At 70.4% G+C, this 56,852-nt stretch carries 50 protein-coding genes and 4 pseudogenes (2 of these 54 only partly in view); 28 read left to right on the plus strand and 26 right to left on the minus strand.

The genetic code is table 11. The annotated features are described in order from the left end of the window. A protein-coding gene (locus tag IO30_RS0114060) for an ASCH domain-containing protein (RefSeq protein WP_031142840.1) crosses the window boundary here: on the plus strand, positions 1–340 show its 3' portion. Its footprint begins 41 nt before the window's first position; only the last 340 of its 381 coding nucleotides appear in the window; the start codon falls outside the window, past its left edge; the stop codon is at positions 338–340. A 487-nt stretch (positions 341–827) separates the two neighbouring features. After that, complete coding sequence (rph, locus tag IO30_RS0114065; protein WP_031142842.1) at positions 828–3,464, plus strand: rifamycin-inactivating phosphotransferase; 2,637 nt, start codon at positions 828–830, stop codon at positions 3,462–3,464. Positions 3,465–3,666: 202 nt separating this feature from the next. Here the strand turns inward: rph and IO30_RS0114070 are convergent, their stop codons facing one another. The 5 genes and pseudogenes from IO30_RS0114070 to IO30_RS40425 all read right to left on the minus strand — a co-directional run bounded on the left by IO30_RS0114070 (position 3,667) and on the right by IO30_RS40425 (position 8,812). After that, positions 3,667–4,128: an alpha/beta fold hydrolase gene (locus tag IO30_RS0114070; protein ID WP_234321677.1), complete on the minus strand. Its 462-nt coding sequence runs from the start codon at positions 4,126–4,128 to the stop codon at positions 3,667–3,669. Between the two features lie 412 nt (positions 4,129–4,540). Continuing rightward, positions 4,541–4,933, minus strand: coding sequence for a YciI family protein (locus IO30_RS0114075; RefSeq protein WP_031142844.1), 393 nt, complete (start codon positions 4,931–4,933; stop codon positions 4,541–4,543). 692 nt (positions 4,934–5,625) lie between these two features. Then, positions 5,626–6,777 carry an SMI1/KNR4 family protein gene (locus tag IO30_RS0114080; RefSeq protein WP_031142845.1) on the minus strand — a complete coding sequence of 384 codons (1,152 nt, stop codon included), beginning with the start codon at positions 6,775–6,777 and terminating at the stop codon, positions 5,626–5,628. 269 nt (positions 6,778–7,046) lie between these two features. Beyond that, a pseudogene (locus IO30_RS43415) lies at positions 7,047–7,754 on the minus strand (ABC transporter permease). Between the two features lie 547 nt (positions 7,755–8,301). Continuing rightward, a pseudogene (locus IO30_RS40425) lies at positions 8,302–8,812 on the minus strand (GNAT family N-acetyltransferase). Between the two features lie 192 nt (positions 8,813–9,004). Here IO30_RS40425 and IO30_RS0114095 point away from each other — a divergent pair. From IO30_RS0114095 to IO30_RS0114105, 3 genes are all read left to right on the plus strand, one after another. Beyond that, positions 9,005–9,382 (plus strand): hypothetical protein, encoded by a 378-nt coding sequence (locus tag IO30_RS0114095; protein ID WP_158866474.1) that lies wholly within the window; start codon positions 9,005–9,007, stop codon positions 9,380–9,382. Between the two features lie 188 nt (positions 9,383–9,570). Next, a complete protein-coding gene (locus IO30_RS0114100) occupies positions 9,571–10,692 on the plus strand; it encodes a restriction endonuclease (protein WP_031142847.1) in 1,122 nt (373 codons plus the stop codon). A 166-nt stretch (positions 10,693–10,858) separates the two neighbouring features. After that, the gene (locus IO30_RS0114105) at positions 10,859–11,095 is read left to right on the plus strand and encodes a hypothetical protein (protein WP_031142848.1); all 237 of its coding nucleotides are present in this window, start codon (positions 10,859–10,861) and stop codon (positions 11,093–11,095) included. Positions 11,096–11,239: 144 nt separating this feature from the next. Here IO30_RS0114105 and IO30_RS0114110 read toward each other — a convergent pair whose 3' ends face one another. From IO30_RS0114110 to IO30_RS0114120, 3 genes are all read right to left on the minus strand, one after another. Beyond that, a complete protein-coding gene (locus IO30_RS0114110) occupies positions 11,240–12,280 on the minus strand; it encodes a vWA domain-containing protein (RefSeq protein ID WP_031142849.1) in 1,041 nt (346 codons plus the stop codon). Between the two features lie 206 nt (positions 12,281–12,486). Next, positions 12,487–13,032 carry a hypothetical protein gene (locus IO30_RS0114115; protein WP_157853253.1) on the minus strand — a complete coding sequence of 182 codons (546 nt, stop codon included), beginning with the start codon at positions 13,030–13,032 and terminating at the stop codon, positions 12,487–12,489. Between the two features lie 46 nt (positions 13,033–13,078). Further along, complete coding sequence (locus tag IO30_RS0114120) at positions 13,079–14,536, minus strand: MFS transporter (RefSeq protein ID WP_237403264.1); 1,458 nt, start codon at positions 14,534–14,536, stop codon at positions 13,079–13,081. Positions 14,537–14,606: 70 nt separating this feature from the next. Between IO30_RS0114120 and IO30_RS0114125 the strand changes: the two genes are divergently transcribed. Further along, on the plus strand, positions 14,607–15,602 hold the full coding sequence (locus IO30_RS0114125; protein ID WP_031142854.1) for a GlxA family transcriptional regulator: 996 nt from the start codon (positions 14,607–14,609) through the stop codon (positions 15,600–15,602). Positions 15,603–15,659: 57 nt separating this feature from the next. Here IO30_RS0114125 and IO30_RS0114130 read toward each other — a convergent pair whose 3' ends face one another. Then, positions 15,660–16,100 carry a VOC family protein gene (locus IO30_RS0114130; RefSeq protein WP_031142856.1) on the minus strand — a complete coding sequence of 147 codons (441 nt, stop codon included), beginning with the start codon at positions 16,098–16,100 and terminating at the stop codon, positions 15,660–15,662. Between the two features lie 195 nt (positions 16,101–16,295). Next, positions 16,296–18,299 (minus strand): FHA domain-containing protein, encoded by a 2,004-nt coding sequence (locus IO30_RS0114135; protein WP_031142858.1) that lies wholly within the window; start codon positions 18,297–18,299, stop codon positions 16,296–16,298. A gap of 170 nt (positions 18,300–18,469) precedes the next feature. Here IO30_RS0114135 and IO30_RS0114140 point away from each other — a divergent pair, with 170 nt between their 5' ends. Then, a complete protein-coding gene (locus IO30_RS0114140) occupies positions 18,470–20,128 on the plus strand; it encodes a serine/threonine-protein kinase (protein WP_078904682.1) in 1,659 nt (552 codons plus the stop codon). A gap of 279 nt (positions 20,129–20,407) precedes the next feature. On the opposite strand, the pseudogene IO30_RS46955 reads toward IO30_RS0114140, so the two are convergent. Further along, a pseudogene (locus IO30_RS46955) lies at positions 20,408–20,750 on the minus strand (RidA family protein); the annotation flags it as partial. 392 nt (positions 20,751–21,142) lie between these two features. After that, a pseudogene (locus IO30_RS0114150) lies at positions 21,143–21,386 on the minus strand (dienelactone hydrolase family protein); the annotation flags it as partial. Between the two features lie 371 nt (positions 21,387–21,757). Here IO30_RS0114150 and IO30_RS0114155 point away from each other — a divergent pair. Together IO30_RS0114155 and IO30_RS0114160 are read left to right on the plus strand one after the other, a co-directional pair. Beyond that, entirely contained in the window at positions 21,758–22,366 is a 609-nt protein-coding gene (locus tag IO30_RS0114155; RefSeq protein ID WP_031142864.1) for a suppressor of fused domain protein, read from the plus strand. A 302-nt stretch (positions 22,367–22,668) separates the two neighbouring features. Then, on the plus strand, positions 22,669–23,250 hold the full coding sequence (locus IO30_RS0114160; protein ID WP_051902235.1) for a hypothetical protein: 582 nt from the start codon (positions 22,669–22,671) through the stop codon (positions 23,248–23,250). A 563-nt stretch (positions 23,251–23,813) separates the two neighbouring features. Here the strand turns inward: IO30_RS0114160 and IO30_RS0114170 are convergent. Further along, positions 23,814–24,455 (minus strand): NADPH-dependent F420 reductase, encoded by a 642-nt coding sequence (locus IO30_RS0114170; RefSeq protein ID WP_031142869.1) that lies wholly within the window; start codon positions 24,453–24,455, stop codon positions 23,814–23,816. A 109-nt stretch (positions 24,456–24,564) separates the two neighbouring features. Between IO30_RS0114170 and IO30_RS0114175 the strand changes: the two genes are divergently transcribed. From IO30_RS0114175 to IO30_RS0114200, 4 genes are all read left to right on the plus strand, one after another. Further along, positions 24,565–24,951, plus strand: coding sequence for a winged helix-turn-helix transcriptional regulator (locus IO30_RS0114175; protein ID WP_037893982.1), 387 nt, complete (start codon positions 24,565–24,567; stop codon positions 24,949–24,951). A 776-nt stretch (positions 24,952–25,727) separates the two neighbouring features. Next, positions 25,728–26,111: a hypothetical protein gene (locus IO30_RS41905; protein ID WP_031142874.1), complete on the plus strand. Its 384-nt coding sequence runs from the start codon at positions 25,728–25,730 to the stop codon at positions 26,109–26,111. 84 nt (positions 26,112–26,195) lie between these two features. Beyond that, positions 26,196–26,462 carry a hypothetical protein gene (locus tag IO30_RS41910; RefSeq protein ID WP_031142876.1) on the plus strand — a complete coding sequence of 89 codons (267 nt, stop codon included), beginning with the start codon at positions 26,196–26,198 and terminating at the stop codon, positions 26,460–26,462. 722 nt (positions 26,463–27,184) lie between these two features. Then, complete coding sequence (locus IO30_RS0114200) at positions 27,185–27,718, plus strand: hypothetical protein (protein WP_157853255.1); 534 nt, start codon at positions 27,185–27,187, stop codon at positions 27,716–27,718. Positions 27,719–27,740: 22 nt separating this feature from the next. Here IO30_RS0114200 and IO30_RS44600 read toward each other — a convergent pair whose 3' ends face one another. Continuing rightward, complete coding sequence (locus IO30_RS44600) at positions 27,741–27,998, minus strand: AAA family ATPase (RefSeq protein ID WP_107066884.1); 258 nt, start codon at positions 27,996–27,998, stop codon at positions 27,741–27,743. Positions 27,999–28,569: 571 nt separating this feature from the next. Here IO30_RS44600 and IO30_RS0114205 point away from each other — a divergent pair. Together IO30_RS0114205 and IO30_RS40435 are read left to right on the plus strand one after the other, a co-directional pair. Further along, positions 28,570–29,685, plus strand: a complete 1,116-nt coding sequence (locus tag IO30_RS0114205; RefSeq protein WP_202205021.1) for a winged helix DNA-binding domain-containing protein — start codon at positions 28,570–28,572, stop codon at positions 29,683–29,685. Between the two features lie 259 nt (positions 29,686–29,944). After that, the gene (locus tag IO30_RS40435) at positions 29,945–30,481 is read left to right on the plus strand and encodes a hypothetical protein (protein ID WP_202205011.1); all 537 of its coding nucleotides are present in this window, start codon (positions 29,945–29,947) and stop codon (positions 30,479–30,481) included. Between the two features lie 83 nt (positions 30,482–30,564). On the opposite strand, the gene IO30_RS45950 is transcribed toward IO30_RS40435, so the two are convergent. Next, on the minus strand, positions 30,565–31,029 hold the full coding sequence (locus IO30_RS45950; protein WP_051902237.1) for a zinc-binding metallopeptidase family protein: 465 nt from the start codon (positions 31,027–31,029) through the stop codon (positions 30,565–30,567). A 420-nt stretch (positions 31,030–31,449) separates the two neighbouring features. After that, the gene (locus IO30_RS0114225; RefSeq protein WP_031142888.1) at positions 31,450–31,728 is read right to left on the minus strand and encodes a GlsB/YeaQ/YmgE family stress response membrane protein; all 279 of its coding nucleotides are present in this window, start codon (positions 31,726–31,728) and stop codon (positions 31,450–31,452) included. Between the two features lie 162 nt (positions 31,729–31,890). On the opposite strand from IO30_RS0114225, the gene IO30_RS0114230 reads away from it, so the two are divergent. Next, a complete protein-coding gene (locus IO30_RS0114230) occupies positions 31,891–32,172 on the plus strand; it encodes a hypothetical protein (protein WP_051859244.1) in 282 nt (93 codons plus the stop codon). A 485-nt stretch (positions 32,173–32,657) separates the two neighbouring features. Here IO30_RS0114230 and IO30_RS41915 read toward each other — a convergent pair whose 3' ends face one another. The 3 genes from IO30_RS41915 to IO30_RS0114245 form a co-directional block, all read right to left on the minus strand. Next, positions 32,658–33,023, minus strand: coding sequence for an STAS domain-containing protein (locus tag IO30_RS41915; RefSeq protein ID WP_051902239.1), 366 nt, complete (start codon positions 33,021–33,023; stop codon positions 32,658–32,660). Between the two features lie 309 nt (positions 33,024–33,332). Further along, positions 33,333–33,500, minus strand: a complete 168-nt coding sequence (locus tag IO30_RS43435; protein WP_199921027.1) for a hypothetical protein — start codon at positions 33,498–33,500, stop codon at positions 33,333–33,335. A 485-nt stretch (positions 33,501–33,985) separates the two neighbouring features. Then, positions 33,986–34,795: a TIGR02452 family protein gene (locus IO30_RS0114245; protein ID WP_031142894.1), complete on the minus strand. Its 810-nt coding sequence runs from the start codon at positions 34,793–34,795 to the stop codon at positions 33,986–33,988. A gap of 590 nt (positions 34,796–35,385) precedes the next feature. Here IO30_RS0114245 and IO30_RS0114250 point away from each other — a divergent pair. The 5 genes from IO30_RS0114250 to IO30_RS0114270 all read left to right on the plus strand — a co-directional run bounded on the left by IO30_RS0114250 (position 35,386) and on the right by IO30_RS0114270 (position 40,762). Further along, positions 35,386–35,688, plus strand: coding sequence for a hypothetical protein (locus IO30_RS0114250; protein WP_031142896.1), 303 nt, complete (start codon positions 35,386–35,388; stop codon positions 35,686–35,688). An 836-nt stretch (positions 35,689–36,524) separates the two neighbouring features. Continuing rightward, complete coding sequence (locus IO30_RS0114255; protein WP_031142897.1) at positions 36,525–37,145, plus strand: carbonic anhydrase; 621 nt, start codon at positions 36,525–36,527, stop codon at positions 37,143–37,145. Positions 37,146–37,480: 335 nt separating this feature from the next. Further along, positions 37,481–38,314 carry a PIG-L family deacetylase gene (locus IO30_RS0114260; protein WP_031142899.1) on the plus strand — a complete coding sequence of 278 codons (834 nt, stop codon included), beginning with the start codon at positions 37,481–37,483 and terminating at the stop codon, positions 38,312–38,314. Between the two features lie 550 nt (positions 38,315–38,864). Further along, complete coding sequence (locus IO30_RS0114265; RefSeq protein WP_031142901.1) at positions 38,865–40,049, plus strand: threonine synthase; 1,185 nt, start codon at positions 38,865–38,867, stop codon at positions 40,047–40,049. Beyond that, positions 40,046–40,762 (plus strand): helix-turn-helix transcriptional regulator, encoded by a 717-nt coding sequence (locus IO30_RS0114270; protein ID WP_237403263.1) that lies wholly within the window; start codon positions 40,046–40,048, stop codon positions 40,760–40,762. The genes IO30_RS0114265 and IO30_RS0114270 overlap by 4 nt, the downstream gene beginning before the upstream one ends. Positions 40,763–41,250: 488 nt before the next feature. Here the strand turns inward: IO30_RS0114270 and IO30_RS0114280 are convergent, their stop codons facing one another. Further along, positions 41,251–41,673 carry a DUF6223 family protein gene (locus tag IO30_RS0114280; protein ID WP_031142905.1) on the minus strand — a complete coding sequence of 141 codons (423 nt, stop codon included), beginning with the start codon at positions 41,671–41,673 and terminating at the stop codon, positions 41,251–41,253. 196 nt (positions 41,674–41,869) lie between these two features. Here IO30_RS0114280 and IO30_RS0114285 point away from each other — a divergent pair, with 196 nt between their 5' ends. Then, entirely contained in the window at positions 41,870–42,997 is a 1,128-nt protein-coding gene (locus tag IO30_RS0114285; protein ID WP_031142907.1) for a sensor histidine kinase, read from the plus strand. After that, positions 42,994–43,656, plus strand: a complete 663-nt coding sequence (locus tag IO30_RS0114290; protein ID WP_031142909.1) for a response regulator — start codon at positions 42,994–42,996, stop codon at positions 43,654–43,656. The genes IO30_RS0114285 and IO30_RS0114290 overlap by 4 nt, the downstream gene beginning before the upstream one ends. A gap of 54 nt (positions 43,657–43,710) precedes the next feature. Here IO30_RS0114290 and IO30_RS0114295 read toward each other — a convergent pair whose 3' ends face one another. The 3 genes from IO30_RS0114295 to IO30_RS0114305 form a co-directional block, all read right to left on the minus strand. Next, the gene (locus tag IO30_RS0114295; protein ID WP_031142911.1) at positions 43,711–44,061 is read right to left on the minus strand and encodes a hypothetical protein; all 351 of its coding nucleotides are present in this window, start codon (positions 44,059–44,061) and stop codon (positions 43,711–43,713) included. Positions 44,062–44,128: 67 nt separating this feature from the next. Next, a complete protein-coding gene (locus IO30_RS0114300; RefSeq protein ID WP_157853257.1) occupies positions 44,129–44,530 on the minus strand; it encodes an SsgA family sporulation/cell division regulator in 402 nt (133 codons plus the stop codon). Positions 44,531–44,984: 454 nt separating this feature from the next. Next, entirely contained in the window at positions 44,985–45,368 is a 384-nt protein-coding gene (locus tag IO30_RS0114305; RefSeq protein WP_031142914.1) for a hypothetical protein, read from the minus strand. Positions 45,369–45,962: 594 nt separating this feature from the next. On the opposite strand from IO30_RS0114305, the gene IO30_RS41920 reads away from it, so the two are divergent. Continuing rightward, on the plus strand, positions 45,963–47,276 hold the full coding sequence (locus tag IO30_RS41920) for a serine/threonine-protein kinase (RefSeq protein ID WP_157853259.1): 1,314 nt from the start codon (positions 45,963–45,965) through the stop codon (positions 47,274–47,276). A gap of 719 nt (positions 47,277–47,995) precedes the next feature. Here IO30_RS41920 and IO30_RS0114325 read toward each other — a convergent pair. Then, entirely contained in the window at positions 47,996–48,961 is a 966-nt protein-coding gene (locus tag IO30_RS0114325) for a YihY/virulence factor BrkB family protein (protein WP_031142920.1), read from the minus strand. A 107-nt stretch (positions 48,962–49,068) separates the two neighbouring features. Beyond that, positions 49,069–49,200, minus strand: a complete 132-nt coding sequence (locus tag IO30_RS47615; RefSeq protein ID WP_267886460.1) for a hypothetical protein — start codon at positions 49,198–49,200, stop codon at positions 49,069–49,071. A gap of 285 nt (positions 49,201–49,485) precedes the next feature. Here IO30_RS47615 and IO30_RS0114335 point away from each other — a divergent pair, with 285 nt between their 5' ends. Then, a complete protein-coding gene (locus IO30_RS0114335) occupies positions 49,486–50,988 on the plus strand; it encodes a SpoIIE family protein phosphatase (protein WP_031142923.1) in 1,503 nt (500 codons plus the stop codon). A 128-nt stretch (positions 50,989–51,116) separates the two neighbouring features. Beyond that, entirely contained in the window at positions 51,117–53,459 is a 2,343-nt protein-coding gene (locus tag IO30_RS0114340; protein ID WP_031142925.1) for an Orn/Lys/Arg family decarboxylase, read from the plus strand. A 262-nt stretch (positions 53,460–53,721) separates the two neighbouring features. Here IO30_RS0114340 and IO30_RS0114345 read toward each other — a convergent pair whose 3' ends face one another. Next, positions 53,722–54,657 carry a GntR family transcriptional regulator gene (locus IO30_RS0114345; RefSeq protein ID WP_078904684.1) on the minus strand — a complete coding sequence of 312 codons (936 nt, stop codon included), beginning with the start codon at positions 54,655–54,657 and terminating at the stop codon, positions 53,722–53,724. 327 nt (positions 54,658–54,984) lie between these two features. On the opposite strand from IO30_RS0114345, the gene IO30_RS0114350 reads away from it, so the two are divergent. Together IO30_RS0114350 and IO30_RS0114355 are read left to right on the plus strand one after the other, a co-directional pair. Beyond that, complete coding sequence (locus IO30_RS0114350; RefSeq protein ID WP_031142928.1) at positions 54,985–56,574, plus strand: beta-N-acetylhexosaminidase; 1,590 nt, start codon at positions 54,985–54,987, stop codon at positions 56,572–56,574. A gap of 135 nt (positions 56,575–56,709) precedes the next feature. Continuing rightward, on the plus strand, positions 56,710–56,852 hold the start of the coding sequence (locus tag IO30_RS0114355) for a cellulose binding domain-containing protein (protein WP_031142930.1). 1,267 nt of this gene lie beyond the right edge of the window; the window shows 143 of its 1,410 coding nt (coding positions 1–143); the start codon lies at positions 56,710–56,712; its stop codon lies off the right edge, out of view.

The raw sequence follows: 56,852 nt of genomic DNA on the forward strand, positions 1-56,852 counted from the left end.
CGAGTTGAACGCGCTCGTGCTGGCGGGCCGGAAGGTCGCCACCACGGGTCTGCTGGCGGAGTACGCGACCGAGGCCGAGGGGCTGGAGTACGCCGGTGAGAGGCTCGCCCTGCTCGACGACCTGGGCGCGGCTGTCGCCACGGTGGAGATCACGGGCGTGGAGTTGACGACGTTCGGCGGCGTCACCTGGGAGCACGCTCGGGCTGAGGGCGAGGGCGACGCGTCCCTGCAGGCGTGGCGTGAGGGTCACCGGGCCTTCTGGGAAGCCGAGGGCACACCGGTCGAGGAGGACACTCCGCTCGTCTGCCTGGCGTTCCGGGTCGTGCCCTCGACCGGCTGAGGGGGGCCATGAGCGCCTCGCCGGCTCGAAGACCCGTCCTCAGGCGGGGCGTTCTGGCATGAGGACCGGGCCCGGCCCGACCTGCTCATCTGCCGGGAGCGTTCACCAGGGCCTGGACATACCAGCACTCCGACTCCGCACCGGGCCGGCTTCGCGAAGCCGGGCAGTTCCCAGGACGGGACAACGCAAAAGGCAAGGAGAAGTCCCTCTCCTTGCCACTCTCAACATATAGCGCACCGGGGGGCTTGCGGCAAGACCCGGGTCACCACGCAGAATCATCGGCCTGAGCCACAAGCTGCGGAAACGGGGGCGCGACCAGTGGCGGACCGGCAGCGCAGGCACGGTCGTAGTCGCGGTCGCAGTCGCAGTCGCGGGAAAGACAAGCGGGGATGAGGACGTGTTGGACAAGAGGTTCGGCAGGGTGCGAGGCGCCGGTGAATCGATCGGCAGCAGTACGACGGAGCACGGCCGCCCGGAAGGTGTCGCAGTGATCGAGCAGTACGTGTCGGATCTTCAAGAGGTCGACGGGACGCAGGTGGCGGCCGTCGGCGGCAAGGGCGCCCATCTGGGCGCACTGTCGCGGATCGAAGGCATCCGCGTACCGGGCGGCTTCTGCGTGACGACGCACGCCTTCCGGAGGGTGATGGCGCAAGCGCCGTCGGTGGACGAGCTGCTCGATCAGCTGGCGCACGTCGACCCGGACGACCGGGAGGCGATCCGCACGCTCAGCGCGCAGATCCGCCGGACCATCGAAGGGATCGCGGTCCCGGGCGATCTCGCGGCGGAGATCACCCGCGCGCTCGCCGGGCTCGGCGACCGGGCCGCCTGTGCCGTCCGGTCCAGCGCGACGGCGGAGGACCTGCCGACGGCCTCCTTCGCCGGCCAGCAGGACACGTACCTGAACGTCGTGGGGCCGACGGCGGTCCTCCAGCACGTCAGCCGGTGCTGGGCCTCGCTGTTCACCGAGCGGGCCGTGACCTACCGCCGGCGCAACGGCATCGACCACCGTACGGTCCGGATGGCCGTGGTCGTGCAGCGGATGGTCTTCCCGCATGCGGCCGGCATCCTGTTCACGGCAGACCCCGTCACGGGCAACCGGAAGGTCGCCACCGTGGACGCCGGTTTCGGCCTCGGCGAGGCCTTGGTCTCCGGTCTGGTGAACCCTGACGTCTACAAGGTGCGGCACGGCGAGGTCGTCGCCAGGACGATCGCCGCCAAGGAACGCGCCGTTCACGCCCTCCCGGCCGGCGGCACCCAGGAAGTGGCGATCGACTCGCACCGGCGGGGACAGCCCGCGCTGACCGATGAGCAGGTGGTGCAGCTCGTGCGGCTCGGGCGGCGGATCGAGGCGCACTTCGGCTGTCCGCAGGACATCGAATGGTGCCTGGCCGACGACGCCTTCCAGATCGTCCAGAGCCGGCCGATCACGACCCTGTTCCCCATCCCCGAGGCCGGTGACCAGGAGAACCACGTCTACGTCTCCGTCGGCCACGGGCAGATGATGACCGACCCCATGAAGCCCCTGGGGCACTCCATGTGGCAGCTGACGGCAATGGTGGCGATGCACGAGGCCGGCGGGCGGCTGTTCGTCGACGTCACGCAGCGCCTGGCCTCGCCCGCGAGCCGCGCCGCCCTCCTGGAGGCCATGGGGAAGGGTGATCCGCTGATCAGGGACGCTCTGGAGACCGTCCTCGACGGCGACGACTTCGTCCCGTCACTCCCGGACGCCGCTCCGGACGCAGCTCCGAGCGGGCCGCCCGGCGGGATCCGCGGCGGTGCGCCCGCCCCGATCGAGACCGATCCGGCCGTCGTCACCGAACTGATCGAGCGTAGCCGGGCGTCCATCGCCGCCCTGGAGCGCGACATCCGGTCGAAGCGCGGACCGGAGCTGTTCGCATTCCTCCTCGAGGCCTTCGAGGAGCACAAACGAGTCCTCAGCGATCCGCTGAGCATGCAGGCGATCATGGCGGGGATGGACGCCACGTGGTGGCTCAACGACAAGCTGCAGGAGTGGCTGGGCGAGAAGAACGCGGCTGACACGCTGACGCTGTCCGCGCCCGACAACATCACGTCGGAGATGGGACTGGCGCTGCTCGACGTCGCGGACGTGATCCGCGCACAGCCGGAGGTGGTGGCGTTCCTGCAGGACGGCGAGTACGCGCAGTACGCCGCGGACGGGGCCTTCCTGGACGAGCTGGCGAAGCTCGATGGCGGGACCGAAGCACGCGACGCCATCGAGGCCTACCTCGACCGGTACGGCATGCGGTGCGTCGGCGAGATCGACATCACGCGGCCACGGTGGCGCGAGCGCCCCACGACGCTCGTGCCCGGGATCCTGGACAACGTCAGGAACTTCGAGCCCGGCGCCGCCGAGCGGCGATTCGCCGAAGGACGGCGGAAGGCGCAGGAGAAGGCACAGGACGTGCTGTCACGCCTGCGTGCGCTGCCGGACGGGGACCGGAAGGCCGACGAGGCCCAGCGGATGATCGACCGGGTCAGGACCTTCATCGGGTACCGGGAGTACCCGAAGTACGGCATCGTCAGCCGCTACTTCATCTACAAGCAGGCCCTGATGGAGGAAGCCGAGCGCCTCGTACGGGCCGGTGTGCTCCCCGAGAAGGAGGACGTCTTCTACCTCACCTTCCAGGAACTCCACGACGTCGTCCGCTCCCACCAGGTGGACGACCAGCTCGTCCAGCGGCGCAAGGAGGCGTTCCAGGCCTACCACGCGCTGACACCGCCCCGGGTGCTCACTTCGGACGGCGAAGCCGTCACCGGCGCGTACCGGCGCGACGACGCTCCGGCCGGCGCCCTGATCGGCGTACCTGTCTCCGCCGGGACGGTCGAGGGACGGGCCCGCGTCGTCCTCGACATGGCGGAGGCCGATCTCGAAGCCGGGGACATCCTGGTCACGACCTTCACGGACCCCAGCTGGTCCCCGCTGTTCGTCGGAATCGCGGGCCTGGTGACGGAGGTGGGCGGCCTGATGACCCATGGCGCGGTGATCGCCCGTGAGTACGGCTTGCCCGCCGTCGTGGGTGTGGAACGGGCCACCCGGCTGATCCGGGACGGGCAGCGGATCCGCGTGCACGGAACCGACGGGTACATCGAGATCCTGTCCTGACCGGCCACACCGGGCAGCCCGGTCCCTGCCTCCCGGCCGGATGACGCGAGGCCCCGGCCGACCGGTGACAACGGGGCGCCGCCGTGGCGACGAGTCCGGCGGCGCCCACCGGTACACCCGCGGGCCGGACACCCTCGTGCCGCGTGCGCCCTCAGGCAACCCGCGAACGGCGGATAACCCTAGGGGAGATGCGGAGACTCGCTCAGGCGACCTTGTCCAGGAACGGAACGGCCGCATCCAGGAAGTGCTCGTTGCGATCTCCGGCCACCATGTGACCCGCGTCGGCCACATCGACGTGTCGCGCCTTGGGAACCCCGTCGCAGAACTGCTCGGCGACCTCCGCCCGCACCACGTCGCTGATCCCGCCCCGGACGAGCAGGATCGGCACGTCGGCGCGGCGTGCGGCGTCGAGGAGACGCTCCGCCATGCCCGGCGGGTCCATCCGGCCCTCGAAGCTGTCCAGCACCCGCGGGTCCCAGTGCCACACCCAGCGGTCGCCGTGGCGCCGCAGGTTGGCCCGTATCCCCTCGGGGTCGGAGGGCCGCGGACGGTGCGGCAGGTGAGCTGACACCGCCGCGGCCGCCTCGCCCCACACGTCCGCCGCGAGCCGGACCCTGCCGTGACCCTCGCAGCTCCGCGGCCGGGGCGGTGCGCCGGCCGTCATACCGAGCTCTCGGTGCGCAGCGGCGCAGAAACTGGTCGCGGTAGGGATCCGCAGCTGCCGCGGCGAGCGCGACATCCAAGGCGAACAGGGCACGGGCAAGCCGCTGCCTATGCCGATGAAACCGTTCGCCCCACCCAGCCGCCCCCGCTCGCCGCGATAGCCCGTGATGCCCTTCGACAATGGCGAGCGCCCCGCACTTGCGCAGCGGGATCCACCGTCGGCTGCCGGCCGGGGCTGTGCGATGGGGGTCGTCGGGGCGGCGGAATCACTGAATGCCTTTCTCGTGGCGGATCGGGCCGTCTCGGTGGGCCGGAAGTGGCCGCGGCCGGGCGGTTGGCCACAGGGGCCACATGGGCCGCAGCCGGGCGCCGGCTCACAGGCTGCGGGTGCCCGCCCGGGGGTTCTGCGAGGTTCAGGTCTGGGTCGGGTCCCCGGGGATCGGGTGTACTTCGACCGGGTCGTTGCTGGGCTTGCCGCCCGCTCCCGGGCATGCCGATGCCCGTGCGGCGATCTCCAGGGCCCGGTCCTCGTTCTTGACGTCGACGACCCAGTACCCGGCCAGGATGGGGCCCGCCTGGGCCGGTCCGTCGGTCACCTGGGGCCGCCCGTCGGTTCCGGCCCGCACGGTCTTGACCAGGGAGGGTCCGCCGAGGCCCTGCCCCTCCACCCACTCTCCGGCAGCGGTGAGGTCGTCATTGAGGGCGTTCATGTGGGCGAACATGGCCTCCATGTCTTCCTTGGAGTACCCGGACATGATGGCGTCCCACTGATCGGCAGGCACGTTCATCTGGATCATGTACTTCATTTTCGTCACCTTTCAGGGCGGCTGACGGGCTTCTCGGGCTTTCAGAGAGGTAGACAGCCGGAGCCCGCAGAACTCATCGGTGTCCCCGGTACCAGATGGCCGCGGACCGGCACGTGGCCGGTGGAATTGCCTTCCCCGCCGATGAACCCGCCGGACTCGACGAAGCCCAGTGCGTAGCGCCACTCGCCGGGCCCGTTGCAGTTCCCCGCGAAGACGAAGGCGATGGGGTTCCGGGTCGCCTCGGCCCAGACCTCCGGCCCAAGCAGCGCCCCGGTCGCCAGGGCTCGGCGATCGTGATCCGGTCCCCGTCGGGTACGCCCGCCACCCACCAGCCCATTGGTTCCCGACTTCCCTGTCCCGACGTCGCCTGCCTTCGGCCAGCGTCCCGTGTGCGGTGGATGCCCGCATCCCGGCCACGCCCAGCGGAGTGGAGTGGGAAGTGCCCGGCGGACCCGACGGCGGTCCGGAATCCAGCGGCGTGGCCGACTGGGTGGTGGTGTCGTCAAGGACGTGCTGCCCGAGACGGCGGCGGGCCCGTTGTCCGGCTCCCGCCCGTGGCCCAGCCGGCCCATCGCCTTTCCCCTGGAACGGGCAGTTCCGTCGGGCCGGGGGAGGAGCCACTGGACCCCCGACGCGGCGCCGGTACCGCCCGGTGGCGGTCAGTGCTGACGCGGAGCCGGCGTCCCCTGGGGTCAGCCCTGGTCTTGTGCGTATTGGGCTGCGTACCAGCTGGAGTCGATGGCGGGGTTGCGCAGGGTCCCCCAGAACCGATCGTCAGGTATCGGTGGCAGTGGGGGGTTGCCCAGGTCCGCGTGCAGGTCTGCACGCCAGCCGACAGTGAGGCGGCTGCGGATACCCGCGCTCTCACAGACGGACCTGTAGGGCGAGCCCCAGATCCCGTGCACCATCTTCTCCGCGGCCCACCGGCGATGAGCATCTCGACGGGTGTTCGCCTGGGACATCACCGTGCGCAGCCGCAGGGCCAGCGGGCTGGCCTGGTCCGGCTGTGGTGGGGCTTCGCCCCGTTCCAACGCGTCCAGCGCCGACTCGATCTCCGGGTACTTGTTCAGGCCCGTCTCGACGGCCAATCTGCGCAACTGCTTCCGCGCGACCTCGGCCACCTGCTCACGCGGCAGGACCGCGAGCAGCGCACCGAGTTCCTCAAGCCCGTCCAGCAGGCCCACATGGATGACTTCGGCGGGGCTGCAGGACAGGTTCAGCTCCGGCAGCTGCTCATCCGGCCCGGGCAGGGGATCGTCGGCACTGCCCCAGTCCGGGCCGGGAGGGCCGGCCCACTCCCAGAACAGTCGCCCGTTGAACGTGACGGCGCCCGCGTCCTGGCCGCCCGCAAGCTGGTCGGCCAGCTCCGCCAGGTACTCACCCAGTGAGTCCGCCCGTCCGAAGTCGGTGCCGGTCTCGTCGAAGAACCGTCCGATCGCACCGTAGGAGTCCTGCCCACGGCGGCAGTCGATCGTGAGACCGTCAGCCGTTGCCCCGTAGGAACCGAACTTGAGGTAGGCGTCGATCCAGTAGTGTTCGGCCTCCTCCCCGTCCAGGTCCTCGGCGATGTTGCGCATGAACCTGGTGTCCGCGACGATCTCGCTCACTGAGAGCAGCCGGTCGTGCGTGCTGAACCGGAAGGCTTCCTCCCCGTCCAGAGCCCCGTTGTGCCGGAGCAGTGAGGCGACCAGGTCGGGAGGGAAGGTGACGCCCAGTTCCTCCTCGGCCGCCGCTATCTCCTCAGGTCCGGCAGGCGGACCGAGCGTGGCGAAGGTGCGGGGCGCGTGCTCGCGCAGCCACGCGTCGATGCGGTTCCATGAATCCTGGACCAGGTCTTTCGTCATGGGGCTGACCCTAGAGGCAGCCGCTGACAGCTTGATCGCTGCCCATCAGCCGCCGAACGGCCCGGCGACGACCCACTGACCGTGGACGGAGTCGGCAGGGGCCCGACAGCTCGCTGCTCTCGCCGGCAGGGAGCGGGGGAGGTAGTTGTCCCGGACCGCAGCGCGCCTTCGGCGCGTCAGCCGCGTGTTCCGAGGGCCTGTTCCTGACGGTCCGGGGGTTCTGGGGCCTGCTCCCTGCGGCAGCGGAGCGTGCAGATGGCTTGCGGTGGTCACCTGGGAAGCCGGCGGGCCAGGAGGGGCACGAGAGATCGAAGTGTTCGTGGTGGCCGGGGTTCGCGGTTCTGCCCGTGCTTGTGATCGGGCTGCCGGTGCAGCTTGTGTCGGGCGACGAGTTCGAGTGTCAGGGCGATGGCCAGGGTCTCGACGGCGAGCAGGGCGATGAGGACGAAGACCTGGACGACGCCGGCCAGTACGGGAGAGGCGCCGGCGAGGAGCATGCCGACGAAGGCGCCCGGCAGGGTGACCAGTCCGACCGTGCGTGTTTGGTCGAGCGCGGGCAGCAACGCGGCGCCGCGGGCCACCTCCAGGCGTGCTTCCCGGTCCAGGAGGCCGAGCGCCATACCGGCCTCGACCTCACCGCGCCGCAGCGCGAGCTCGTCCAGGGAGCGGCGTCCGGCGAGCACGGTCGCGGTGAGTGCGCCGCCCTGCGGTACGTGTCGCCACGGCGAACATCAGGAAGAGGAACCCGATGAGGGCAGCCGTGTGGCGGATCGCCCAGCCGATCACCAGGGCTACCACCGCCAGTTGCACGGCTGCCCGTACACCAGCCGTCACGATGTCCCGGGCCCTCGCGACGACGCGTCCGGGGAGAGCCGGAAGAACGCGGCGACGGCGGTGGCCACGAGCAACAGGACGATCAGAGCGACAGCGAGCGTCGCATTGACGGGCAGCAAGGTGTCAGCGGCAAGGGCAGGCACCCACGGAGCCTACCCAGCGGGCTCGAGTCCTTCTTGACTCTTCTCCGGCTGGGATTGTGGCCCTCTGCCGGCGCGCCGATGGGCGCGGGACCACGGAGCTGCTCATTGGGAGTGTTGCTGCCGCCGCCCGTCCGGACCTGGTCATGGTGGAGCGCATGTGCTGTGTTTCCCCGTGCGATGGCGACCGGAGACCGTTGCTCCGATGGGGGTCGGAGGAGTCTCGCACCCTGGTCACCGCAGCCCGTCAGGAGGTCGGCAGACAAGGTCCAGCAGATGCACACGAGGACGGCCTGGGAACTGCTGCCTGAGCGCTCCCCGCCGACGCGGGGGTGGTCTTCCGATGCCGTACGTGCGGCCCTTCACGCAGCGGTGATCCTGCCGACGCCCGCCGCCTCGGACGTAGCGAGCCCCACTGCGGGGTGCGCGTGCGGACTGTTCGCATTCCCCGTGGTCATGGGCCTGCGGCCCGGGGAGTTGTTCAGCTCCGCCCTCGAGGCAGATCAGGGTGTCTGGGCTGAGGCGTTGTTCAGGGAGCCGAGGTGGTCGGTCAGCCCAGTTCCTCGGCGAGGAGGTCCATTGAGCAGGCCGTCGTGCCAGGTTCCGTCGGCGTTGCGCTCGTACTGCCGCATGATGCCGACGGGCTGGAAGCCGACCTTCGCGTAGCAGCGGATGGCGGCCGCGTTGTCGGCGGCCGGGTCGATGACGAGCCGGTGGAAGCCTGCATCGTGGACGAGGTGCCGGGCGAGGGTTCGGACGGCGTCGGTGCCCAGGCCCCGGCCGTGTACCGCGGGGTCCAGGAAGAGGTCGATGCCGGCGTGCCGGTAGTCGGGCTCTTCCTCGGCGTGCCATTGGATCATGCCGAGGATCCGGTCCTGCTGGCAGATCGTCAGGCAGCGGGTGTCGGGATCTGCCAGGTCCTCGGCGATTTCGGTTGCGAGGTCGGAGCCGCCGCGCCAGCGCGCCCGCACTTCGGGGGTGGCGCGGATCGCGGCCAGTGCGGGGATGTCGGCGGGCTCGGTGGGGCGGAGTTCGAGGGCTTCGCCGCGCAGCACTGTCATGACCATGAGCCTACGGCTCCGCCGTGCGTAGGTGGGCGGGCCCCGCCTGCCCCCGGAATGGCCGTTTTCGCGCTTCTTGATCAATTTCAGGTAGGGTCCGGCTCGCCTGACGAACAGACAGAACGACCTCGGGGGAGCCGGAGTATGCAGCGCTGGGCGAAGCGGGTGGCGGTCGGAGCGGTGGGAGTGCCGTTGGCACTCGTCGTGGTTGCCTGTGCCGGGGAGGTGTCCCTGGAGGAGGCCGCGAAGGGCACGTGGGACTGCACGATCGCCGCGGGTGGCCGCGCAATCTCTGCGACGGTGACCGTCGGGGAGGGCACCTACCAGGTGAGCGATGGCGGCGGCGAGGGGAGCTCCGGGACGTGGCAGCTCTCCGGCGGCAAGCTGGAGGTCAAGGGCGACGACGGCCCGTACCACGTCAGCGGTGTGCCGGGAGAGGTGAAAGAGCTGATGAGCATGGAGTTCGGCGAAGACGGCAGCGAGAAGCGGTCGCCGTGGAGCGTGGGATGGAAGGGCGACACCGTCACCTTCCCGTACCACGGCGCCAAGGTCACCTGTAAGAGGATGTAGGTCTGAAGGCCCCGACGGCCCCGCCGCTGTGACCGGCGCCTGGGTCGTCGTCGGGGTCGGCCGCGTGGGCCGTGGCCGGCCGGTCAGCCGCCGTGCCACCCCATGAGCAGCGGATCGAGACCCGAGCGCCCCTGCCCGGGGGCCACCCCCGGCTTCCCGGCTGACCTGCCCTGCGATACTTCGTGGCTGTGACCAGCGAAATAACCTCCGGGGCAGCACGGCCCGGGCCGCGGCCAGAGAGACGTCCGGTCCGAACGTGGCAAGATGCCGAGCACAATGCCGCTGCCTGGATGCGCCATTGGGGCTACCTTGATGCGATCGCCCAGCCAGGGGGCCCCGACGGCGGGGTCGACGTGCGGTCAGCGCGTGCGCTGGGGCAGGTCAAGTACCAAGGGGCGGCGGTAGGGCGTCCCGAGCTGCAGCGCCTGTTCGGCGCGCGCGGCCAGAGGCTGGAGCGGCAGCTCCTCTTCTTCACGGGCAGCAGCTACACCACGACAGCGATCGACTACGCGCTCCAGAACGGCATCGCACTTTTCGTGTACGGCCTCGACGGATCGATGACGGCCGTCAACGCCCCCGCCCGTCGGATCACCGACGCCGCTCGCGTCTCAGCGGGCTCGCGTGCTGCGGTGGCGGATCGTGGACGGGGTGCGCACCAGGTCTCCCCAGGCCGCCGGGTCGAGGCGCTCCGGCGATTCGTGGCAGCCGCGCGTCTCGCGGCGTCCGACCGCCACGACACGGTCGACGCCGACGCGCAGGCCGTACCTGCCGAGATGAACGACAGCGGCCTCCAGGCCTCCCACCCCGCGCCCCGACCACCCTCGGTGGCCCCCAGTCCCACCCCCGTACCACCGCCCAACGACCGCACGGATGGGGTGCCCCAAGCCCCCGTGGCCACGGGGGCCTCGCCCGGACCGGCCCGTTCGCCGGGGGCTGTTCAGCCCAAGGAGCGTCGCCCCGGAACCGGCCACCTGCTCCTCGCTCTTCTCCTGGCAGTCGTCGCACTGATCACGCCGGGCTCCGAGTCCTTCACCCCACGGCCCAATCGGACCGTGACAACAGCCGTCCTTCTGGTCATCCCCTGCGCCCTGCTCCTGTGGGGCGTCACCACGAAGTCGCGCCGCCGTTTCTGGCCGACCGGCTTGGCCCTCTTCCTGCTGGACCTACCTCTGGCCTGGGTGACCAACGCCCAGCTGTGGCAGGGCGATGCCTCCGACCTCCTCCTGCCGACGACCCCGGCCGTGCTGTGCCTGCTGACCGCCGGCCTGCTGATCCGCTGGAACGCCAGAGATCAAGAAGTCACCGGTTGACCAACGATTTCCACCGGCCGGCGCCCCGAGTGGCTTTGGGCGCGAGATCGGGCATATCTGCGACTGCTACGTCCAGGGCGTGCCAAGGTTTGTGCGTACCGTGGTTCCGGGCCCGCAGGCGGCGATATCGTGGGGGCACACGCCAGAGACAGCCCAGGAGCCCCGGATGAGCCAGCAGCCGGCCACCGCGTCCGTGCCCGACCGTCAGCCCCTCGACGAGCACGCTGCCGCGTCCGTCCTGGCGTACGCGGCAGACCAGCGGGCTAAGGTCGATGTCCTCGCCTCCGTGCTGGAGGACATCGCTGCCCACGGCTACCCGTCGCCCGAGGCCGGAGTGTTGTGGGAGACCGCCCGCGACGCCCACCTCGCCCGCCTCGCCGACGAGCACCCCCGCGTCGCCTGAGCACGCCGCGGGCCGCTCGCACGCGTCATCACGCCTGGGCAGGCCGGCGACGCCTGCGCATTCGAGCAGGTCAGGGCCCGGATCCGGGCGCCCCGGCCGCACCGGCCTGACTCCGACTTCGCGGAGGACGCGGTGCCGGGCTCGTCAGACCATCAGCAGGAGCCGCGTGTGCGGAACCAGCTTCCGGTTCACGCTGGTGCTCTGTACGAAGATGGTGAAGTCATCGTTGTGGTCCGGCTTGACGCGGGTTTCCGTCGCCGGCAGGCCGAGCAGGGCGCGGGCGGCTGGTCCCGTGTAGACCTGGTCCGTCTTCTTCTCCAGTACCGCGATCTGCTTGTGCGCCTGGATCTTTTCCGACTTGCTCAACTGGTAGAACGCACACCCCGTGCGGTAACTGTGCCCGCACTCGACGACCCATTCCCGGATGCCGGATTCGCGGGCCACGGGAACCAGCTGGTACTTCGAGGGATCGGCCGGAGTGAGACCGGCCGCCTCGATGGTTTCCCTGTTCACGGCCTCCGCGCCGGTGGAGAACACCGCCCGCGATCCGCGGATGCCCTTGCTGCGCCCCACCATGAAGTTCTCGGTGGCCTTCAGGATGACCTGCCCGGCTTCCTCCAGACCCTGTGTGCTCGTGGCATCCCAGACGGCGATGTTGTCCTTCGGGAAGCCGCACTGCATGGCCTCGCGCTTGCCCATCTGGTCCGGCACCAGGACGGCCAGGGTCCAGTTGTCCTGCTGCGTCTCGATCATCGTGGCCACGGCCTGCACCAGTTCACGCGGGCTCTTGGTGGGGGCATCCGGACAGCGGTGACTCGCGTTCTCCTGCCCGTCGGTCAGCACGAACGTGAGGAAGCTGTGGTCGCCGTACAGCTGTGCGGTCTGCGCCAGCTCCCGCTGCGACTTCAGGGTGGCCGCCAGCAGCGCCGTCATGCCACCGGTCCGGTACAACTGCCCCAAGGACGGCATGCGCAGCACGTCCTTGTCGTAGATCACGCACTCCACCTTGTCCGCGAACACGTACACCGTGACGCGGGTTTCCTGATCCAGCTCCTGCGACCGGCGGGCCAGATAGGCGATCTGCTGGTCTGCGACTTCGACGACCTTGCGGCTCAGGTGCGACATGGACGAACTGGCATCCAATACGAGAGCAACGTGGTTGATGTAGTTCTGGCTTCCGGACATGAGCGTTCCCCCTGCGTTCCGAATCGATGTACCGATCCTGTCACCCACCACTGACAATGGATCATGTCGGCCGACGGTGCCGCACGGTGCCGGAGCCTGTTCGCCCAGGCCCGCTGCACCCGGTACCGGCGGTCTGGCTGGTGTCCGCCGGGGCATGGAGGCGGCCGTCGAGGGGTCATGCCTCGCCGATGGTCAGCCCTTCGGCCTCAGAAGATCGCGGTGCCGAGCGCGACGAGGACACCGACCACCGCGCCCAGCACGATGACGAGCACCAGCCCGGCCAGAGCGGCGAACAGAAAGCCGTCCGGCCCCGGCGGGACGCCACCCCGTCGGCGCAGGCAGGCCGCGAGCCAGGCCGTGAGCGTGAGGAAGGGGACGAGCAGGAGGCCGGTGGCAGTGCCGTAGTTGAAGACGGCGAGCCCGGAGAGCTCGTAGGCGTGACCCCTTGCCGTCCGCACGTCCACGGCCGTTCCGGGACGGTAGTCCTCGGCGGCCGTGTCGAGGACCATCTCCCGGGCCGGTTCGCCTGCGCGGCGCGGGGTGTACCGGCCGGTGCAGTCGGTGCCGGTCGCGTAGCCCTCGGCGTCGGTGGCCTCGTGGCACTCCCGGACCACGACGACCCCGTCCACGGGCCCGAAGCCGAGCACGGCTCCCAATTGCGGCCCGGGCAGCGCCCACACCAGCCACCCGGCGATCCCCAGCACCACCAGAACTCCCAGTCCGGCAGCGCCCCGTACGGCAACAGCGCGCACGGCTCCCCCTCTCCCCGGCTGCCGGATACCCGCCAGGGGGACGCCACTAACGCGGTGGGACTTCTGTGCTCTCGGCAGGAGCGGTGCTCGGCGCCGGGTGGAGGGGCGAACCCGCAGACAGGCCTGATCCATGTTCCCCGGCAGCCACGGCCGCGGCGGCCGCGAGGTCCGGGCCGCCCGGTGCCGCGGGCTCGCCGCCGTCAGCGGGCGCGGCTCGGCGCAGGGTGCGGATCGCCGGGATCGCGAGCAGCGCCACGCAGCCCGCCAGGCAGGTGCCCGCCGAGAGCAGCAGCAGCCGCTCCGGGGAAGCCAGCGCGGTGGCGGGCCCCGCCAGGATCTGGCCGAGCGCGATCCCGGACACCGAGCCGGCCAGCTCGTACGCGGTGACGCGGTTGAGAACCGCGGGCGGGGTGTGGGTCTGCACGCTGGTCGCCCACATCACCGACCAGAACGCCCAGGCGCCGCCACCCAGCACGTGGCCGGCCAGCAGCACCGGAAGGCCGGCGCCCAGCGCCACGCTGAGCGGCAGCACGGTGAACAGCGCCATCGCCATCGCGCCGGCGGCCAGAGGCCGGGCGGGGCGCAGCCGCAGCGCCAGCAGGCCGCCGAGCACTGTTCCCACTCCGAGGAAGGAGACCGCCAGCCCGTACGCGTTCGGGCCGAGCCGGGCGCCGATCAGCGCCGAGCTCAGCGGCACCAGCGGGCCGAAGAGCAGCACACCGTAGACGACCCAGATCAGGATCACCGCCCACATCCAGGTGCGGGAGCGGAATTCCTGCCAGCCCTGCCGCAGGTCGCGACGGAGTGAACTCCCACTGTGAGCACGGGAGCCGGCGTCGATCGGGGTGTTCGCAGGCGCGTCGGCCGGGGCGAAGCGGATGAGTGCCAGGCACAAGGCGCTGAGCAGGAAGGTCCCGGCATCGATCGCGTACACGGTCCCCGCACCGGTCAGTACGATCAGCAGCCCCGCCAAGGCCGGGCCGAGCAGTTGGGCGAGGGCGTCGGCCACCTTGAGCGTGGCGTTCGCCCGCTGCGGCTCGCGGGCGACGAGCGGGACCATCCCGTTCACCCCCGGCTGGAACATCGCGACGGCTGCACCCGCCAGCGCCGCCATGCTCACCAGCAGCCAGAACGGGGGATTCCCCGCGAAGAACGCGGCAGCCAGCACACCCTGGGTGAGGACCCGGGCGAGGTCCGCGCCGATCATCATCCGGCGCGCGCCGAGCCGGTCGGCGAACACCCCGCCGAACAGGACCAGGAGAACGAACGTGCCGGTCCAGGTGCCGAGGACGAGGCCGACGCCGGAGATCCCGTACAGCGGGCCGACCGCGAGCGCGGCGGCCACGGGCATCATCGCGTCGCCGACCAGCGAGACCGCGCGGGCGGTGAAGTAGAGCGTGAAGCGCCGGTCCCACAACGGGGGCCGGGTGCTTGGCGGATGAGTCCGGGCGATGGCGATCCGGGTCTGTGTCTGCGTCTGGGTGTGTGTCTGCGCGGTGGTCACAGGACGATGCTGGACTGGACCAATCGCTCACCCCAGTGTCCTGAACGACATGATGGGGTACTTTCACGCCATGACACCTCGTCCGCTGCCGAAGTCTCCGGCGCTGCACCGGGTCGTGGCCGTACTGCAAGCCCCGCAGTCGACCTTCCCGCTGGCCTGCGCGACCGAGGTGTTCAGCGACCACAGCCCGGCGGTCCCCTCCCGCTACGCGTTCGAGGTCTGCACTGAGCACCCCGGCCCGGTGCGAACCCAGGCCGGATACGACCTGTTGGTCACCACAGGCCTGGAGGCACTGGAACGCGCGGACACCGTGCTGGTCCCCGGCTGGCAGCAGCCGGCCGGCGCCGAGGTGTCGTCAACGGTGATCGCGGCGGTGCGCCGGGCACACCGGCGCGGCGCGCGGGTCGTCGGTATTTGCTCGGGTGCCTTCATGCTCGCCGCCGCCGGACTTCTGGACGGGCGGCGGGCCGCAACCCACTGGGCCCAGGCCGCCGAGCTGGCCACCCGGTTCCCGCAGGTCCGGGTCGACCCCGCGGTGCTCTACGTGGACCACGGTGATGTTGCCACCAGCGCAGGATCGGCCGCCGGTGTGGACCTCTGCCTGCACCTGGTGCGCGCCGACCACGGGGCCGCGTACGCGATGCGGATCGCCCGGCAGATGGTGATGCCACCACACCGCGAGGGCTGCCAGCTGCAGTACGCCGAACTGCCCACCTCCGGACCGGTCGCCGACTCGCTGGCCCCGCTGCTGGAGTGGCTGGCCGGGCGCCTCGACCAGCCGGTCAGCGTCGCCGAGATGGCGGTCCGCTCGCAGGTTTCGGCCCGCACGCTGACCCGGCGCTTCACCGAGCAGCTGGGCATCAGTCCCGGACGCTGGCTACTGGACCGGCGGATCGCCGCCACCCGGGCGCTGCTGGAGGAGACCGACCTGCCCGTGGAGACCATCGCGCACCGGGTCGGCCTCTCCTCGGCGGTCAACCTGCGACGGCGCTTCCACGAGGCCCTGCGCACCACGCCCGCGGCCTATCGGCGCGCTTTCCGCGAGGACAAGGTCGGGGCTGGCTGACCGGTCGGTTCGGAACCCCGTCGGTCTCGCTCGGCTGCATGGTCCGGTTCCTCCCTCTCAGCGCAGTTGCTCGGCCAGTCCGACGATGATGCCCTCCGGGCCGCGGACGTAGCAGAGCAGGTAGCTGTCCTCGAACCGGGCGATCTGGCCGACGAGTTCGGCGCCGTGAGGGCGCAGGCGGGCAACTGTGTCCTCGAGGTCGTCGACGGCGAACATGACGCGGTGCGTGCCCAGAATGTTGTGCGGCCGGTTGCGCGGCCCGGCGCTGATCACGGCGGGGCTGCGGTACTTCGCCAGCTCGAGCCGGCTGTGACCGTCAGGGGTCCGGACCATCGCGATGTCACACCGGACGCCTTCGAGTCCGGTGCACTGGTCGGCGACGAGGCCCTCGACCTCAGCCCTGCCCTCCAGCTCCATGCCGAGTTCCACGAAGAAGGCGATGGCGGCCTCCATGTCCTCGACGACGATGCCAACGTTGTCCATGCGCTGAATCGCCATGCTGGCTTCTCCTTCTGCCTCGTGCGGCGCCGGTGGCGGCCGCTGATGTCCCTGGGACGGAGCCGGTGGCACGTTCTCGACATCTTCAGACCGCAGGATTCCAAGAATCTGGACCGCCTCAGCACTGCGCATCGCCGATGCGCCGCAACTGTTTCGGCCGGCCGGCCGGCCGCGCCCGGAGCCCGGTCACACCCCTCAGGCCTGCGGCTGCCGCGCAAGACTCCGGGGGTCCGCCGGGCGGGGCACGAAGACCGGGGAGTCCGACTGGTAGAAGAGGTCGATGTCGGCCTCCTCACCGCCGACGATCAGCGTGTCCCAGGCGCCGCTCTCCCACAGGGTGCGGAGGGTGGCCGGGTAGACGGAGGCGAGGTGGGAGCGGAGTTCCGCGTCGGTGGGCAGGCCGGGCAGCCGGGACCCCAGCCGGTCGCGGATTCCGGCCATCCGCTCCAGTAGCGCATCCAGGTCACTCCCGTCCGCGGTGGTGCGAGAACCTGCTCCCGCCGCGGCACCTGCTCCCGCCGCGGCACCTGCTCCCGCCGCGGCACCGGCTGCGGCCGCACTACCGGCTGCGGCTCCGGCCCCGGCAGCGGCTTCCGTGCTGCGCGCGATGATGTCCCTGATGGCACGGGTGACGCCCTGTTCGTCCGTGGTCACCATGGCGTTCCAGGCCCGGCTCTTGTGCCGGTACTGGAGCATCGACATCGCCGCCTCGTGCCGGATGAAGTCGGCGTCCCGCAGCGGCTTCCCCCGCCAGGCACGGCTGAGCGACCGGGCCAGTGATGTGGCCGAGGCGAGGCCGCTGTTGAGGCCGCGACCCGGCCAGAAGTGGATGGCGTTGGCCGCGTCGCCCAGCAGGAAGCCGTAGGTGCCGGGGCTGGTCGCGGTCGGCCGGTGCAACTGTGCGGTGAACCGCGGGCGCTGCACCATGTCCAGCCGGAACGAGGTGATCGCCGACAGGTCGTCCTCGGCGACCCCGAACAGGCGCAGGCCCTGCCGGATCTCCTTCCACAGCGGTGAACTGCGCAGCAGGGCGGGGAGGAAGAGGGTGCCGTGGGTGGGGCAGCGGAACTCGTTGTCCTCCTCCTGCCGGCTCATCAGGCAGGGGCGGGCGGCGATGCACTCCTCGAAGACGTGGCGGACCGGGTCGATGCCGATGACGCTCTTGGCCTCCTCCCGCGTCAGCCGCATGTTCAGGAAGCCCTCGCCGCGCAGCGAGTTGAGCAGGAAGCGGTTCTGCGACACGGTGAGCAGCACGCTCATCGGGTCCGGCAGCCTGGACTTCACCCGCAGCCCCAGGACGACGTCCTGGAGGTGCTCGCCGTCGAGGGAGTAGATCGAGGCGTCGGCCGCGCCGAAGCGGTCGGCATAGTGCTCACGCGTCCGGGAACGGCCGCCCTCGCAGACCACCAGGACGTGTTCCTGCGTGAGCCGGTTCTGCTGCTCCGTGACGTCGAAACGCTTGGCAACGAGCCGGATCGCCGACCTCCGGTTGGCCAGTTCCAGCAGCCGGTCCTCGATGTGGGCGATCCGGATGTTGCGGGGCGGACGGCCGTCGACCGAGTCCGGGCCGACGGGCCACATCTCCGAGTAGGCGCCGCCGTCGTCGAACAGCGCGGTGAGCACCTCCTCGGACAGGGCGAGGTACTGCCGGCTCTGGACGGTCACCACCTGCTGGCGGCGGAAGTTGCCCTGGGTCTCGTCCTTCCAGACGACCGCCGAACCCTTCCTGGTCCAGCGCCCGTCGTAGAGGGTGATGACGGTCCTCCCGGGCAGCATCTCGTCGAGGGCCAGGGCGAAGGCGAGGCCCACCGGACCGCCGCCGGTGATGGTGACCCGCAGCATGCCGGGGTCCGCGGTGCCGGCCCGGGGGACGTCCAGGAGGGAGAGGTCCATGACCGTCTCCATGGCGTCCTGCGCCTCGTACAGGAACGTTTCATTGCCGATGCGGATGCTGTCGTTCGGGCGCAGTACGTGCCGGGTGACCCGCTGGTCGTTGACGAAGGTGCCGTTCCTGCTCTCACGGTCGTAGAGGACGAACCCGGCGTCCTCCGTGAGGATCTCGGCGTGCAGCCGGGAGGCGCTGGGGCTGACGATCACGATGCTGTTGTCGCTCTTGCGTCCGAAGCTGAGGGGCTCGCTGCCCAGGACCACGCTCTGTCCGGTGAACGGACCCGTGCGCCCGACGATGACCGATGGCACTCCACACCCCTTGAAGATGACGCTGCTGATTGCTCGTACGGCAGCAACACGCGGTCGGGATGGTGTTCGGTTCAATCATTTTCTTGGGATCTTTTGAGTCCTGGTGAACCGGGGGAGCGCTCCGTGCGTGATGTTCGCGTCGGCCGGCGATAAGAGGGAGAACCGCCCCCATGTACAACGAAGAAACCGAGACCGCGACGGAGCCCGCGCTCGCGGCCACCACCGCGGTGACCAGCACGGGTACGGTCACCACCGCGTCCACGACCGCTGCCGCTGCCGCTGCCGCACCCGCACCGGCACCCGCACCGGGTCCGGCCGGCGGGGAACGGCTGATCGCGGGCCGCTACCGGCTGCTGTCCCGCCTCGGCGAAGGAGGCATGGGCACCGTGTGGCAGGCTCGCGACGAGACCTTGCACCGGGAGGTCGCCGTCAAGGAAGTCCGGGCCCCGGCCGGTCTGCGGGCCGAGGACATCGGGCGGATGTACAGCCGGCTGGAACGGGAGGCATGGGCGGCGGCCCGGATACCCGACCGCAACGTGGTCACGGTCCACGACGTGGTCTTGGAGGACGATCGGCCCTGGATCGTGATGGAGCTGGTCCGGGGCCGGTCGCTGGCCGAACTCCTGCGCGACGAGGGACCGCTCACCCCGCGCCACGCCGCGCACATCGGCGCCGAAGTGCTGAGCGCACTGAGGGCCGCGCACGCCGTCGGGGTGGAGCACCGCGACGTCAAGCCGGCGAACGTGCTGCTCGCCGAGGACGGACGGGTGGTGCTCAGCGACTTCGGCATCGCCATGGTCGAGGGCAGCACTGCGCTGACCATGACCGGCGAGGTCGTCGGCTCTCCCGAGTACCTGCCGCCGGAGCGGGCACTGGGCCGCCCCTCGGGCCCCGCGTCGGACCTGTGGTCCCTCGGCGTCATGCTGTACGCGGCGGTGGAGGGCATCTCCCCGTTCCGGCACGACACCGCGCTGAGCACCCTGCGAGCCGTCGTGGACGAGGAACCGCCGGTGCCTACCCGTGCCGGCCCTCTCGCCCCCGTCATCGCCGGGCTGCTCCGCAAGGAACCCGCGGAGCGCACCTCCGCCGCCGAAGCCGCCGTAGCCCTACGGGACATCGCCCACGAGCCCGATGCCACGACGACCGGCGCCCGCATCCTGCCGACCGCCACGCCACCCGGCCCCACGGCGGCAGCCGCCACCACGCCGACACCGACCACCGCGACGGAACCCACCGCTACGGAACCCACCGCTACGGAACCCACCACAGCGGCAGCCGCCACCACGACTGCACGCACCGCGCCCGACAGCCCGCCGGAATCCGTGCCCGAAGCGCCCGAGCAGGCCGCGGCCGCCGAAGCCCCTGCGCCTCCCGCCCAGCCCCGTGGGCGGCGTACGGCGGTCCTCGTCGCGGCCGGCGCAACAGCCTGCGTACTGATCGCGGGCGGACTGACCTACGCGCTGGCAGGCAACGACGGGGATACCGCGACAGGTTCGGGCGTACGGGTGTCGGTGGCGGGTGCGAACACGACGTACACCGGCAGCTGCCCGACCCCCGAGGGACGGGCCCCGGCCTTCACCGCGACCTTCACCGCATCCGAACCGACGCTGATCTCCTACCGCTGGGTGTCCGGTGACGGCTCGGTGGTGGATCCGCACTGGCGCACCCTGTCGATCGGCGACAAGGCCAACCCGACGGGCCACGACACCGTGCGCCTGACCACCTATACGAAGGCGGGCACCCTCACCACCGGCATGGCCGTAGAACTCCAGAGCCCCACCCGCACCCTCTCCAACCCGGTGCCCTTCTCGATCACCTGCACCGGCTGAACCGGCCGGCCGGGGCAGGTGCAGGGCCGCTCCCGGTCCGGGGCCGCACGTTTCGACCGCGCCCGGACCGGTGCCGCCGCCCCCCGTCAGCCCTTTCGTGGTTCCGCAACGGGGCCTCCGGCCTCCGGCCTTCGGGTCCGGAACGACTCCCCTTGGTGCAGTGGGTGATCCGGGGGGTGTCACTGGGCCCACGGCGGGCGCTGCCGGTTGCGTCCCCAGATCCCCTTTACGGCAGACCCCAGACCGGACCCGGACGGCGGCCGCAAGGAGATGCGGCTCTTCCATGACCGCGGTGGCGTCGACCTGGACAAAGAGGTCCGGTTCCCCCAGCGCCGCGACGCCGAGCAGGGTGATCGGCTTGACCGGGTCGACCCCAGCTCCGACGCCGTCCGGCCCACCCCCTCACCCAGCAGGAGCATCATCTCGGTGATCCAGTCGACGACGTAGACGGTCAGCTCCGCGACGTCGTCGAAGGATCCGCCGCTTTCGGTCAGGGCGGTGTTGATGTTGAGGTTCGACCTGCGCGGCGAGGTCTCCTGCTCCGACAGGCCGACCGTTGGCGGTCGCGCGCGACCTGCCCCGCGAGGAACAAAAGCTTCGATCCTGGCAGGCACTGCGCCAGGCGTCGACCCCTTGGAGCTTGCGACGCAGAGCTGGGTGATCGGCCACGGCCTCGCCTCGCTCGTCGCCATCGGCCCCTTGCCGCCCGAAGCGCTCTCGAACGGCGTCGCCATGCTGACCGCGCTGAACGCGCGGCTCCGTGCCGGGCGTTCTCGCCCTCCTCGGCGAGCATGCCCGCCGCCGTGACGTACTGGAGAGGGTTGCAGCCGTGCCGGCCACCGGCTTGAGGGCCGTTGCTGCCGGACAGGTGGGGGAGGGGGTATCCCGTGGGTGGGGGTGCGGGGTGCGTCTCGCTGCCTCCGGTTCTGCTGTGAGCGCTTGAGGGGAGGAGACTGCCAGTGCGACGCTGACCAGTCCCGGCGCCAGCATGTTTGCCTGGGTCATGCCCCCAGATCACTCCGTGATGGGCAGGCACTCGGCGAGCAGGTCGACGATGTCGCGCCAGGCTCGCTGCGCGTGCTGTGGGTGGTAGCCGACGCCGGGGACCACGGTGTGGTCGACTGTCGGGTGGTGGAAGGCGTGCAAGGCTCCGCCATATACCGCGAGGCGCCAGTCGACGCCCGCGGCCTGCATCTCAGCGGTGAACGCGTCCCGTTGCGCTGGCGGCATGAATCGGGTCTTCCGACTGCGCTCCAGCATCCAAACGTGTCCCTACGGGGGACCTGCCTCGCCCCAGAAGGCGGTGGACGTCAGCGAGCCGGATCCGGCTGGTCCGGTCGCTTGCGCCACGTGGACGGCCCTCGCCCGGCGCGTCGGCAGGGGAGGGACGGTGCTTCCGGCTGACCTCCCGGTGGTCAAGGCCGAAGGAGCGGTCATGGCGACCTACATCCCTGCCAATCCGGCGGCTGCCAAGGATCTTCTCCAACAGGCCGATGGCAACCAGCCCTCTACACCAAGCGCGGTGAAGCCCTTTGGCACCATGGCACCGTTGGCTCAGGGGTCGAAAGCAACGTACGGCGGGGCAGACGCACGGCCGGGCTCCGGGCCGGCCGTGAGATCCTCTCGACCATGTTGAAGAGCCAGCGCAGGAGGCAGGCGACAGCCGACCTCGAGACCCACGTTCGCAGCTTCTTCGCCGGCCATGCGGTCACCGTCGACGACTATGACCTCGGCTTCGGCCGAAGGGGAGCCGTCCCAGGTCTGAGGATCCTGACCGTCAGCCCGGGTCCGCGCGCCGACAGCTGGGCCTATGTCACCGCCGGCTGCAGGTCCACTGGCGAGACTGGCGAGACTGGCGAGACTGGCGAGAACGGCGGCCACGGCCTCGAATTCGTCCTCACCGCACCCGCCCGTGACGAACGGTTCGCCGATCTCCTCGCCATGACCGCGTACTACCACGCCGGCCACCGCCTCGATCTCGGCCACAGCCTGCCCATCGGGGAGCCGTGGCTGGCCGGGTCTCATTGCGACCACCTCCTGATCAGCCTCCCCTATCTCCACGGCCCCGGCCTGGAGCAGTGCCCGCTGCAGGACGGTCATGCCCGCATCCTCTGGCTTCTGCCGGTTACCGCAGCCGAGATGGCATACCGCCGCGAGCACGGCCACGAGGCGCTTGAGCAGCTCTTCGACGAGCAGGGGATGGTCCCCACCGACCCGCGGCGCCCATCGGTCGCCTGAAGGTTCCCGAGCGCAGCCTGGCCACGGACCGGGGGAACCTCGGCCGTGAGGCAGCGAGCAGTGGCGAGACCGGCCACGTGCCCGTGATCCAGCCATTCTGGATTCCGGGGTCTGCGGTGGGCGTGTCACCGGTAACCGCCGCACCCCGTCGGCGTTGGGCTGGTGTCGGCAAATGGCCTCGTCGCGAGGCCTCACAGCCGTCCGACGGTCTGAAATCCGTCTCGCCTCCCGCGTACCAGCGCCGGTTGGATCCTCGCCTTCTGTCCGAGCACGGCTCGCGCAGACACCCCAGGAGCGTTTTGATGTCCACGCAGCCCCAGTCCGGCCCCGGCAACCCGCAGCAGCCGGAAGGGCTTCAGCCACCGCAGAAGCAGGGCATGAGCACGCGCCTGAAGATTGCCCTGGGATGCGGTATCCCCACGCTGCTCGGCGTGATCATGATCGGCGGCTGCTCGGCCCTTTTCACCAAAGCAGCCAACGACGTCGGCAAGGAGCTCGACAAGAACCACGACTCCGCGGCCGTCGCGCCCGGAGGTTCGGTACAGGCGGGCGGAGCCCGGAAGGACGGCGAGGCGGACATCACCAAGGATGTGAGGGTGACGTCCTGCAAGGTGAAGACCGGAGAGTACGGAATCACGGAACTCGACGTCAGGATCGAGTACGTCAACAGCGGGGACCGCCGGTTCACCTACCTCGCCGAGGGCGAGGTCACCGTCAACGGCGAAAAGAAGAGCGACCTCCTGTCAACCGGCCAAAACCTCGCCCCGGGCCAGAAATACACGGACGACGACGCGGGTGCCCTCGCCTACGACGTGGCCAAGACCGCAAGGCCCGCTGACAAGATCGAATGCAAGCTGATCAAGGTCTCCCGCAACTCCTTCTGAGCAGCTCCACCCTTCGGCGACGCCGACCACAACCGTCCCGGGCCGGGGAGCGAGGTCTGGGAGCGATCCCGTGCTTGTCCTCGGCAGTCAGGACGCCCTGTGCCGGATGGTCGCTTCGAGGGCTGCGATGGTGTCGTCGGCGCGTGCAGGGGAGTGCGCGGCCCTGCACGTGGGGATGGGGGGAGCAGCCGACGCGGACGACGACCCCGCCGCGCGCGAGCGGCTGCGGTTGATCGTCGACACCGCTCCCGACCTGCGGGCCCGCACGCGGGCAGCACGAACTGCCGCGCCTTCGCCCGTTTGAAGACCCGGCGGATCCTCCGCGAATGCCGATTGGAGGGCGACGGCGTCCACCACGAGATGAGCAGCATCGCCCTCCTGCACAACCCCACCCTCGGCGGGCAGACAAGCGGACCGAACACGGGCCGCAAGGCCCGCACCCACTCGAAGATCCTTTACCTGGCAAACAGTCAAGATCACTTTCGGAAGGCTCCGTGCTCCCACGTCCCCACAGGGGCACGGTTGGCGCAATCCCCGACCCCTCTGGCCTGGGCCCGCGATTCTCAGGCCGCCCGCGGGGGTTCCGGGAACGCCAGGCCGGGCGAGCCGCCCGCCCACCACACGCCGATCACGAACGCGGCTGTGGCCTCGACGTACGCCGCCCGGTCCAGCCCGCCCGCCGGCATCGGGCTCCATCCCATTCCGGTGATCAGTTCCGTGACGTGCCCGGCAGCGCCCGGGTCATCGGCGCAGAACGGCACCGCGGGCGGGATCGCGCCGAAGGTGCCTGCCGGGTGGTCCCACATGCTTGCGTGGGCCAGGTTGAAGGCCTTCACCACGTGTGCGCCCGGTGCCGCCGCCCCGATCAGGCCGGCCACGCTCTCCCCGGGGCCGGTCGTCAACATCACCCCGCCGGGCCCGGGATCCAGGGGGTTCGTGCAGTCCACGACCGTCCGCCCGACAAGGGTCCCAGCGTGCTCCCGGGCCAGTGCGGGTGCGGCCCCGGCCGGTACGGCAAGCAGCACCGCCTCCCCGTACCCCACCGCCTGCGCCGGCGTCCCGTGTCCGGCCGCTCCGATCCGCCCGGCGAGGGCCTCGGCCGTGGCCGCTGCCCGCCCGCCGACGAACACCTCGTGCCCGGCCCGCGCCCACGCGCCGCCCAACGCCGCCGCCATGTTCCCCGTACCCAGTACACCGATGCGCATCTCGTGTTCCCTCTCGGCCTGTTGTGTCCTGCTCGTTCCGATCGGGGTCCGACGCTACGAACGCCGACGCACACCGTTTGGTGTCCATCGGAGGAGGCAGGATGGCGGCATGGAGAAGCTGCCCGATCCGGCCGCGGGACTGCCGGACCTCACGTACACGGCGGACTGCCGGGCGCGCGTCGCCTTCGAGGTGCTGGCGAACCGTTGGGACAGCGTCGTGGTCTTCACGCTCGGCGTGACCGGCCCGATGCGGCCCCGCGCGTTGGTCGCGCGGATAGGCGGGATCAGCCCGAAGGTTCTGAACGAGGCGCTGCGACGGCTGGAGTACAACGGCCTCGTCGAGCGACACGCGTACGCCGAGGCCCCGCCGCGCGTCGACTACGCCCTGACTGAAGCCGGCACTGCGCTGCTCACGCCGATGCGGGCGATGGGCGCGTGGGCCGCGCAGTACGCGGACGGCGTGCTCGACGCGCAGGACCGGTACGAGACCCGCTGAGGCCGTGCGCTACGGGGGCGGTACGTGGGGCGGTCGGGCCATGGGGGTGGGAGTTCTGCCCAGACGGTCCTGCCGCGCTGCGAGCTTCGCTCTTCGAGCACCGGAGACGGCCGCAGCTCTCCCCGCCGTCGCTGCCAGCAGGGGGACAACACCGCGCGTGCGATGAGAGGTTGATCCGACCGGCGTTGCCGATGGATTCCTCCAGGCAGAAAGACCGTCCTGGAGCGACCACGCCCGAGCGCGTGAGGGCGACGCCCCGCGGCCAAGGTCGATCCCCTGCCGGGCATCGATGAGCCGGGCTGGCGGCGCGGGCGACAGGCTGGTCAATGCCGATCAGAACGCCGCACCAATTGATGACCGTGCACCGGGGTGGGATCGTGGCCGACATGGTTGACACTCGCTCGCGACGGTACGAGGCCACCGCCCGCAGGATGTTCTGGTGCGGCGTCGCCCTGTTGCTGCTGGGACTGGCCACTCTCGCGGCGGCGCGAACGGGCAGAGCCCGATCGTGGGCGTGCGACCCGGGCTGCCGCCCGACGGAGAGCACGGCGTGGGAGGTCACCGGAACGCTGGGTGCGGTGGGCGCGGCCCTGGGCGCGCTGCTTTGCGCCGTGGCCGTTCTCATGGCCACCCTCCGCCGCCCGCCGACCCCTCCATCGTCGAGCGATCCCTCGGCCGGCTCAAGCAGCACCGGGCGGTAACCGCGCGAACGGGCACCGCCAGGCGCGATGCTCAACTGCTGCGCGGAAGCCACCGATACGACCTCCGGGCATCCGGTGCCGCGGGCGAAGCCCGCGCTGGCCCGGGCCGCTTTGGATGCCTGGCCGGACTGGCTCGAAGCCCTGCGCGACGCGGACGGGCACGCGCCGTCCCTGGATTCACCGGGCACGTTCGTCGTCCTGGGCGCGCAGGCGCCCCCCACAGCAGTACGGAATTTCGACGCGGTCCAGGCGGCGCTGAAGGAGTGCGCGGAGCCGCAACAGGAGGTGCAGGCCGAAGACATCCCGGCCTGCACCCCGCGCCCCACGAACGTCCGTTCCGTGCCCTCTACCTGGAACGCGAGGGCGCTGTCGATGCTCGCGCCCTCCTCACCGCCCTGGAGCACTGCGGACGCAGTCTGGGCGTCACCGTCGTCGACGGCCAGGCATCCCGCCTACTGACGGCGGCGGCCAACGGCACAACTACCGGACTGCGCCTCGCCGACGGCTGCCAGATTTCCGCGGGCGCCGTCGTGGTCGCTGCCGGTGCCGCCTCCCAGCCTCTCCTGGACCAGGTTCTCGCCCACCGGACGCCCCCGCTGCTGCACGGCACGGGCTGCCGCGGTCCAGACCCTGCGCCATACCGGGCCCGGCTTCGTCCGGGCGATCCGCACCCCCACCCGCTCCGGGGCGTGCGGCATGCACCGGGTCCCCCTCGGCATCGGGGTCGAGCACCTCGGCGCGACGAACATCGTGTGCTTCGACCCGCCCGAGGGCCCCCAGCTGGGCGTCACCCAGTTCCTGAGCTCTTAGATCCCGCTCACCTGGGGGGTGTGATGAAGGTGACGCTCACAGGCCGCCAGCCCCCCAGCGCCTTTGCTTCAGCTTCCTCATGGCGGCCCGGGCCATGCAGGGCTACAGCGGTGGCGAGCTCGAGCTCTCCGCTGGCGGAAGGAAGCGACTCGGGGGGAGCCCTGCGGGAGTCGGACAAGGCCTCCTCGTGACGGCCCTGGCCCGGGTGCCCCCACTCCTCCTCGCCCACCCCTTCCAGTGGGTCGCACTCCAGACTCCTCTTCGCAACGTCACGGTCAGTGAGACTACGTGCCCGGCAGAAGCGCCGCCGCGGGTCCGCAAAACACCATTGGGCGGCCGGGAACAGGCAGATGAGGACCCGAAGGCTTCGCAGTGGCATGCTCGTTCGCCGTAGCAGGTGGCGAGGGCCTGGTCCTGCCTGGATCTGTCGAAACAGGGGGCAACGACGTTGCGCCACGACCAGGCGGCCCCGCGAACGGGCTGAACAGGTCCAGGTCAGGCCGGTGTTCAGGTGTCTCGAGTTCTCTGACGAAAAGAAGGGAAGACGATGCCCAGTATGGCCTGCCACTTCCAGTCCTCCAGGTCGCCCCAGTTGGAGGCCGGCCCCAGCCTCGTCGCCGGCGATGCGGGCGGGTCCTTGTCAGCAAGTACGCAAAGGTCGGAAGGGAATACGGGTACCAGTGTTTCCGGTCCGGTCCGGTCCGTAGGTCGGACTATTTTCGTTGACAGACGAATTGCGTCATGTGGACTGCCAACCGCAGTTCGGGGAGAGGGAAGGGCCGACATTGTCCGGAGAGCAGGATGAGGCAGTTTTTCGGTTCGGCTGGCGTGGCAGCCATTGCCCTGGCGAGCCCGTTGACGACCTGTGGTTGGCGATCAGCAAGGATCCCGACGGTACCTGGAGCCTCGACGCGTACTTCATCGGCCCCACGACACTGACGGGTGGCGCACCGCGGGCCGCCGCGTTCGCCCAGTGGCTGCTGGCCGGCCCACCCGAAGGCCGGTATGAGAAAGAGTTCATATTGGTTGACGGTGAACCGCAGAGCGGATCGCGCCGGCTCGCGGACGGTACTCGGCTCACCGTCGAAATCCTGTTGGGCCGTGAAGAAGCGGGTGGACCCGAGTACCTCCAAGTGATTTTGACCGGCGAGATTCGCAACTACGCCTTTGCACTATGCGCACCGCTGGAATGCCAGCGGGTGCTTCGCGCTGAGCTAGAAGCCGCCGCGGCCCGACTCCTTACCTCAAGCGCCTAGGTTCGCTGGCCGAGGAGCAGCATCAGCCGTGTTCGCCGTCAGGGCACCTTGGTTGGATGAGAACGGAGCCTTGAGGTCGCCGAAGAGGACCTCGTGCACCGTGGGCGGCGCGATGGCTGTCGATCGGAGACCGGTCTGTGATGCGTTCGGCGATGGTTGAAGTGGTCGTGGTGCGAATGATGGCCGGGCATCCCAGGTCTTGGGCGAGTGCGCGCGGGAGCGTGGTCTTGCCCGTGGCAGGCGGACCGGTGAGGGCGACGATGGTCGGGTGGCTATCCACGGTGGCAGCGCAGCACTCCTGGAAAGAGATCGCAGCAGGTCATGACGGAGATCGGGAGACGCCCCGACCCTGCTTGCGGAGCTCGAAGGCGATGAAGCCGGGCGTCGTGGCCCAGCTTCTCGTGTTCGGCCGGGTGGGTACGGGCCATCGAGGCGGCGGATCGGTGTGCGACGAGGCGTTCGACGGTGAGGCCCGTGGCGGTGAACTCGTCCAACCAGGGCTGAAGGGGCTGACGCCAGTAGCGGTGCGTCCTGCCCCCGGACCAGATTGGCTGCCCCCGTCGGAGAGCCAGTCGGTACTCCGCGCGTTGTGCCCGTCCCCGAGGTGGTCTGGACACCGGCCGAAGAGGTGATTGTGTCCGTTGTGGGCATTGAGGACATCAGGTGTCCGCCTTGGTTCGTAGTGTGGCCGGTGAGCGTGCCCCCTTGATCGGGACGACCCGCGGTCCGCGGGGACGGGCCGGTAGGGACCCAATGCGCGGTGATCGCGACGGTCCTCCCGGCCTGTCAGGATCATCAACCGTCCGACACCACTGTGAGGGATCTTGTCCGAGAAGCTGACGTGGAGCGAGATGTGCGGGCGGCGCTTGAGCCGTCATGGTTTGACCCCGCCGCTGACACAGGGCGGTCCGGCCGCTGCCGCGGCAGCGATGTGCGGCACGCACGCGCAGGTCCTGTCGGCGGCCGAGGTGTCGATCGGCCTGCGACTGCACAGCGCGACACGTACGGACGTACAGGACGCGTTGTGGTCGGACCACAGCCTGGTCAAGACCTTCGGACCCCGAGGCACCGTCCATCTCCTGCCCGCCTCCGACCTGTCCCTGTGGTGCGGCGCGCTCGGCGCGCTCCCCGCCGCCAGCCGGTCCGCGGCCGACGTACGCATCACCGAGGAGCAGACCGAGGAACTCGTCTCGGCGATCGGGGCCATCCTCGCCGACGCGGAGCTGACCGTCGACGAGCTGACCGAGGTGCTCGCTGACCAAGTCGGCTCCTGGGCCGCAGATCCGGTCATGCCGGCCTTCCAGACGAAGTGGCCACGCTGGTGGCAGATGACCGAGACCGCCGCGCACCGGGGAGTGCTGTGCTTCGGGATGAACAAAGGCCGCAAGGTCACCTACACCAATCCCGCCCGGTGGCTGCCCGGCTTCACTCCTGCGCCGCATTCCGAAGCGATCGACTGGCTCCTGGGGCGCTATCTGCATGCCTACGGGCCCGCCACACCCCAGCACTTCGCCCGCTGGCTGGCCGCCACCCCCGCCTGGGCGCGCGGCCTCTTCGAGAACAGCGATCTCACCGAGGTCTCACTCGAAGGCATCCGGGCCTGGGTCGCCGACGGCGACTCCGGACCTGGAGAGCCTGCCCAGGGCGTCCTGCTGCTGCCGCACTTCGACGCGTTCGCCGTCGGCTCACAGCCCAGGGAACTGCTCTACCCTGGCCAGGCGCGGGACCGTGCACTCGCCCGGGGCCAGGCAGGCAACTACCCCGTACTCGTGGTCGACGGCACCGTCGCAGGAGTCTGGCACCAGAAGAAGACCGGCCAGAACGTTGCCATCACCGTCGAGCCGCTCGGCGAGCTGACCGTCCGGCAGCACAGGCAGCTCGAAGAACAAGTCGAGCGTATCGGCGCGTTCATCGAAGCCCGGCCGTTCCTCACCATCGGCACGGTCACCGTCGGCGCCCACGCCTAGAGAGTAGGGAAAGGGTCTGTCCCGGACAGGTCAGAGTCGTGCTCGCTCTGCTGTTTCAGCCTGCCGAGGCGAGGTTGTGGACGGAGACGATGGCCCGCACGGTGTGGCGCGGAGCGCGCGCCGACTGCGGGGCACTGCCCCGCCTGCGGGCCCGGCGCCGCACCATGCCGGCCGACTCGGTGAAGGTAGGTTGATCCGCGGGCGACCCCGGCCGGGACGGCACACGCAAGGACCCCGACCGGGGTGAGGAGGAAAACCGGTGAAGCGTACGAGCTCCTACGCCATCCGCATCGCCTCTGCGGCAGTGACGGTCCTGCTGGCGCTGTCGACCACCGCCTGTAGCGACAGCGGCGGCCGCAGCGGCGCACCAAAGGCCCGCAGCGGGGGACCCGTCTGGGCAGCGGGTCAAGGCGCCACCGAAGCCGCCGGGTTCATGCGCGTTCAGACACCGACCAGCGCCACCGAGGTGAAGGGGGCGGTGCAACACGGCTTCCAGGACACCACCTACCTGCTCTCCTTCGCTGCACCTACTAGCGACGCCGAGACGTTCATCGCTGACCTGCGCCCGGAGGAAGCCCTACGGGCCAACACCCCGCGCGACTCCAAGACGTACCCAACCGTCACCCCGTGGTCCCACCTCGGACTGTCAGAGCCGGAAACCCAACAGAAGGTCCGGACTGCTTCCGTCTGCCCGCCCTGCATCAAGGACGAGCGCAGGTCCACCGTCCAGTCCGTCACGATCTTCGTCCAAGACGTCGGCGACGGCCGTGCACGGGTCTACCTGAAGGCATTCTGACGCTGCTCTCAGATCGAGCAGGCCTCGCGGGGAAGCCCTGAGCATCCGGCCAGTCACGACTGACACCGCTCACCCTGGCCGGTTCAATGCACGGGGAGTTCACGGTTGGCCGCCTGCGCCGCTTTGCATTGGAGGCCGTCGGCGCTGATCACGCCTTCTTCTCCACCTGTGGCAGCTCTCTGTCGGTGAAGGCTGCGATGCTCTCCGTCGCCGGGCCGCACGAGATGGACGCAGGAGCCGGCGATGTGCTCGCTGAAGCGGTCCGAGAGGACGTCGTTGTCCCGGAAGTGGGAGTAGCCGCTGCCCTGGCGGGTCACGTCCACGGTGGTGGAGGTCGTGGCCGCCACGCCCTCGGACCATGCACGCAGTCCGAACCGACGTTCGGCGTAGGCCGGTACGACGTTGGTGGCGCTGCCTCCGTCGGTGATGTTCCCCTGGACGTGCGAGCCGGCCGGGAGGCGTTTGCTGGCCACTGCCGCGGTGTTGAACAACTGGGTGAGGGCGGGGAGGGCGTCGATCCCGGGTGGGATCGCCCGGATGCGCCGCACGGCCGTGGAAGCCCATGCGGATCTGTGTCCGCGCCGTCAGCGGCGCCCATGACCAGTCGTGAACACCCGGATGGAACATGAGCCCCACATCCACAGCCCCGGTAGCGCGTCGTACTCCAGCAGCGGGGCCACACAACGCCCCGGCCCGTTTCCAGGCCGACCGGGGACGTCGTGTCCAGCCCGGCGATCCCCTGCTCCACCTGGAAGCCGGTCTGCTGGAGCTTCCTGGTGAGCAGTCCGGCCGCGCGGTGCTCTTCGTAGGCGAGTTCGGGGTCAGCGTGCAGGGTCCGGCTGACGTGCCACAGATCGTCCGCGCGCTGCGCGCAGTGGGCACGAGCCGATCCGGCCGTCCCGTACGTCGGACAGGCCCGCCGCGCAGTTGGTCTTCGCGGCGGGCCGTGGACGCGGGGAGGCGTGGGGTCAGGCGTGGCGGTGCGAGTGCCGGCTGCCGGCGACTACGCGGTAGAGGGCCAGCAGGATGACGGAGCCGATGATGGCGGCGATCCAGGTGGAGAGGTCGAAGAAGCCGTCGATCGAGTCGACGCCGAATATGACCTTGCCGAGCCACCCGCCGAGCAGACCACCGGCGATGCCGATGAGCATGGTGATGATGATGCCGCCCGGGTCCCTGCCCGGCATCAAGGCCTTCGCGATGAGGCCGGCGAACAGCCCGATGAGGATCCAAGCGATGATGCCCATGAAGGTCTCCTACCTCGTTGTATAAAGCCGGTGTCAGTGCATCGTCTGCACCGTCGCGCGGTCTTCAAACGTCTGGGTCGGTCACTATCCGGATTCCGTGCGGCGGTCCGGTCCGGTCCGGCCCGCACGGTGTAGCCGCCGGACAGCGGTAGAGGGACCTCCATGAAGCTGTCGGGAGAACTGCTGTCCGAGTCCACGCTGCGCGAGATGATCGGGTGGTTCGTCCACGTGATCGAGGCGGCCGGCGCGCTGATCATCTTGGTGGGCGCGGTGTGGGCCTTCGCCCGGTTCACCACCACCGGGATCCGCGGGCGCTCCCTGCTCGGCGAGTTCAACAAGATCCGACTGAGCCTGGGGCGCATCCTCGGGGTTCTTCGCCTCCTCCGCGGGGCAGGGCCGCACCCCTCGACCACCCCGCGAACGGCCGCGCCCGGGTCTTCCTGAGCGTCAGCATGCACTCGGCGCACAGTGGCTGCGGGCCCGGCTGAGTGCGCCGTCCGAGTGGCGCCGGTGGGGGAAGGCCGATCGGTCGGCGGATCCATCGCGTGCAGCTCTCGGTGACGGGGTACGCGTGCTGCCGGCGTCTGATGCGGGCCCGTGCCCCGGACGCCCCATGCTCCACCGGTCCACCGGTCCACCGAACGAAAGGGACGACGATGACACAGAAGGAATCCCGCAGGCCGACCCCGCCCTCCGGAGCGCCGGGACACGAAGGACGGCGAGGCCGGTGATGCCGTGCGCCCCAGCTCCGATGCCCAGCGCCGGACCACCCAGCAGGGCGAGGGGAACGGGTAGGACAAGTAGACGTCCATGTAGCCGGACCATGGAGTGGCAGAGCCCTATGAGGGCTCTGCCACGTGCGGCGAGTGCTTGTGGGCGGGTGGCCGGTTGGACGGCGTCAAGCCCCGGCGGAGTCGGCGTGGTGGGTCCTACGCTGCGGTGGCGACCGGCGCCGGGGCATCTGAGAGCGCGGCGTCGGCCACGGAGAGGGTGAGCTCGATGACCAGCCCTGCGACCCCCGTCTGCGCCTCCAGCGTCCGGCGCGTTTCAGCGGCCGTTGCGACGACGGTCAGCTGCACGCCTGCGGTGCGGCACATGCGGTGGGTTCGTACGACGGTGCTCACCGCGGCGGGGCTCAGTGGCGCGTCCGAGAGCTCCAGCACGGCGGGTGCGGACCGGTGGGCGGCGAGGTAACCGTCGATCGCCCAAGCGGCCGAGGCCCGGCCGGCGATGTCCAGGTCGGCTGGCAAGTGGATGATCAGGACACCGTTCTCGGTCACGTTGAAGGGCAGCACGGACACTCCTTGTCTTCACGGCCACATCGGCTGGGTACCGTCCGGATGCCCGCGGCTCGGCCTGGTATGCGTGTTCCGTGACGGTCGGGACCGCCGACGGGAGCGGAGAAGGGCCGGGCGATCAACCCGCCCCCGGGCCGTCGTTCCGACGACACCATGCTCGGATCCGAAGAAGCGCGTCGCACCGACCTCGTGCGGCGCCGTGCCGTCAGGCCCCCGGCCCTGCCGCCGACACCCTGCGCCCCGAGGCGGCCGGGCAGCGGCCCTACTGGCAGCTGAGTGCGGCAGAGCAGGCGACGGAGGTCGGTCTCATCCGCTGAGGGCAGGGAGGAGCTTGTCGTGGCAGGCGGTGAAGAAGGCGTCCTGGTCGGGGCCGGTCTGGCCGACGTACACCTCGTCGAACCCCGTGTCCGGGTAGGCGCGTACGGCCGTCACGTGCTCCTCGACGTCATCGCCGTACGGCACGTCGTCGGACACCTGCTCGCGGGTGACGAGCTGGCCGGCCCCAACGCGTACTCGCAGCAGTGGCGTTGCCTACCGCCGTACGGGTACCCCTCGCCCACGACTTCCTCCGACCGACAGTCGTAGCCGCCGCTGCCACCGCCGTCCCCTGTTCCTCCTGCACCACCAGCGGGCCCCTTCTCCTGTACCTGCGCGATCCGGGCTCACCCGCCTCGTCTGGGGGTTCTGCGCCCTCTTCTATGGCCACCGGATTCCGCAGGGGGGAGGCGGGGGACTGGCGGCGGTGGGGGGAGTCTTGTCCTTCTTGCGTGGCGAGCGAGCCGACGGAGCGCCGGTAGGCGGCCGAGGCGGCCGGGCGGCGCTCACTCGGACTGAGGCCGAGGTGCGATGGCACGTGCCTTCGCGGTGCCTCCGCCGCCATGCCCGGGCCCCCGTCTCGCTACGGGTGATGTCGGTGCGCCCGCTGCGGTGCTCATCGATCCAGGTGACGCGGAGCATCGTCAGCTGGCGAACCTGGCCCGGAAAGCGGTGCGGTTGGGGGAGTCGGCAGCGCGGTCCCAGACGGCGAAGGTGATGCGGGCGAACGGGGCGCCGTGGGTGTCCAGGGCTTCGGCGAACGCGTCCGCCACCTCGGCCGGGTCATTGGCGAACACACCGCAGCCCCAGGCGCCGAGGACGAGCTCGCGCACGCCGTGGTGGGCGGCCACGCCGAGGACGCGGCGGGCGCGTTCGGTCAGAGTGCCCTTGACGTCGACCTTCTCCCCCGGCGAGTGCCGCGCCAGCTGGCCGGCGTTGGGAGCGGGGGAGGTCAGGAAGGAGACCTGGTACGCCTGGTCGAGCAGAGCGCGGGAACCGTCGCGGATTACCGGTACGTGCGGGGAGAAGATCACCCGGTGGCTGTAGTTGAGGTCTGCGGATGCCCGATGGGCCGCGTAGTAGTCGGGGGCTTCGAGCAGGCACGAGTAGAGGAGAGCCGTGCGGCACAGGTCTTCCTCCTGGGCCTTGGCGCCGCGCAGGTACCCGCCACCGGGGTTCCGGGCCGAGGCGAAGTTGAGGACGGCGAGGTGCTCGACGCCTTCGTCGGTGAGGCGGCGGGCAGCGCGCAGGCTGTCCTCGTCGGTCACCTCTGCCTGACGGGTGAAGGGCCCGGTGGGCGCCGGGGCGAAGGCGGGGGAGTAGGAGACGGTCCCGGAGCGGGCGGCGGCGAGAGCAGGGGCTATGGAGACCCGGGCGCCGGTGGAGGTGGTGTAGCTGCCGGTGGTCGCCAAGCGTTCGTTCTCGGTGGCGAGGTTCCTCAGACGGTTACTCATGAGGGCGATGGTAGCGAGGAATTAGTGTCAGAGTGACTATTTTTGAGAGTGCGTAAAGGGGCACCGGCACTCGCAGACCACGGAGAGGGGGCACCGCACCCAAAGTGATCGAAATGGCAGGAGCGGGAAGTCGTGGGAGCGATCGGCAGCGGGGAGGGTGCCCCCTCGGGTGGCCTGTGCTCTCGGCTACGGCCCGTGGTCGTCGCAGAGCCATCGGGCGGGACGGAAGGGCGCGGGCGCCCCGCACGGCTGTACCCCAGCCCCGTGCTCTCGCGGTAGGCGATCCGTGGTGCCCCGGTCTCTGCAGGCTTCGAGCTCGGGGCGGACCCCGGCGAGCGGGGTGCCGGGGCGTAGAGGAGCGGCGCGGGCTCATGGACCGGCGCGGCCGAAGGCCGGACGCGGTACGTTGGGTCGCCGTCCTCCATGGAGCCTTGGCGATGCGGACGGCAGTCACTTCACCCGAGCCTTCAAGAAGCACTGCGGTGACACTCCCCCCGAGTACGCCCGCTCGACCGGAGCGGCCTCGCTCTCTCCGGACTGCCACCCGCCGGGCCGCGAGGTTGCCGAAAGCGATCGCTAGGATCAGAAACATGATCCGCCCCTGGTCGAAGTCTCCCGAGCGCAAGCACGTCATTGCCTCACTGGTACTGACCACCCTGTTGGCGATCGGGTGGTACGGCTTTCAGCCCGCCCCCACCGACTGCGTCGTCTATCACGGGGCGTACGTTCCTCTTGAAGGGGAGGGGCCCGCCGCGAAGCAGCTCAAAGAGCTTGAGAAACAGGCTTCCGGCGCCGAGGAATGCCCACGGATGAGGCGCTGGGACACCTGGGGGTTCTCGATCTGTACCGCAAGCGAAGGCGTTGCGGCGGACTGCGCCGCTGCCGCCGGGTAGCGGCGGTCGGGACATCGGTATGCCGCTGCCGAGGCGGCCCCCGCGGAGCCCGCGCAGGCCGCGGGGGCGCTGCCCCTCCTGGCCGCCCTTGGCGTCGGGTGCCCTGTGACGGAGAGATCCTCGGCGCGCTCAGTGCGCGCTCCGCGCAGCTAGGTAGGGATCTCTGGAACTGGATCTGACCGGAGTTCCGCGGAATGCCTGGTGCCGGTATGGAGGGCGCGTGGATCCAGAACCACCTCGGAGGCCGTCACCCAGCAGCCACAACCTGTCCGGCCGTGACCTGGGGAGGTTCAGGCAGCAACGACGCGAGGTTGTCCCGTACGAAGTCAGCGGCCCTCCTGACCGACTCTTCGGCCCCGGCTCGGTCTTCAAAGACGCTGGTGGAAAGCATCACTCCACCCCCCGCATTCACCCAGTAGTAGGCCACGAATCCAGGCACTTGGCGAAGGAGAGGCACAAACCCCTCATCCACTCGGCGTCCCGCCTCGGCAGGATCAGTCACCCCTTCATACCGTCGAACCACTGCGTACATGGCTGATCTCCTCACGGATCCCAAGTCGCCTCGTGCGAAACGACCTACCCCCACCGCGCGTCGCTGGCTCGCGGGAGATCCGGAAGGCACTCGGATAGGCGCACCGATGAGCCAACGGCATCCACGGGAGACAAGGCCGGGCGGGCGAACCGGCTTCATGACGCTGCAGCCAGAGCCTTGTAGATCCACCCCGAAGGGCAGGACCGGCCTGCCGCAGCGGGGATTCCCGGCCCGACCGGTGCACCCGCGCTCCTTTGGCGGACCCCGCGCTGTGGCGGGCCGAGCGGGGTCGTACCCTGCGGCCATGAGCGACGCACCCACCCTGACTCCGTCCGAAGCCTTCGAGCTGCTGCTGGCCGGCAACCAGCGGTTCACCGCAGGCACGCCGGAGCACCCGAACCAGGACGCAGCGCGGCGCGCCGAGACCGCGCCCGCTCAGCGCCCGTTCGCCGTCTTGTTCGGCTGCTCCGACTCCCGGCTTGCCGCCGAGATCATCTTCGACCGCGGCCTGGGCGATCTGTTCGTGGTCCGCACCGCAGGCCACGTGGCCGGGCCGGAGGTGCTGGGCAGCATCGAGTACGCAGTCAGCGTGCTGGACTGCCCTCTGGTCGTGGTGCTGGGCCACGACACGTGCGGCGCGGTCGCGGCCACCCGCACCGCCCTGACCGACGGTGTCATGGCCACCGGGTACGTACGCGATGTCATCGAACGCGTCACGCCCAGCGTCCTGGCCGCCCGTGCCGCCGGACTCACCGAGGACGACGACATCATCGCCGAGCACATACGCCACACGGTCGACCTCCTCCTGGACCGCTCCCGCGTGCTCGCAGACCAGGTCACCGCCGGCCAGGTAGCCGTGGTCGGTCTGTCCTACCGGCTGGCCGACGGCAGCGCCCGCGTTGTCACGACCCGCGGCCTGCCATAGGGAGCGGCCATCTGAACAGGGCGGTCACCGTCACTGGGATCGGTGGCGCGCTCCTCCTCCCGCAGTCCCTCGAAGCGATGCCCGCGGTCAGGAGAAGGCCGTGCTACACAGAGGGCCAGCCAGGCGGGCCAAGAAGGAGGCTGTCCGGAAGGCCAAGTGGCCGCGTCGGGAACAGCCGGTCCGGTGCGCGCGGTTGCACCGACCGAGGGACCGGGATCACGGGCGGGAACACGGAGACCGCATGGACGTCCGCCCCACCAGGCTCCGGACCTCAGGACCGCGGTACGCCCGTCCCGCAATGGGACCAATAAGCATTTCTGCAGGAGGACTGTTTCATGACTGACCGGCCCTTGACGCTCATGGCTGTGCACGCCCACCCCGACGACGAGGCCACCGGAACCGGAGGGGTCCTCGCACGGTATGCGGCGGAAGGAATCCGCACGGTTCTCGTCACGTGTACCGACGGCCGTTGCGGTGACGGACCGGGCGGCGCCAAGCCAGGGGAGCCCGAGCACGATCCGGCGACCGTCGCCTTGATACGCCGTCAAGAACTCGAGGCAAGCTGTGACGTCCTGCAGGTCAGCAATCTAGAGATGCTGAGCTACGCCGACTCCGGGATGATGGGCTGGCCGAGCAACGACGCTCCCGGATCATTTTGGCAGGCCCCCGTGGAGGAAGGCGCCGCCCGGCTTGCGGAACTGATGCTGCGTTACCGACCCGATGTGGTGGTCACCTACGACGAGAACGGCTTCTACGGCCACCCCGACCACATCCAGGCCCACCGTATTACGACGGCGGCGCTGGAGATGACTGCGCTGACACCGAAGGTGTACTGGACGACGATGCCCCGCTCGGGGATGCGACGGCTCGGGGAGATCATGCGCGAGTTTCACGAGGACATGCCGGAGCCGGACCCTGCCGAGGCTGCCGCGATGGCCGAGATCGGGCTCCCCGACGATGAGATCACCACGTGGGTGGACACCACCGCGTTCAGCGGGCAGAAGTTCGACGCGTTGGCCGCGCACGCCAGCCAGGGCGAGAACATCTTCTTCCTCAAGATGGGCAAGGAGAGGTTCGGAGAGTTGATGGGCATGGAGACCTTCGTCCGTGTCCAAGACGCCACCGGCGCGGCCGTACCCGAGAACGATCTCTTCGCCGGACTGCGCTGATCCGTCCGTCCGACCGACCGGTGGACCGGTGCGGAGGCGGTGGAGCGGCAGACCCGGAGATGCGGGAGCTCAACCGGCGCGCGTTCCCCTGCGAGGACGTTGCCCCCCGGGAGGCGCCGCCGCCGATCGAGGATGCCCGCGTGCAGCGGCGCCTCCAGGCGGCGGTCTTTTTCGAGGACGCCGCCTCCGCCGGGTCCGCGCCGAGCATGCCCAGGGAGTCGTCGGGCGTCGTGTCCTGGCTTGCCGTTCCAGGGACGGGCCGGGCCGCCACGGTCCACGGAGACCCGGCAGCCCCGCCCTCCGGGTGTGGGCGGCGGCCGCCGGTCGCCCGACACCGGGGAGTGCCGTCAAGATAATGGCCGCATTCCGCCCTGACCCGGGCCCTCTTCAGTCAGTTCCCGGTCTGGCGCAGTGCGGCGCATCGACCCATCCTTAGACTTATTATTCATCTCTGGATAGGACGTCTAACATGGGATCGCAGGGTGCCTGCCGGGCCGGGAGGCCCAGCAGGCACGACAGCAGGTCGAGCGAGTGGAAGCCGGAACCGCCCATGAACGCCGAACAGCACTCAGCCGTCGCCACCCCGGACCTGTACGACCGGTCCGGAAAGCGCTACTCCCTGGACGACCCGCGCTGGCGGGGCGAGGACGGCAGCCCCCTCGCGGTCAGTGCACTGCCGGGCCTGCGCCCCGAGCAGATCGACACCGCCGAACGGTCCCTGTGGCGCTACCACGCGGCCCTGCCCGTGCCGGCCGCCCGCCGGGTGAGCCTGGGCGAAGGGTGTACGCCGATGGTCGCGGTCGACTGGGCCGGCCGACGCGTCCACTTCAAGCTGGAGTGGTTCAACCCGACCTCCAGCTTCAAGGACCGGGGCGTATCGGTCATGATGGCCCACCTCGCGGCGCACGGCGCCGACCGCGTGCTCGAAGACAGTTCAGGCAACGGCGGTTCCGCGGTGGCCGCCTACGCCGCCGCCGCCGGTATCCGCGCCAAGATCATCGTTCCCGCCGCCACCTCGGCGGCCAAGATCCTCCAGGCCCGCGCCTACGGAGCCGAGATCGAGCTCGTGGACGGCACCCGCGAAGAGGTCTCGGACGAGGCGATCCGGCAGTCGGAGAAGATCCCCTACGCCAGCCACAACTGGCACCCCATGTTCATCCAGGGCACCAAGACCATCGCCTACGAAATGTGGGAGACCCTCGGCTTCACCGCGCCCGACAACGTAGTCCTCGTGGCCGGGGCCGGCAGCAACATCATCGGGTGCGACCTCGCGTTCGGCGAACTGCTCGACGCAGGCCAGATCGACAGGAGGCCGCGCCTCTTCGTCGGACAGCCCGAGCACTGGGCGACCATTGCCGACACGTTCAACGGCATCGACCCTGCCGGCCGCGGCGAGCGGCTGCCGACGATCGCCGAGGGCGCGTCCATCGCCCACCCGGTCCGGCTGCCCGAGGCGGTGGAGGCCATCCGCCGCTCCGAAGGCGCCGCCTACGCCGTCCCCGAGGCGGAGATCCGCGCCGCGGTCCGCGCACTGAGCGCGCGGGGCTTGTACGCCGAGCCGACCAGCAGCGTCGCCGCGGCAACCCTCGACCACTTCATCGCGACCGGAGAGATCGCTCCCGGCGAGACGACCGTGGTCGTGCTCACCGGTGCGGGGCTGAAGTCCGCCGAGAAGATGGCCGCGGTGTTCGCCGGGCCCTGTGACGGCGCTCAGGAATCGAGCTGCGCTCGATGACCCGTCCCACCGGCCGACCGGACGACAAACGCGCCGACCAGCCCGCCGTACCGCAAGACGAGCGCTGCGTACCGCAAGACGAGCGCTACGCACGGGAAGACGAGCACCTGGTGCGGGAAGCCGAGCGCATCGCTGTCGCCGTCGGGCGCATGTTTCCCGGTCTGTGCGAGGTCGTCCTGCACGATCTGCGCCGCCCCGACAGTGCCATCCGCACCATCGAGAACAACCTGTCCGGACGGCAGGTCGGCGACTCCGCCACCGAACTGGGCCTGCGCCGCATCGCCGATCCCGACTACCCCAGCGTCATCCAGAACTACAGCAACCAGTTTCCCGACGGCCGCCCGGCCAAGAGCACCTCGATCGGCATCAGGAACGCCGAGGGACGTTACGTGGCGGCCCTGTGCTTGAACCTGGACGTCAGCGCGCTGTCCCCGCTGGCCCTGACCCTGGCCAACCTCGTCGCCACGGATGTCGGCCACCACGGCGAGTCCCTGGAGACGCTGCGTGACCGCAGCGGACGTGAACTCCGGTCGGCCATCGACTCCTTCGCGGCACAGCGCTCCAACACCCCGCGTGGCCTCAACCGTGACCAGAAGCGCGAGCTGGTCCAGCGGCTGCATCGCGAGGGCTTCTTCGAGACCCGCAGTTCCGCACAACTCATCGCCGACCAGCTCGGCGTCTCCCGGGCGACCGTCTACAACTACACGAAGTAGCCATACCGATGAACGCCCTCCGAACCGGCCGCGATGTGCCCTGTGGCTCGCCGCAGAGGGGCGCTGGGCGCCTGCTGGATGACGACCGGTTCGCCGGACACGCGGCGCTGGAAGTCGGCGGCAACCATCGACATGTACCGGTCCCGTACGTGACCAGTGTCGCCTCCCATGCGCCGTGGAACGGCCCTCCGGCCAGGCGGGCCGAGAATCCCCTGTCGAGGAGTCCGGAAGCGACGGCGGGGCTATTGCAGCCAACACCTCCGCGTGGGCCCTCTCCCTGGACGAGGGCCGACCGGCGCGGATCACCCCCCGGTCGTCAGGCCGGCCGGCTGCCTCGTCCTCGTCCTCGCCTTCGCCCTGCCTGCCGGCCGGCCTCTTCGGTGATCTCGGGCGCCACCGTGCCGGCCGCCGGAGCCGCTGCCTACGCGGTACGTCGCGCGGTGAGCGCCCGCAGGGCGTGAGCGCGGCACAACACGGGTCCCCTGTGGTCAACGGGTGGGGCGGGAGCGGATCAGAGCCCGCCGGCCCAGTGCAGTGCCGGTCAGCCCGAGGAGCAGGGCCACGTAGGCTCCGCCCAGCCCGTTGCCGGTGCCGAGTCCGCCGTCGGCGGTGGCCGCGACCAGCCCGCCGAGAGCCATGGCGATCAGCCCCGCCACTACGGCCGCCGTGGCTCCGAGCGATCCGTTGGAGGTGCCGAAACGACCGGCGGGCCGGGTCACCGCCAGCACGGCAATGACCACGGCGACCAGCCCCAGCAGCCCGCCGGCGGTGGCCCCGAGCCGCCCGAGGCTGAAGTCGGTGACGCCGGCGGCAACGGGTTGGACCGAGGTATGCGCTGCCGCCGGTGCGGCAAGACCGAGCCCGGCGAGCAGGGCGGCCGCGGAGGCGGCGAACAGGCGACGAGGGGACATCAGGGTGCTCCTTCACTTCTCACGTCTGGATGTGGTTCGAGCATGTCGGCCGGGCCCCGGCAGGTCGTCCGGCAGGCGCAGACACTTCGCGCTACCACGGACGCGGCAGGTGCCGCCGGGCTACTGCGTGCGTGGTAGACGATCCCTCGTCCGCGAGCGGGATTCGCCCGCGGCAGCCTCGGGTTACGGTGCGCGCATGAACAAAGGACGGTTCCGCGTTCGCGCCGGTGTCAGAGACTGGCTGATCGCCGTGGGCGTGGCGGCGGCGCTGCTGGTCACCGGTCTGTCCGGGCAGCACTCCGCCACGGGCCGCGGCCTGCTCGGCTACGTGCTGTTGGCCGTCGGCGGCTTGGCACTGGCCGCGGGCCGCCGGGCTCCGGTCGCCGTCCTCGCCGTCACCGGACTGTGCGCGGCGGGCTACCAGGCGGCAGGGTTCGACGTGGCCGCCGTCGCGTTCCTCTTCGCGGTGTACGCGGCCATGCGTGAGGGACACCGCACCATCACGGTGGCAACGAGCGTGGCCGTGCTGGCCGCTCTCCCCCTCGCAGCCCTCGCCTCGGGCCTGCACGACACGGGCGAGGCGTTCGCGCAGGCCCGGGGCGCCCTCCAGATCGCCTGGCTCATCGCCGCCGGCGCCGCCGGTGAAGCCCTCCGGCAAGCCGAGCAGCGGGCAGACGAAGCCGAACGCACCCGGGAGGAGACCGCGAGGCGCCGCGCCGACGAGGAGCGACTGCATATCGCGCGGGAGCTCCACGATTCGCTCACCCACCAGATCTCGGTCATCAAGGTGCAGTCCGAAGCCGCCGTCCATGTGGCCCGGAAGCGTGGCGAACCGGTCCCGGATGCCCTGCTGGCCATTCGGGAGGCCGGCCGGGAGGCGTCCCGGGAGCTCCGCGCCACCCTGGAGGCCCTGCGCGACGACGACACCACCCCGCCGCACGGGCTCGATCACGTCACCGAACTCGTCGAGCGGGCCGGCAGGAGCGGCCTGGAGGCGACGCTGACGATCGAGGGCCGGAGACACGGCGTGCCGACCGCAGTGGGCAGGACCGTCTACCGGGTCGTTCAGGAATCGCTGACCAACATCGCCCGTCACGCGGACGCCAGCACGGCATCGGTCCACATCGACTACCGGCCGCACACCCTCGCGATCCGCATCGACGACGACGGCAAAGCCACGCCGGACAGTGCGCCAGAACCAGGCATCGGGCTCCTGGGGATGCACGAACGCGTCACCGCCCTGGGCGGCCGGCTCCGCGCCGAACCCAGAAGCGAAGGCGGCTTCACCGTCCAGGCAGAACTTCCCGTGGAACGAGCATCATGATCCGTGTCCTGCTGGTCGACGACCAGCCGCTCATCCGCAGCGGATTCCGCGCGTTCCTCGACCTCGAAGACGACATCGAGGTCGTGGCCGAAGCCGCCAACGGGCAGGAGGCTTTGGAACTCGCCGGAGAGCACTTCCCCGACATCGCACTCATCGACATCCAGATGCCGGTCATGGACGGCATCGAGACGACCCGGCGCATCGCAGACGACCCGGCGTTGACCGGCATCCACGTCGTCATCCTCACCAACTACGGCCTGGACGAATACGTCTTCAACGCCCTGTCCGCAGGGGCCGCCGGATTCCTCGTCAAGGACATCGAGCCGGAGGACTTCCTGCACGCCGTCCGCGTCGCCGCGCGCGGCGACGCCCTCCTCGCACCCTCGATCACCCGCAAGCTCATCAACCGGTACGTCAGCCAGCCGCTCCCCATCGACGCCGGCACGGTGCTGGAGGATCTGACCGGCCGCGAACGTGAAGCCGTCGTGCTGGTCGCGCAGGGCATGTCCAACGACGAGATCGCGGACCGCATGGTGATCAGCCCGCTGACCGCGAAAACTCACGTCAACCGGGCCATGACCAAGCTCCACGCCCGCGACCGAGCCCAGCTCGTGATCCTCGCCTACGAATCCGGCCTGGTGACCCCACGCAACTCCTGACGTTCATCCCAGACGTCACTGCGATACGCAAGATCACGATCCTCAGCTGGAGTATCAGCAGGGGCCGGCCTTCCAGTAGTACTCCACGATGTCCTCCCGGTACTCCCGGTCGCCACGGTGCTGGTCGGGCAGGAATTGAGGAGCGTCCTCCACCTGCCCCCTGCTCAGGCTCAGATGGAGCGTGCGCCCGGCTCGGTCGATCCGCGTCACCGCGCCCGCTGGGATCAGCAGCTTCCCGAAGATCCATCCGCCCGCGTCCACCACGAGGAATGCGTTGCCTGTTTCGTCGGAGTGCTCGTCCACTTCGCCGATGTGGCCGTCAGCAGCCTCCACCCGCCATCCAGTCAGGTCGATGCCGGCCAGCTGACCGCACGACGGGCCAAAGCTCCACGGGTCCTCCGCCATCACCGATACTCCTCTGATTCTCGAAACCACCGCAGGCGTCCTGCGACAGCACCCGATGCGTGGACGCTCAGCGGGCCAGGAACTCCTCGAGGAGTTTGTCGAGATCGAGAAACTCCTCTCCTTCACCGACAACGGCGTAAGTCCGGTTCAGGAACGCTTTCAGCGCGCCGGCATGCGCACGGAGCACAGCATGTCCTTCTCGGCCATCTTCGTGATTTCGCAAGCCGATACGGACTTCGGCGCCGCCCGCCCCCCTCTGGGGGCAGAAGGTGACGTCTCCTTCGCCCACCGGCCGGCGCACCCCCTCGGCCAGCATCTGCCGCTCGAACTGCCAGGAAGCCAGGACGGACAGACCGTCGAAGAAGTCCGCCTGGACCGCGTACGGACTGCGGGCGGAATACGAGAACCTGGCGAAGAGCGGCACAGCACCCTCACTCGTCTCGAGACGGACAGCGATCAGACTGGACACGCGAGACATGAGGAGGCCTCCGAAATGGGCGGTACGGCGCGCCCCGCGTGTGCCCTCTCCCGCCGCTCTCACTCCGGAACGACGGCCCCGGATCACCGAACCGACGCGCCCGCCCGGGGGACGGCACCGAGGGCGGCGTGTAGCCCAGCGCCCGGGATCCGCCCCGTCCGGCCGGGGCGGATCCCGGCCCACGGCCGGGTGCGGGGCCGCGGCGCGAAGAATCGAGTACGCGGCGTGCCGCAGGAAGCCCTGGAAGTGGAGGGGGGGCCGATCTGATCCTGGGGCCCACGAATCCGTCGTCAGGGCGATGGCCGAACATTTTTTCGTTCCGGCCGTCTGTCGGTCATTCGCCCGGTGCCTTGACAGCCGGCGTCGCCCGGCGCGGGTCACCCCGACGGCGGTGGGGACCCGTCGATCCCCTCTGGCGAACGGAGCCGGGCCTGGAGTTCAACGGTCAGAACACGGCGACCGTAAAGGCGTTGTCCACGTAGTTGCCGTTGAGGTCGTACGTGTAAACCGTGACGGAGTCCGGGCCGCAGACGGCGTTGGGGGCGGTGCTGAAGCTGCGGCGGTTGGAATTCGGCAGCTCGACGTGGACCACGCTGAACGCCAGGTTGACCTCTTCGCTCACGTTCACGCAGTAGCGGCCCGTGTTGACGTGGCGTACCCAGTCGATGTTCTTCGCCCGTCTCAGCGTGCCGGAGGCGGAGACATCCGCCGCCGCCTGGACGTAGGGCGAGGTGATCGGCCTCGGATCGGCCGCGGCGGCGGCCGCGGGGACGGCCAGCGTCCCGATCAGAGCGGCTGCGGCTGGCAGGACGGGCATGAAACGGTGCATGACTCACTCCCGGGCGAAGGCACACTTCAGCGAGTTGCGGACGATCCATCCACACTCGACCAGTGCACACCACCGTGCAGCCGCCACGCCGATACGGCATCGGCCAACCGGGGCCGAACGTCACCCGCGTGGCCCGGACCCGCAGCCGGCCCACAAGCCGCTGCTCCACCTCCCGACCGTGTAGCCGTCGGCCCCGGCAGCCTCAGCCGCCGAGCCCTTGGTACCGGACTGGTGACTGCCATCTGGTGACTCCCGGTCCGGTCAGCGGTGAGTCACCAGGCGCCCGAGCGGATCCATGTGCTGCACGAGCGGGGCACCGTAGTCCGGACCTGACCACGAGAAGGGCGAGGCCGCCGCGACGAGCTCCCCCGCAGCGTCCGACGTGGGCCCGGGCGGCGAGGCCTGGCTCGGGCGCGCCCTCGCCGCGCACCCGGGACGCTGCCCGCCCACCTGGCTGCTCGCGGCCCTCGCCGAGCTCATCTCCGCGGTTGCGAAGGCTGGTGCGTAGGGCGACCACCGAGGGGTAGGCGAGCGGCACTGCCGGCGAGTGGAGGAGGACCCATGCCGGCCCGGTCCGTCCCAATGCACGTAGCAATGCCTGCACGCGACGAAGGTGACGTCCTCGTGGGCGGGCGCTACCGGCTCCAGGGTCCCATAGGGTCCGGCGGTACGGCGGACGTCTTCTGCGGCGTCGATCAGGTGCTGGGCCGTCAAGTGGCCGTCAAGGTGTTCCGCGCCGGCACGGATACAGTCACTGCCGACCGATTCTGCGACGAAGCCCGCACGCTGGCCCGCCTGTCCCATCCCGCCCTCGTCACCGTCTATGACGCCGGCCGGCACGGCCATGGCGCCTTCATGGTGACGGAGTTGATCCGAGGCGTCACGTTGCGCACCCGCATGGACGCGGGCCCCCTGGGCCCCGTCCAGGTCACGCGGATCGGCGCCGCCATCTCCTCAGCCCTCGATCATGTGCACGCCCACAGCATCATTCACCATGACGTGAAACCTTCCAACATCCTTCTGGGCGAGGAGGGCTCGCCGCACCTGGCCGATTTCGGGCTGGCAAGGACTGCGCACGATCAATCCCACTGCGCCCCCGACACCCTTGTCGGCACGCTCGCCTACATGGCCCCGGAACAGTTCCTGGGCCAGGGCGCGAGTACGGCCAGCGACATCTACGCCTTGGGGGTGACCCTTCTCGAAGCGCTCACAGGGCACCGCGAATACCAGGGAACCCCCGTGGAGATCGGCACCGCCCACCTCCTTCGTCGACCCCGAATACCCGAAGGACTGCCGAAGGACCTCGCCCGCCTGTTGACGGCGATGACCGATCAGGCCCCTCAGGCACGTCCCGACGCCGCCGCCGTTCACCACCGCCTGCAGGACCTCGCACGAGCACCGCGACCCCGCACCACAGCGAGCGCGGCGCCTGCTGGCACTGCCACACACCGCTCCATTCCCCGGCCGTTTGCGGTCCATGCCGAACGAACGCCGGAAACGACACAGACCGGGGCTGCCCGGAGGGGCCGTCCCGTCTGGTGGGGCCTTGCGGGCGCGAGCGTCGCGGGCATCTGCGCGCTGCTGATCGGCACCATCGCCGCAGACAAGAACCCACCCGCCACCGCTCCCTCTCACCAGCAGCCGTCGGCCTCGGCGAACAGCGAGGAGGCAGCCCCGGGTGAGTCACGGTCCGCGGGGCCCGCCCCGTCGCTTCCCGCCGACGCGGCGGCACCCCCGCAGCCGTCGGCCGCTGCACCCTCCGGCCCAGGAGAACTCCAGGCGCCCATCGGTTCAACCGGCTCTTCTCCCGCGCGCCCGGGCACAGAACGCCCGGTGAAGGGGCCGAGGACAGAGAACGCGAAGGAGATCCCTGGGCAGGCCAAGGCAAAGAAGGAAAAGGGACGGTGACCGAACCACCGCTCCAAGAGAGCACCAGAAGTGCGGGGTCGCAGGGCCGGGGCGCCCGGATCCCGGGACGCTCACGGTCTCGGGGTGTGCTTCCATCGCGGAGGTGATGGCGTCGCGCAGGGTCACGGAGTCGTGGCCGCCGGGCAGTGGGATCAGTCGGAGCAGGCGGGTGCGGCGGTCGACGAGAGTGGCCACTGCGGACCGGTTGCCGCGTCCGAGGACGAGGTCGCCTGCCCAGTCCCCGACACGTCGGCGTAGCTCCAGCGGCGCCGGGCGGTCGTGCATGAGAACAGCCGACGTGTGGGGCCGCGGGAGCCGCGCGCTGCCGCCGGGGCGGCGCCTGCGCAGGGCCCGTCCGGTACGGAGCTTCTTGGCGAGTGCCCTGCTCAGAGCGCCTTTGGCCCCCTGGTGGGGGCGCGGTAGATCGTCTCGTGACACAGGCGCCGCTCAGGCTCGACGGGCACCGGGCGCTGCTGTTCACCCCGGCTGCCGCGGGCCGGCCGGTGTTGTTGCGGACCGCCGCGGGTCTCTGGTCCAGGACCGGTTCCCGGACCCGGTGCCTGACCCTTGGGACTGCACATCGAGCGGAAACACGCCGAACACACCCGAGAGAACAACAGGTTCTCAGCGAACGGCGGTGACCAGCGTCGATGTGATGGGCACCGTCACCGCACCGTCCGCCTCCATCACATCCCCTCCTGAGGCAGTCGACCAGTCGGTCAGGGTCCGGAACCGGGATCGGGGTGTACCGCTGTCGGGATGCCCGCCCGGGCGGCCTCCAGTTGGGCCGCGAAGGCCACGCCCAAGAAGAGTGCTACGCCGGCCAGGTTGGCCCAGAGGAAGAGGGCCATCAGGGCTGTCAGAGGCCCGTACAGCGAACCGAAGGACCCGCTGTGCCCCACGTAGAGGGCTAGCAGCCAGGTAGCGGTGATCCACAGCACGAGCTGTACGACGGACCCGAACGCCAGCCAGGTGTAACCCGGTTGCTCGCGCCGGGGCGCCCAGCGCAGAACGACCGCCGATGCCACGCAGGCGAGTGCCACGCCCACCGGGACCTTCCCCCAATCCCACCAGCTCAGCCAGGGCCCGGGTCGGCCGAACACCTCCGTCACCGCCCTGCTCACCGCCCCGCCGGCCACCGTCATGAGGAAGCCGAGCACCAGCGGCCCGCCCGCACCGACCGTCAGCAGCAGGCTGCGGCCGTACTTCGCCAGGAATGGCCGGTCGCGTTCGATCCCGTAGATGCGGTTGCACCCCCGCTCGACCTGGCCCATGGCCGATGCGAGGTTCAGCACGGCGAAACCGAGGCCCAGCCACATGGCGACTGTGCCCGCCGTGTCTGCGCCGGCATGGGTGCGGGTGGCCAGCAAGCCCTCGCGCACGAGCTCGGCGCTGGCCGCCGGAACGATCTCTGCCAAGGTCAGTTCGATCAGCCGTCCGACGCTTTCGGTGTGGACGGACGCAGAGACCCCGACCAGGGCGATGGCGAGCGGCACCATCCCGATGACCAACTGAAAGGCGAGGGCGCGCGCGAAGCTGAACCCGTCTGCGTACCGGAAGCGCCGGAACGCGTCGGACGCCAGTCGGCGCCCCCCGTAGCGGCGCAGCGCGGCCCACGCCTCGTCACCGGACAACTCGTCACCGATCATGTCCCTCGTCTGCGGTACGTGCACCACGGTTCCCATGTCAAAGATGTGCTCCGCCGGCCCGCTTCCATGCGGCCGCGGGCGCCATCGTGTGCAGACTCTCCAGCTGACGGTCGCGCTGGAGGCGCACGCGGAGGCACCCGGTGTCAGGCGAGCGGCTCCTCCGGGTGCAGGCGGGCCGCCCGCATCGCCCCGCGCCGATCGCCGCCGCCTGCGCAGCGGCCGTGCGCAACGGTGACGATCTTCGTATCGCTCTCCTGCCCGACAGGTTCAGGCATGTGGCGGATCTTCCCGACCTGATACGGCTGCGGCACCAGCTCATCAGTGCCCGGCACGGTGCATGAGCCCCCTCGGAGAGTCCTCCCACGTGCTGAGCCGACCCTCCACCGGCGACGGCACCGCCACCTTCGGCAGTCCGGGTGAGGGCGGTCCCCCGACAGCGTGGCGTGCACGCGCGTTCCGTGAAGGGGGGACGATGAGATGACGGGAAGCACAGACGCAGGGCACGTGATCACTGCCCGGCATGGACCGCAGCCTTCGGCGGCCGGAAGGAGAGCCCGGAGATGGGTGTCATCGAGCCCTCGCAGGGCGGTACCGACGGGGCAGGCGCGTCGTCCGGGCCGGGTGGACTGCTCGATCTGCTGGGCGTGGCCGCCATTCTCCTCGACGCGGAGGGCAGGATCGACCTGTGGAGCCCGCAGGCCGAGGAGCTGTTCGGCTACACCGCCGAGGAGGCACTCGGAGAGTTCGCGGGCCGCCTGCTGGTCCGTGAAGAGGACCTCCCCTCCGTGCTGGACATGTTCGCGCAGGTCATGGAGGGAGGGGACAGCTGGGTGGGTGTCTTCCCCGTTCGGCACAAGGACGGCAGTACGCGCAGAGTGGAGTTCCGCAACATGCGGCTGCTGGACTCCCAGCAGGACTACTACGCCCTGGGCCTGGCCGCGGACCAGGAGACGGTACGGCAGGTCGAACGGGACCTGGCACTGTCCGAACGGCTGGTCGCACAGTCGCCGGTCGGGCTGGGCGTGCTGGACACCGACCTCCGCTACGTGTCGGTCAACCCGGCGGAGGAGAGACTCAACGGGGTGTCGGCCGCCGAGCACATCGGCCGGCACGTGCACGAGGTGCTGCCGGCCGTGGGCGCGTCCTTCGAAGCGGCGATGCGCGAGGTGCTGGCCACGGGCATCCCCATCGTGGACCAGTACACCGTCGGCCGTACTCCGGCCGACCCAGATCACGATCATGCCTGGTCGATCTCGTTCTACCGGCTCGAAGCCCCCAATGGAACCGTGCTCGGAGTGGCCACCTCCAGTGTGGACGTGACCGAACGGCACCGGGCCGTCGAGGAGCAGCGCCACACCGCCCTCACCCTCCAGCGCAGCCTGCTGCCCCCGACGCCACCCCGGCGACCGGGCCTGCAGGTCGCCACCCGCTACCGCCCCGCCCAGGCCACCATGGAGATCGGAGGCGACTGGTTCGACGTGATCCCCCTGAGCGGTGACAAGACCGCTCTCGTCGTCGGAGACGTCATGGGCAGCGGGGTCGCGGCCGCAGCCACCATGGGCCAGCTGCGCACCGCCACCCGGACGCTGGCCGATCTCGATCTCGACCCCGCCCAGGTACTCCACCACCTCGACCACGTCACCGACGGTCTCGACACGATCGCGACCTGTGTCTACGCGGTCTACGACCCGCACACCGCCCAGTGCCACCTCTCCCTGGCCGGGCACCTGCCTCCCGTCGTCCTCCATCCGGACGGCACGCGCGAGCTCCTCGACCTGCCCACGGGCGCGCCGCTGGGCGGCTGTGGGGTTGCCTTCCACACCACCAGCCTCGCCGTGGAGGCAGGGGACCAGCTCGTTCTCTACACCGACGGCTTGGTCGAGACCCGCGACGAGCCGATCGACGCCCGCCTCGACGTTCTCCTCGAGGTCCTCGACGACCCCGGCCGCTCGCTGGACGAGACCTGTGACCTGCTCCTGCACAGGCTGCGGCACCCAGGCGATCACGACGACGTCGCCCTGCTCATCGCCCGGGTTACGCCCGGTACCGGGCAGGCCGAGTAGGCGTGCTTCGGCAGGCTTGCCTGCTCGGTGCCTACGAACGGGTGATATCGACGGTTTCGGGCCCGGGCCGTGGCATCTGCGCTCGACACTTGGTGCATCAGCTGGGGCCGCCGCATGTGGGGAGTGTCATGTCGAACGGTAGTGTCCTTTTGGCCTTGCGCGAGGATCCCCTGGGCGGGGGCGTCGGCGGTGACCAGTTGCGCCGGATCGGCAAAGAGCTGGAGAACCGCGGGCTGCAGGTGCGGTGGGCGCGGACGGTCGAGGGCGCCCGTGCCGCGTTGCGTACGGAGGCCGGCCTGACCGCTGCCGTCGTCGCCTGGGACCTGCCGTCCGAGAAGGGGGAGGACACAGGCGGCGGGGGAGGGGCAGTCCTGCGGCAGATCACCAGCCGCTTCACCGGCCTCCCCGTCTTCGTCGTGATGAGTGAGGAGTCCGACCACGGCCTGGAAAGGCTGCCCCTGTGGGTGGCCGAGACCGCCGTCGGCTACATCTGGCCCCTGGAAGACACGCCGTCCTTCATCGCCGGCCGTGTCTTCAACGCCGCCCGCGCCTACGGCGACTCCGTCCTGCCGCCGTTCTTCAAAGCGCTGCGCCGGTTCGACGACGCCCACGAGTACTCCTGGCACACCCCCGCCCACTCCGGAGGGGTGGCGTTCCTGAAATCGCCCGTCGGCCGGGCGTTCTTCGACTACTACGGTGAGCGGCTCTTCCGCACCGACCTGTCGATCTCGGTGGAGGAGCTGGGTTCCCTCTTCGAGCACAGCGGCCCCATCGGCGACGCCGAGCGCAACGCCGCCCGCGTCTTCGGCGCCGACCGGACGTACTTCGTACTGCACGGCGACTCCACGGCCGACCGCATGGTCGGCCACTACTGCGTCACGGCCGACGAGATCGCGCTGGTGGACCGCAACTGCCACAAGTCGGTGCTGCACGGGCTGGTGATCTCCGGTGCGCGACCGGTCTACCTCGTACCGACCCGCAACGGATACGGTCTCGCCGGCCCTCTGCCCGCCCGTGAGACCCTGCCCGCCGCAGTGGCCGCCAGGATCGCCTCCCATCCGCTGACACCGGGCGCCGTATCCCCCCACGCCCAGTACGCGGTGATCACCAACTCGACTTACGACGGCTTGTGTTACGACACCGTCCAGACCGCACGGGCCCTGGCCCCCAGCACGCCCCGTCTGCACTTCGACGAGGCCTGGTTCGCCTACGCCCGCTTCCACCCCCTCTACGCGGGCCGCTACGGCATGGCCGTGGGCCCGGACACGTTCGCGAGCGAGGAACGCCCCACCGTCTTCGCCACCCAGTCCACGCACAAGCTGCTGGCCGCCCTCTCGCAGAGCGCCATGGTCCACGTGAAGTCCTCACCCAGGGCGCCGGTCGAGCACCACCGGTTCAACGAGGCGTTCATGATGCACGGCACCACCTCGGCCCTGTACCCGGTGATCGCCTCGCTGGATGTGGCTGCGGCGATGATGGACGGCCCCCAGGGGGAGTGGCTGGTCAACGAGGCGGTCACCGAGGCGATCCGGTTCCGGCAGGCCGTCGTCCGAACCGGGCGCCGCATCGCGGACGCGGGCGACCGGCTGCCGTGGTTCTTCGGGGTGTGGCAGCCCGACACCGTCACCGACCCCGCCGACGGGACCCGCATTCCCTTCGCGGACGCCTCCCCCGCACTGCTGGCCGCTGATCCCCGCTGCTGGGAGCTCGAACCCGACGCGGACTGGCACGGCTTCCCCGGCCTGGCCGAGGGGCAGTGCCTGCTGGATCCCATCAAGGTGACGCTGACCTGCCCGGGCGTCAACGCGCGCGGAGAGTCGGACGCGTGGGGGATTCCGGCCCGCATCCTCACCGCCTACCTGGCCCGGCGCGGAATCGTGGTGGAGAAGACCGATACCTACACCACGCTCGTCCTGTTCTCGATGGGCATCACCAAGGGGAAATGGGGCACGCTGATGGACGCCCTCATGGACTTCAAGGCCCTCCACGACGCCGATGCCCCCTTGCGGCAGGTACTGCCCCACCTGGTCGAACGCCACCCCCAGCGCTACGGCGGCACGACCTTGCGCGGACTGTGCCAGGAGATGCACGAACACCTCACCAGGGCCGAGCTGATCGACGCGCTGGACACCGCCTTCCAGGACCTGCCTGAACCGGTCGTACCACCGCAGAGCTGCTACCAGCAGCTCATCCGGGGCGGTACCGAACGCCTTCCGCTCGCCCGAGCCGCCGGAAGGGTGGCCGCCGCCATGGTCACCGTGACCCCGCCCGGGATCCCCGTCCTGATGCCCGGAGAAGCACTCGGCGCCCCCAGTGGCCCGGTCCTGCGCTACCTCGGAGCACTGGAGGCCTTCGACCGCGCCTTCCCCGGGTTCCACAGCGAAGCGCACGGCGTCACCATCGATCCCCACACCGGCGACTACCTCATCGAATGCGTACGCCAGGACCACCTCCCCGGCGCAGCCGGGTGAGGCCCAGGCCGTAGCCGTCCGGGCCGGGACCTGTTCGTCGTTCTCGATCTTCGACTCATGGCGCATGGCGCATGGCGCGAGACTGCCGGGCTCGGCCACGTGCGGTCTCGTACGTTCCTTGAGTGCAGCTCCAGCAGAAGGTCTCAGCCCGGCGCCCGCGGGTCGCGGGCGCCGGCGAGGTCTTCCGTGCCCGCTTCGCCGCGCACGCGTCGTCCACCTCGACTCGACGGTGCTGGACGAGCGTTCTGCCCGGGGCGGGCGCTCAGCGGCGCCCCTGCACGTCGCCCAACGTGGAGGCGGCCACCGGGTCACCGTGGATGAAGTCGCCCGGCGGGATGCCTGGATGGTGGCCGTTCGACGGTGCGACGGGTGTGGTGTCGGCACGGAGCGTCAGGCGGGACACGATGCGGTAGCGGTCGCCGCGGTAGAGCGAGTGGACGTACTCCACCGGCCGCCCTGCCGTGTCGGTGGTCAGCCGTTCGAAGAGGAGGGCGGGCGAGAGCTCCGGTACCTCCAGGAGTTCGGCTTCCGAGCGGGTCGCCACCGTGGGTTCGATGGTCTGCGTCGCTTCGTTCACGTGCACGTCGTGGTGCGTGCGCAAATGCTCGTAGAGATCGCCGTGCTCCAGCTCGCGCGAGGTGAGCCCGGGGACCAGGGCAGCCGGGATGTGCAGGTGCTCGATGGCCATCGGGTGCCCGTCGACCAGCCGCAGCCGGGCCACGTAGACGATCTGCGCGGCAGGGGAGAGGCTCAGCCTACGGCCCACCCGGGCGCCGGCCGGTACGGTCGTGAACTCCAGCAGTCGACTGGCCCAGGCCCCCGAAGCGCGAGGCACGCTGAGCGAGTGGCGCCCGGGAACCAGTTCCTGGGTGATCTTCTCCGGAGCGACGAACACGCCCCGGCCGTGTTCGCGGATGAGAACGCCGGCGGCGACCAACTCGTCGACGGCCGCCCGCAGCGTCGGGCGGGACACCCCGAGTTGCACGCACAGGATCCGCTCGGAGGGAATCGCGTCCCCCGCCCGGCGCTCCTCGACCATCCCCAGCACCGCGTCTCGGACCCGCTCGCGCTTGAGCACGCCGCCGGGGCGGATCCCGCCGGATCCGTCGACCTCGGACCGGGGTACGAGGGCAGCCTCTGCCGGCAGTACCGGGACGGCCCCGGTCAACCGGGTCGTGCCCGGGTTCCTCTCGCGCATCCGCGTCGTCCTCTCTCCAGCGCCGCTCACGCGTGCCGCGTCCCATCAGCCTTGGCCACTCCGACCACCATCCCGAACTGGTCAAGTCCAGCTTACGAGCTGAGCGCGATGCTCTGCGCCGGAAATTCGGTAAAGAGCTTTGGATCCTGGGGGGTTGACGGTCGTATTGGTCTATGCCAGCTTCTTTCCTCACCGACAGGTCAGTTGTCCAGTGGGTGAGTGGTCAGCTCCCCGGTCCGTCCCGTTCCTTCGTGTACCGCCCTCTGTTCGGGAACCGCCCGTCATCACCGCACCGCCTCTGCGAGGCCCTCCCCGGAAGGCTGGACCGTGCCCTCACACCGTCCCGAACAGGCCCTCTTACCCCGGCCCACCCGGTACACCCCCCGGCCCGGCCGCTTCGCCCTGGACCCGGCCACCACCGTCCGCACCGCCCCCGGAGCCGAGGCCGCTGCGGACCTGCTGCGCACCCTCCTCACCCCCGTGACCGGGCTGCCCCTGAACTCCTCGCCCACCGGCGCCGTCATCCTGGCCGTCGACCCAGGGCTGTACGGTCTGGGCGAAGAGGGGTACGGACTCACCGTCAGCGCGCACTCCGTCCTGCTGCGCGCCGCCGACCCCACGGGACTGCTGCGCGGAGTCCAGACGCTCCGGCAACTCCTGCCGCCCGAGGCGCTGGGGCCGGCCGGCGCAGCCGTCCGACGGGAGCGCTGGGACCTTCCCTGCGCCGAGATCACCGACATCCCGCGGCACCGCTGGCGCGGACTGATGATCGACGTCGCCCGCCACTTCCACGACACGGCAACCCTGCGCCGACACGTCGACCTCATGGCCCTGCACAAACTCAACGTCCTCCACTTGCACCTCACCGACGACCAGGGCTGGCGGATGCCCATCACCGCTTACCCCCGCCTGACCACCGTCGGGGCCCACCGCTCCCAGTCCATGACCGGTCCCGACGGCGCCACCGGCTCCGACGGCAGGCCGCACGGGGGCGCGTACACCCGTACCGAACTCGCCGACCTCGTCGCCTACGCCGCGCAGCGCGGCGTACGCGTGGTGCCGGAGGTCGGGATGCCCGGACACGTCCGCGCCGCCCTCGCCGCCTACCCGCACCTCGGCAACCACCCCGAGCGCACGCTCGACGTGTGGACCCGCTGGGGCGTGTGCGAGACCGTCCTCGGCGTCCACGACGAGGTGCTGGACTTCCTCCGGGCGGTCCTGCACGAGGTGATGGACGTCTTCCCCTCGCCCTACGTCCACCTCGGCGGTGACGAATGCCCCACCACCGAGTGGGAGCAGAGCCCCCGCGCGCGGGCGCGTGCGACCGCCGAGGGACTCCCCGCCCCAGCAGCCCTGCACGGCTGGCTCCTGGGCCAGGCCGGCGCCCACCTGCTGGAACACGGTCGCCGCCCCGTCGGCTGGGCCGAGACCCGGGTCCTGCTCCCGCCCGGCTTCACGGTGATGAGCTGGCGCGACCCCGCGCACGCCGCCGAAGCGCTCCGCCACGGTCACGACGTCGTCCTCACCCACCACCGGACCACCTACCTCGACTACGCACAGGACGACTTCCCCGACGGGCCGACCGCCCAGCCCGGACCCGTCGTCGACCTGCGCACCGTGCACGGCGGAGACCCCGAACCACAGGCTCCGGCCGACGGCCGCGGACGGATCCTCGGTACCCAGGCGCAGATCTGGACCGAGTTCGCCCCCCATGCCGCCGACCTCGACCGCCTGGCCTACCCCCGCCTGTGCGCCCTGGCCGACCGGGCCTGGACCGGCGCCACCACCTGGGCCGACTTCGAGTCCCGGCTCCACGCGCACGTCCCCCGACTGGACGCCCTGGGCGTCCGTCACCACCCGCCGACCGCGCCGCGCACGACCACCGCTCCGCCTGCCCGTACAGCGCCCGTTGCATGACATTGCTCCCCCGCGCACCCCGGAGAGGACCCCACCGTGACCACCTCGAACAGCTCGCCCGACCTGAACTGGGCCACCGGCAACGACTGCTCGACCGGCAACGAGAACCGGACTGCCGGAGTACGCCACAGCCGCCTGCGGGCCGTCGCCGCGGCGGCCGTCGCCACGGCCCTGGGCGCCGCCGCCCTCGCCGCTCTGCCGGGCACCGCCAGCGCGGCGAGCAGCCTGTCCGTGCAGTACCGCACCAGCGCTACCGGCCCCACCGCCGACCAGAGCGA

This window comes from Streptomyces xanthophaeus (assembly GCF_000725805.1).
GTDB classification, from domain to species: Bacteria; Actinomycetota; Actinomycetes; order Streptomycetales; family Streptomycetaceae; genus Streptomyces; species Streptomyces xanthophaeus.

Coding starts and splice junctions, on each gene's coding strand:
- IO30_RS0114070 (WP_234321677.1), bottom strand. CDS start 4,128: ATGACGGCCGGCGCACCGCCCCGGCCGCGGAGCTGCGAGGGTCACGGC.
- IO30_RS0114075 (WP_031142844.1), bottom strand. CDS start 4,933: ATGAAGTACATGATCCAGATGAACGTGCCTGCCGATCAGTGGGACGCC.
- IO30_RS0114080 (WP_031142845.1), bottom strand. CDS start 6,777: ATGACGAAAGACCTGGTCCAGGATTCATGGAACCGCATCGACGCGTGG.
- IO30_RS0114105 (WP_031142848.1), top strand. CDS start 10,859: ATGAGCCAGCAGCCGGCCACCGCGTCCGTGCCCGACCGTCAGCCCCTC.
- IO30_RS0114110 (WP_031142849.1), bottom strand. CDS start 12,280: ATGTCCGGAAGCCAGAACTACATCAACCACGTTGCTCTCGTATTGGAT.
- IO30_RS0114125 (WP_031142854.1), top strand. CDS start 14,607: ATGACACCTCGTCCGCTGCCGAAGTCTCCGGCGCTGCACCGGGTCGTG.
- IO30_RS0114130 (WP_031142856.1), bottom strand. CDS start 16,100: ATGGCGATTCAGCGCATGGACAACGTTGGCATCGTCGTCGAGGACATG.
- IO30_RS0114140 (WP_078904682.1), top strand. CDS start 18,470: ATGTACAACGAAGAAACCGAGACCGCGACGGAGCCCGCGCTCGCGGCC.
- IO30_RS0114155 (WP_031142864.1), top strand. CDS start 21,758: ATGTTGAAGAGCCAGCGCAGGAGGCAGGCGACAGCCGACCTCGAGACC.
- IO30_RS0114160 (WP_051902235.1), top strand. CDS start 22,669: ATGTCCACGCAGCCCCAGTCCGGCCCCGGCAACCCGCAGCAGCCGGAA.
- IO30_RS0114170 (WP_031142869.1), bottom strand. CDS start 24,455: ATGCGCATCGGTGTACTGGGTACGGGGAACATGGCGGCGGCGTTGGGC.
- IO30_RS0114175 (WP_037893982.1), top strand. CDS start 24,565: ATGGAGAAGCTGCCCGATCCGGCCGCGGGACTGCCGGACCTCACGTAC.
- IO30_RS0114205 (WP_202205021.1), top strand. CDS start 28,570: ATGTGCGGGCGGCGCTTGAGCCGTCATGGTTTGACCCCGCCGCTGACA.
- IO30_RS0114225 (WP_031142888.1), bottom strand. CDS start 31,728: ATGGGCATCATCGCTTGGATCCTCATCGGGCTGTTCGCCGGCCTCATC.
- IO30_RS0114230 (WP_051859244.1), top strand. CDS start 31,891: ATGAAGCTGTCGGGAGAACTGCTGTCCGAGTCCACGCTGCGCGAGATG.
- IO30_RS0114245 (WP_031142894.1), bottom strand. CDS start 34,795: ATGAGTAACCGTCTGAGGAACCTCGCCACCGAGAACGAACGCTTGGCG.
- IO30_RS0114250 (WP_031142896.1), top strand. CDS start 35,386: ATGATCCGCCCCTGGTCGAAGTCTCCCGAGCGCAAGCACGTCATTGCC.
- IO30_RS0114255 (WP_031142897.1), top strand. CDS start 36,525: ATGAGCGACGCACCCACCCTGACTCCGTCCGAAGCCTTCGAGCTGCTG.
- IO30_RS0114260 (WP_031142899.1), top strand. CDS start 37,481: ATGACTGACCGGCCCTTGACGCTCATGGCTGTGCACGCCCACCCCGAC.
- IO30_RS0114265 (WP_031142901.1), top strand. CDS start 38,865: ATGAACGCCGAACAGCACTCAGCCGTCGCCACCCCGGACCTGTACGAC.
- IO30_RS0114270 (WP_237403263.1), top strand. CDS start 40,046: ATGACCCGTCCCACCGGCCGACCGGACGACAAACGCGCCGACCAGCCC.
- IO30_RS0114280 (WP_031142905.1), bottom strand. CDS start 41,673: ATGTCCCCTCGTCGCCTGTTCGCCGCCTCCGCGGCCGCCCTGCTCGCC.
- IO30_RS0114285 (WP_031142907.1), top strand. CDS start 41,870: ATGAACAAAGGACGGTTCCGCGTTCGCGCCGGTGTCAGAGACTGGCTG.
- IO30_RS0114290 (WP_031142909.1), top strand. CDS start 42,994: ATGATCCGTGTCCTGCTGGTCGACGACCAGCCGCTCATCCGCAGCGGA.
- IO30_RS0114295 (WP_031142911.1), bottom strand. CDS start 44,061: ATGGCGGAGGACCCGTGGAGCTTTGGCCCGTCGTGCGGTCAGCTGGCC.
- IO30_RS0114305 (WP_031142914.1), bottom strand. CDS start 45,368: ATGCACCGTTTCATGCCCGTCCTGCCAGCCGCAGCCGCTCTGATCGGG.
- IO30_RS41920 (WP_157853259.1), top strand. CDS start 45,963: ATGCCTGCACGCGACGAAGGTGACGTCCTCGTGGGCGGGCGCTACCGG.
- IO30_RS0114325 (WP_031142920.1), bottom strand. CDS start 48,961: ATGGGAACCGTGGTGCACGTACCGCAGACGAGGGACATGATCGGTGAC.
- IO30_RS47615 (WP_267886460.1), bottom strand. CDS start 49,200: ATGCCTGAACCTGTCGGGCAGGAGAGCGATACGAAGATCGTCACCGTT.
- IO30_RS0114335 (WP_031142923.1), top strand. CDS start 49,486: ATGGGTGTCATCGAGCCCTCGCAGGGCGGTACCGACGGGGCAGGCGCG.
- IO30_RS0114340 (WP_031142925.1), top strand. CDS start 51,117: ATGTCGAACGGTAGTGTCCTTTTGGCCTTGCGCGAGGATCCCCTGGGC.
- IO30_RS0114345 (WP_078904684.1), bottom strand. CDS start 54,657: ATGCGCGAGAGGAACCCGGGCACGACCCGGTTGACCGGGGCCGTCCCG.